52 protein-coding genes (2 of these 52 cut by a window edge) are annotated in these 57671 nt (G+C 34.1%); 24 read left to right on the plus strand and 28 right to left on the minus strand.

The window, feature by feature from the left end:
- From KMW28_RS13970 to KMW28_RS14010, 9 genes are all read left to right on the plus strand, one after another.
- A protein-coding gene (locus tag KMW28_RS13970; protein ID WP_169665097.1) for a phospho-sugar mutase crosses the window boundary here: on the plus strand, nt 1–941 show its 3' portion. Its footprint begins 784 nt before the window's first position; only the last 941 of its 1725 coding nucleotides appear in the window; the start codon falls outside the window, past its left edge; the stop codon is at nt 939–941.
- A gap of 209 nt (nt 942–1150) precedes the next feature.
- On the plus strand, nt 1151–1492 hold the full coding sequence (locus tag KMW28_RS13975) for a hypothetical protein (protein WP_215585748.1): 342 nt from the start codon (nt 1151–1153) through the stop codon (nt 1490–1492).
- 95 nt (nt 1493–1587) lie between these two features.
- Entirely contained in the window at nt 1588–2301 is a 714-nt protein-coding gene (locus KMW28_RS13980) for a hypothetical protein (protein ID WP_169665098.1), read from the plus strand.
- A 90-nt stretch (nt 2302–2391) separates the two neighbouring features.
- Entirely contained in the window at nt 2392–2811 is a 420-nt protein-coding gene (locus tag KMW28_RS13985) for a c-type cytochrome (RefSeq protein ID WP_169665099.1), read from the plus strand.
- Nucleotides 2811–3353: a YceI family protein gene (locus tag KMW28_RS13990; protein ID WP_169665100.1), complete on the plus strand. Its 543-nt coding sequence runs from the start codon at nt 2811–2813 to the stop codon at nt 3351–3353. The genes KMW28_RS13985 and KMW28_RS13990 overlap by 1 nt, the downstream gene beginning before the upstream one ends.
- Nucleotides 3350–4201: a DUF5777 family beta-barrel protein gene (locus KMW28_RS13995; protein WP_169665101.1), complete on the plus strand. Its 852-nt coding sequence runs from the start codon at nt 3350–3352 to the stop codon at nt 4199–4201. Before KMW28_RS13990 ends, KMW28_RS13995 begins: the two co-directional genes overlap by 4 nt.
- Nucleotides 4202–4480: 279 nt before the next feature.
- On the plus strand, nt 4481–7036 hold the full coding sequence (locus KMW28_RS14000) for a family 20 glycosylhydrolase (protein ID WP_169665102.1): 2556 nt from the start codon (nt 4481–4483) through the stop codon (nt 7034–7036).
- Nucleotides 7037–7244: 208 nt separating this feature from the next.
- A complete protein-coding gene (locus KMW28_RS14005; protein ID WP_101958124.1) occupies nt 7245–7643 on the plus strand; it encodes a hypothetical protein in 399 nt (132 codons plus the stop codon).
- 135 nt (nt 7644–7778) lie between these two features.
- Nucleotides 7779–8123 carry an antibiotic biosynthesis monooxygenase family protein gene (locus KMW28_RS14010; protein WP_169665103.1) on the plus strand — a complete coding sequence of 115 codons (345 nt, stop codon included), beginning with the start codon at nt 7779–7781 and terminating at the stop codon, nt 8121–8123.
- Between the two features lie 59 nt (nt 8124–8182).
- Here the strand turns inward: KMW28_RS14010 and rocD are convergent, their stop codons facing one another.
- Nucleotides 8183–9424, minus strand: a complete 1242-nt coding sequence (rocD, locus tag KMW28_RS14015; RefSeq protein ID WP_244994462.1) for an ornithine--oxo-acid transaminase — start codon at nt 9422–9424, stop codon at nt 8183–8185.
- Nucleotides 9425–9721: 297 nt separating this feature from the next.
- On the opposite strand from rocD, the gene KMW28_RS14020 reads away from it, so the two are divergent.
- The 3 genes from KMW28_RS14020 to KMW28_RS14030 are packed head-to-tail and all read left to right on the plus strand — an operon-like array spanning nt 9722 to nt 11362.
- Nucleotides 9722–10369 carry a hypothetical protein gene (locus KMW28_RS14020; RefSeq protein WP_169665105.1) on the plus strand — a complete coding sequence of 216 codons (648 nt, stop codon included), beginning with the start codon at nt 9722–9724 and terminating at the stop codon, nt 10367–10369.
- Complete coding sequence (locus KMW28_RS14025; RefSeq protein ID WP_169665106.1) at nt 10350–10523, plus strand: hypothetical protein; 174 nt, start codon at nt 10350–10352, stop codon at nt 10521–10523. The genes KMW28_RS14020 and KMW28_RS14025 overlap by 20 nt, the downstream gene beginning before the upstream one ends.
- A gap of 59 nt (nt 10524–10582) precedes the next feature.
- On the plus strand, nt 10583–11362 hold the full coding sequence (locus tag KMW28_RS14030; protein WP_169665107.1) for a hypothetical protein: 780 nt from the start codon (nt 10583–10585) through the stop codon (nt 11360–11362).
- Nucleotides 11363–11408: 46 nt separating this feature from the next.
- On the opposite strand, the gene KMW28_RS14035 is transcribed toward KMW28_RS14030, so the two are convergent.
- Entirely contained in the window at nt 11409–13508 is a 2100-nt protein-coding gene (locus KMW28_RS14035) for an OmpA family protein (RefSeq protein ID WP_169665108.1), read from the minus strand.
- Between the two features lie 279 nt (nt 13509–13787).
- On the opposite strand from KMW28_RS14035, the gene lon reads away from it, so the two are divergent.
- The 4 genes from lon to KMW28_RS14055 all read left to right on the plus strand — a co-directional run bounded on the left by lon (nt 13788) and on the right by KMW28_RS14055 (nt 21017).
- Nucleotides 13788–16247 carry an endopeptidase La gene (lon, locus tag KMW28_RS14040; RefSeq protein ID WP_169665109.1) on the plus strand — a complete coding sequence of 820 codons (2460 nt, stop codon included), beginning with the start codon at nt 13788–13790 and terminating at the stop codon, nt 16245–16247.
- A gap of 224 nt (nt 16248–16471) precedes the next feature.
- Entirely contained in the window at nt 16472–17461 is a 990-nt protein-coding gene (locus KMW28_RS14045) for a beta-ketoacyl-ACP synthase III (RefSeq protein ID WP_169665110.1), read from the plus strand.
- Between the two features lie 219 nt (nt 17462–17680).
- The gene (gene gltX / locus KMW28_RS14050) at nt 17681–19225 is read left to right on the plus strand and encodes a glutamate--tRNA ligase (RefSeq protein ID WP_169665111.1); all 1545 of its coding nucleotides are present in this window, start codon (nt 17681–17683) and stop codon (nt 19223–19225) included.
- 82 nt (nt 19226–19307) lie between these two features.
- Nucleotides 19308–21017: a glutamine--tRNA ligase/YqeY domain fusion protein gene (locus KMW28_RS14055; protein ID WP_169665112.1), complete on the plus strand. Its 1710-nt coding sequence runs from the start codon at nt 19308–19310 to the stop codon at nt 21015–21017.
- A 32-nt stretch (nt 21018–21049) separates the two neighbouring features.
- Here KMW28_RS14055 and KMW28_RS14060 read toward each other — a convergent pair whose 3' ends face one another.
- Both KMW28_RS14060 and KMW28_RS14065 read right to left on the minus strand, forming a co-directional pair.
- Entirely contained in the window at nt 21050–22870 is a 1821-nt protein-coding gene (locus KMW28_RS14060) for an ATP-binding protein (protein WP_169665113.1), read from the minus strand.
- A gap of 78 nt (nt 22871–22948) precedes the next feature.
- Nucleotides 22949–24028 (minus strand): lipid A-modifier LpxR family protein, encoded by a 1080-nt coding sequence (locus KMW28_RS14065; RefSeq protein WP_169665114.1) that lies wholly within the window; start codon nt 24026–24028, stop codon nt 22949–22951.
- 139 nt (nt 24029–24167) lie between these two features.
- Here KMW28_RS14065 and KMW28_RS14070 point away from each other — a divergent pair, with 139 nt between their 5' ends.
- The 4 genes from KMW28_RS14070 to KMW28_RS14085 all read left to right on the plus strand — a co-directional run bounded on the left by KMW28_RS14070 (nt 24168) and on the right by KMW28_RS14085 (nt 27218).
- Nucleotides 24168–24347: a hypothetical protein gene (locus KMW28_RS14070; protein WP_066205692.1), complete on the plus strand. Its 180-nt coding sequence runs from the start codon at nt 24168–24170 to the stop codon at nt 24345–24347.
- An 83-nt stretch (nt 24348–24430) separates the two neighbouring features.
- Nucleotides 24431–25543: a DUF819 family protein gene (locus KMW28_RS14075; protein ID WP_215585750.1), complete on the plus strand. Its 1113-nt coding sequence runs from the start codon at nt 24431–24433 to the stop codon at nt 25541–25543.
- Nucleotides 25544–25702: 159 nt separating this feature from the next.
- Complete coding sequence (locus KMW28_RS14080; protein WP_066205685.1) at nt 25703–26332, plus strand: NAD(P)H-dependent oxidoreductase; 630 nt, start codon at nt 25703–25705, stop codon at nt 26330–26332.
- A gap of 187 nt (nt 26333–26519) precedes the next feature.
- A complete protein-coding gene (locus KMW28_RS14085) occupies nt 26520–27218 on the plus strand; it encodes a hypothetical protein (RefSeq protein WP_169665116.1) in 699 nt (232 codons plus the stop codon).
- A 37-nt stretch (nt 27219–27255) separates the two neighbouring features.
- Here the strand turns inward: KMW28_RS14085 and KMW28_RS14090 are convergent, their stop codons facing one another.
- From KMW28_RS14090 to KMW28_RS14120, 7 genes are all read right to left on the minus strand, one after another.
- Complete coding sequence (locus KMW28_RS14090) at nt 27256–28437, minus strand: bifunctional alpha/beta hydrolase/OsmC family protein (RefSeq protein WP_169665117.1); 1182 nt, start codon at nt 28435–28437, stop codon at nt 27256–27258.
- Nucleotides 28438–28516: 79 nt separating this feature from the next.
- Nucleotides 28517–29884: an aldehyde dehydrogenase family protein gene (locus tag KMW28_RS14095; RefSeq protein WP_169665118.1), complete on the minus strand. Its 1368-nt coding sequence runs from the start codon at nt 29882–29884 to the stop codon at nt 28517–28519.
- Between the two features lie 5 nt (nt 29885–29889).
- A complete protein-coding gene (locus tag KMW28_RS14100; protein ID WP_169665119.1) occupies nt 29890–30627 on the minus strand; it encodes a gamma-glutamyl-gamma-aminobutyrate hydrolase family protein in 738 nt (245 codons plus the stop codon).
- Nucleotides 30620–31780, minus strand: a complete 1161-nt coding sequence (locus KMW28_RS14105) for an iron-containing alcohol dehydrogenase (protein WP_169665120.1) — start codon at nt 31778–31780, stop codon at nt 30620–30622. Before KMW28_RS14105 ends, KMW28_RS14100 begins: the two co-directional genes overlap by 8 nt.
- Before the next feature lie 2 nt (nt 31781–31782).
- A complete protein-coding gene (locus tag KMW28_RS14110) occupies nt 31783–33141 on the minus strand; it encodes a glutamine synthetase family protein (protein WP_066205670.1) in 1359 nt (452 codons plus the stop codon).
- A 158-nt stretch (nt 33142–33299) separates the two neighbouring features.
- Nucleotides 33300–33653, minus strand: coding sequence for a carboxymuconolactone decarboxylase family protein (locus tag KMW28_RS14115; protein ID WP_169665121.1), 354 nt, complete (start codon nt 33651–33653; stop codon nt 33300–33302).
- On the minus strand, nt 33653–34252 hold the full coding sequence (locus KMW28_RS14120) for a TetR/AcrR family transcriptional regulator (protein WP_169665122.1): 600 nt from the start codon (nt 34250–34252) through the stop codon (nt 33653–33655). Before KMW28_RS14120 ends, KMW28_RS14115 begins: the two co-directional genes overlap by 1 nt.
- A 609-nt stretch (nt 34253–34861) precedes the next feature.
- On the opposite strand from KMW28_RS14120, the gene KMW28_RS14125 reads away from it, so the two are divergent.
- Nucleotides 34862–35431 carry a YceI family protein gene (locus tag KMW28_RS14125; protein ID WP_066205665.1) on the plus strand — a complete coding sequence of 190 codons (570 nt, stop codon included), beginning with the start codon at nt 34862–34864 and terminating at the stop codon, nt 35429–35431.
- 398 nt (nt 35432–35829) lie between these two features.
- On the opposite strand, the gene KMW28_RS14130 is transcribed toward KMW28_RS14125, so the two are convergent.
- From KMW28_RS14130 to KMW28_RS14180, 11 genes are all read right to left on the minus strand, one after another.
- Entirely contained in the window at nt 35830–37476 is a 1647-nt protein-coding gene (locus KMW28_RS14130; protein WP_169665123.1) for an AMP-binding protein, read from the minus strand.
- Nucleotides 37477–37726: 250 nt separating this feature from the next.
- Nucleotides 37727–38635 carry a homocysteine S-methyltransferase gene (gene mmuM / locus KMW28_RS14135; protein ID WP_169665124.1) on the minus strand — a complete coding sequence of 303 codons (909 nt, stop codon included), beginning with the start codon at nt 38633–38635 and terminating at the stop codon, nt 37727–37729.
- A gap of 57 nt (nt 38636–38692) precedes the next feature.
- Nucleotides 38693–40660 (minus strand): hypothetical protein, encoded by a 1968-nt coding sequence (locus KMW28_RS14140; protein WP_169665125.1) that lies wholly within the window; start codon nt 40658–40660, stop codon nt 38693–38695.
- 5 nt (nt 40661–40665) lie between these two features.
- Complete coding sequence (locus tag KMW28_RS14145; RefSeq protein ID WP_169665126.1) at nt 40666–42525, minus strand: DUF3857 domain-containing protein; 1860 nt, start codon at nt 42523–42525, stop codon at nt 40666–40668.
- A 67-nt stretch (nt 42526–42592) separates the two neighbouring features.
- Nucleotides 42593–43177, minus strand: a complete 585-nt coding sequence (locus KMW28_RS14150) for a hypothetical protein (RefSeq protein WP_066205648.1) — start codon at nt 43175–43177, stop codon at nt 42593–42595.
- 1 nt (nt 43178) lies between these two features.
- The gene (locus tag KMW28_RS14155) at nt 43179–44159 is read right to left on the minus strand and encodes a Smr/MutS family protein (protein ID WP_169665127.1); all 981 of its coding nucleotides are present in this window, start codon (nt 44157–44159) and stop codon (nt 43179–43181) included.
- Nucleotides 44160–44162: 3 nt separating this feature from the next.
- Nucleotides 44163–44879 (minus strand): lipocalin family protein, encoded by a 717-nt coding sequence (locus KMW28_RS14160; protein WP_169665128.1) that lies wholly within the window; start codon nt 44877–44879, stop codon nt 44163–44165.
- Nucleotides 44879–45478, minus strand: a complete 600-nt coding sequence (locus KMW28_RS14165) for a ribonuclease HII (RefSeq protein WP_169665129.1) — start codon at nt 45476–45478, stop codon at nt 44879–44881. The genes KMW28_RS14160 and KMW28_RS14165 overlap by 1 nt, the downstream gene beginning before the upstream one ends.
- 61 nt (nt 45479–45539) lie before the next feature.
- Nucleotides 45540–46760: a peroxiredoxin family protein gene (locus tag KMW28_RS14170; RefSeq protein WP_169665130.1), complete on the minus strand. Its 1221-nt coding sequence runs from the start codon at nt 46758–46760 to the stop codon at nt 45540–45542.
- 26 nt (nt 46761–46786) lie between these two features.
- Nucleotides 46787–47803, minus strand: coding sequence for an ABC transporter ATP-binding protein (locus tag KMW28_RS14175; protein ID WP_169665131.1), 1017 nt, complete (start codon nt 47801–47803; stop codon nt 46787–46789).
- Nucleotides 47804–48018: 215 nt separating this feature from the next.
- Complete coding sequence (locus KMW28_RS14180) at nt 48019–48567, minus strand: hypothetical protein (RefSeq protein WP_169665132.1); 549 nt, start codon at nt 48565–48567, stop codon at nt 48019–48021.
- A 222-nt stretch (nt 48568–48789) separates the two neighbouring features.
- Here KMW28_RS14180 and KMW28_RS14185 point away from each other — a divergent pair, with 222 nt between their 5' ends.
- Nucleotides 48790–49761, plus strand: coding sequence for an AraC family transcriptional regulator (locus KMW28_RS14185; protein WP_169665133.1), 972 nt, complete (start codon nt 48790–48792; stop codon nt 49759–49761).
- Nucleotides 49762–49802: 41 nt separating this feature from the next.
- Here the strand turns inward: KMW28_RS14185 and KMW28_RS14190 are convergent, their stop codons facing one another.
- The 5 genes from KMW28_RS14190 to KMW28_RS14210 all read right to left on the minus strand — a co-directional run bounded on the left by KMW28_RS14190 (nt 49803) and on the right by KMW28_RS14210 (nt 54785).
- On the minus strand, nt 49803–51167 hold the full coding sequence (locus KMW28_RS14190) for a dipeptidase (protein ID WP_169665134.1): 1365 nt from the start codon (nt 51165–51167) through the stop codon (nt 49803–49805).
- Nucleotides 51168–51200: 33 nt separating this feature from the next.
- The gene (locus KMW28_RS14195; RefSeq protein ID WP_169665135.1) at nt 51201–51800 is read right to left on the minus strand and encodes a sterol desaturase family protein; all 600 of its coding nucleotides are present in this window, start codon (nt 51798–51800) and stop codon (nt 51201–51203) included.
- Between the two features lie 126 nt (nt 51801–51926).
- Entirely contained in the window at nt 51927–53489 is a 1563-nt protein-coding gene (gene bshC / locus KMW28_RS14200) for a bacillithiol biosynthesis cysteine-adding enzyme BshC (protein ID WP_169665136.1), read from the minus strand.
- A gap of 89 nt (nt 53490–53578) precedes the next feature.
- A complete protein-coding gene (locus tag KMW28_RS14205; protein ID WP_169665137.1) occupies nt 53579–54166 on the minus strand; it encodes a hypothetical protein in 588 nt (195 codons plus the stop codon).
- Between the two features lie 7 nt (nt 54167–54173).
- Nucleotides 54174–54785, minus strand: coding sequence for a thioredoxin family protein (locus KMW28_RS14210; protein WP_169665138.1), 612 nt, complete (start codon nt 54783–54785; stop codon nt 54174–54176).
- Between the two features lie 158 nt (nt 54786–54943).
- Here KMW28_RS14210 and KMW28_RS14215 point away from each other — a divergent pair, with 158 nt between their 5' ends.
- Nucleotides 54944–56104: an MFS transporter gene (locus KMW28_RS14215; protein WP_169665139.1), complete on the plus strand. Its 1161-nt coding sequence runs from the start codon at nt 54944–54946 to the stop codon at nt 56102–56104.
- 39 nt (nt 56105–56143) lie between these two features.
- On the opposite strand, the gene KMW28_RS14220 is transcribed toward KMW28_RS14215, so the two are convergent.
- Nucleotides 56144–57394 carry a competence/damage-inducible protein A gene (locus KMW28_RS14220; protein ID WP_169665140.1) on the minus strand — a complete coding sequence of 417 codons (1251 nt, stop codon included), beginning with the start codon at nt 57392–57394 and terminating at the stop codon, nt 56144–56146.
- Nucleotides 57395–57439: 45 nt separating this feature from the next.
- On the opposite strand from KMW28_RS14220, the gene KMW28_RS14225 reads away from it, so the two are divergent.
- Nucleotides 57440–57671: the start of an anhydro-N-acetylmuramic acid kinase gene (locus KMW28_RS14225; RefSeq protein WP_169665141.1), read on the plus strand. 956 nt of this gene lie beyond the right edge of the window; only the first 232 of its 1188 coding nucleotides appear in the window; it begins with the start codon at nt 57440–57442; its stop codon lies off the right edge, out of view.

Raw genomic sequence — 57671 nt, forward strand, 5'->3', positions numbered from 1 at the left:
CTGACGGTAACTTCCCAACAGTAGTTTATCCTAACCCAGAAGAAGCAGAAGCATTAAGCATGGCCTTAGCTAAAGCCAAAGAAATTGATGCTGATATATTATTAGGTACTGACCCGGATGCTGACCGTGTAGGTATTGCCATTAAAAACCATAAAGGTGAGTGGACATTATTAAATGGTAATCAAACGGCTGCATTATTGTTTAACTATGTGATCTCTGCACGTAAGAAAGCAGGTTTGGCTAAGAATAACGATTTTGTTTGTAAAACTATTGTTACTACAGACCTTATCGATCGTTTTGCTGCTGCAAACGGAATGCCTTGTTATAACGTTCTTACTGGATTTAAATATATCGCAGAAGTAATCAAAGAGAAGGAAGGTAAAGAAAACTTTATCGTAGGTGGTGAAGAATCTTACGGTTACCTTATCGGTGATGCTGTTAGAGATAAAGATGCAGTTGCTGCCGCTTCTATGATCTGTGAAATGGCTGCTTACTACAAAAACGAAGGTAAGTCGATGTTCGAACAATTAATTGATATTTACCACGAACATGGTTATTTCAAAGAAAAACTAATTTCTATCACTAAGAAGGGAATGAGTGGTGCTGAGGAAATTGCTCAAATGATGAAAGATCTTAGAGCTACACCTCCTGCAACAATCAACGGTTCGAAAGTGTTAGAAATGAGAGATTACCAATCGTCTATCGCAACAGATTTATCTACTAAAGAAGAATCTACAATTGATTTACCTAAGTCAAATGTACTTCAGTTCTTCTTGGAAGACGGTACTAAAATCTCTGCAAGACCTTCTGGTACTGAGCCGAAGATTAAATTCTATTTCAGCGTAAACACTTCTATTAATTCGGTAGAAGAATTTGATGCTGCTGATGCTCAATTAGAAGAAAAAGTTGCTAAGATTATTGAAGATATGAAGTTGAACTAATCGTTTAACATCAAATTATATTTAGGCCATAGCAGTAATGTTATGGCCTTTTTTTGTCATTTTTAGGTTAATAATTTAGAATCTGTCCAAAAACTCAAAAATCAGTCAAATAATCCTAATTCTATTGTTAATATTCCAACCTTTCTAAATACCCAATCGTAAAAAAATATATACCCAGAATTAAAAATTAAACCTAACAACCATATGACATGAAAAATTACACAATATTAAAAAGGGAGCTGAAATATATGTTTTATTCCTTCCTTTTTTTAGGCTTAGCGTTTATACCATTTCACCGAGGATATTTTAAACTTCCACAAAAGAAAATAGTATCCCAAATAGAAAGTGACATACAACAAGATGAAGATGTTATTTTAAATAATGTACACTATTATGATACTTCACATAAGGTTTCCCCTAATAAAAAAGTGGCCAACACTCCAGTTATTCATAGTACATTCTTTTATGTAATTTTTAGTATCTTATTCTTGGTATTTGTATTCCCATTAAGATATTTATTCTATTTAATGAATTACCTCATCAGTTTATAATAATAAATTGATCAAGTACTTTCAAAATATTACTAACTTGTGATGAATAAACTCAGTTAATTTCTCTATTAGGAAGTTGACACTAATAATTCATCATGACTAAACAACGCTACACTTCCATTTTCTTTTACACTCTTGCTGTTCTTTTATGGTTACCCATTCTATTTTTTGATTCAACATTTTTTGCTGAAGAGTATTTTGATGGTAAGCCTGTAACAAGTATTTCCGTTTTTCTGCTTTATATTTTTCTGTTCAAACAATCCTCATTAAAAATCAAATATTTAATGTTGGTGATGGTTCCTCTTTCTTGGTTAGGTGAATTGTTGTGCTGCGTAATTTTAGACATGTATGATTACAGAGGCAATCAAATTCCATTATACGTTCCGATAGGACATGCATGTATATTTTCGCTAGGCTGGCATATCAACCAACTTTTTGATACTAAAACCCAAGAAAAAATAAAGAAGGTCCTCACTCCCTCTTTCCTGATACTCTTTACTTTTATCATCCTTTATTTCCAAGACACTTTAAGTTTTGCATTAGGAATATTGTTTTTCTGGGCATTAAGAAGAAAAAATTATAGTAGTTTTTACCTAATTATGAGTTGTCTTGTTTTATGGATTGAAATCGTTGGAACTGCTTTACACGTATGGAAATGGGACACCTATCAATGGATATTTCAAACAATCAACCCACCTATTGGCGCTATGTTTATTTACATCGGCGGTGATATGATTCTTGGACGCTTATGTAGATTCCTACTAAGGTTAAAAAAAGTGGTGAGAAGAAGGGCTATTCTTAATGCATAATCCGAATTATTAAAATTGGATATTAATCGATGTTTGTTTAAACAAATTTAAACGGAATGAGTTACTCTTCTAAACATCAACTAATATCATATGAAATTCTTATCAATATTTACCTTTTTATTAATCTTTATTTTTGTAGCCTGTTCAGAAGGTGATATTTCTCCGCAGCCAACACAACAAGCACCAACAAACAATACAACAGCAGATCAAAACAATGATCAGGACGATCAACAGGATAATAATGATGATAGTCAAGATGCTAATGTCGTTACATATTCAGGAACAGTTCAAGCTATATTAACTTCTAATTGTACAAGTTGCCATGGTAGTTCGAACCCTAGAGCAGGTTTAAGTTTACACACCTACGCCACAGCCAGAGATGGTGCCGAAAATGGGGCAGTACTTTCTAGAATAAGAAATTCAAACAACCCTATGCCTCAAGGTGGTTTAATGTCGGAAGCAAATATTAAAGCTATAGAAGATTGGGCTGAAGGAGGGTTTGCTGAATAATGAAACGCTACTTTATACTTTATATTATCCTTCTCTTCCCACTAAAAAATTCATACAGTCAGACCAAATACAAAACAGAAGTTGGAGAATGTAATTTCTCTGCTTCTGTTCCTGCGTTTGAGCCTATAGAAGCAAAATCAGATAAACTGATTGGAATACTAGATGAAGGTACTGGAAACATCGCAGCTGTCATTCCCATAAAAAGTTTTGAGTTTCCAATAGCGTTAATGCAAGAGCATTTTAACGAGAATTATCTTGATACCAAAAAATATCCAAAAGCTACTTTTAAGGGGGTCATCAAAGATTTTTTGATCAAACAATCGGGTACTTATCAATATCAAGGTACCTTATCGATACATGGGGAGGAGCAATCTATCTCTGGAGAGCTTCTGATATTGTACGAGAATAATACATACAATGTCTCCTCACAAATGACATTGATGCCAGAAGATTACAAAATCAAAATCCCTAAAATAGTTTATAAAAAAATTGCTGAAACAGTTATTGTTCAGCTCAAGTTAAATTTAGCGCCTACCTCATGAAACTTCTATTCTTCCTATTCTCTTCCATTTTTATATGTTCCTCTGTTTTAGCACAAGATGATCTTCTGAATGAGATTAATACTGATAGTATTGATGAACAATTTGAAATGCCTGCATTTAAGGCGACAAGAATTATCAATGGAGAATCATCTAAACTTGCTGCTAAAAAAGAATTCCATCTGGTTATCTCCCATCGATTTGGTAGTATAAAAGATGGATTTACTACCTTTTTTGGATTAGACAATGCCAATACCTACATCGGGTTATTGTATGGAATTACTGATAAATTAAATGTTTCCTTAGGTAGGGAAACTTATCGAAAAACCATTGTTGGTTCTTTGAAATATAAAATAACTGAGCAAAGCAAAGACTTCCCATTACACCTAGTTGCATTTGCAGGGATTTATGCCAACACACAACTTTCTGATAATGCCTATCCAGAGTTAACCAACACAGATCGGTTAAGCTTTTTATATCAATTACAAGTTGCAAGACGTTTGACAGATCATTTCTCCCTTCAACTGACTCCAAAGTATGTGAGACAAAATTTGAAGTACTCAGATTACGATATCTATAATTATTTTATCCTAGGTGCTGGTGGGCGATATAAAGTCTCGAAAAGAGTCGCTTTAACAGCAGAATATGATTATAATTTTTCTAGACCTGAACAAAACCCATTCAAGAACCCATTGTCTTTAGGTGTTGATCTAGAAACAGGTGGTCACGTATTTCAATTATTATTTTCTAATGCACAAGCCAACCTCCCACCTTCTTATTTAACGTATGCTACAGGCGACTGGAGTGAAGGTGAAATTTATTTTGGATTTAACATTGTTCGCGTTTTTTAACTAATAAATCAAATTTTCATTTTCAAGTATTCACTAATAAACAGCCCTATTTTACACCTCTTTTAAGTTGATTATCATTTAGTTTATTGCAAAAAAAATTAGCGATAACACTGCGTATTTTTGATTTCAACAGTTTACCATGATTTTATTGTCGTTTAGCGGGAAATGTTTACCTCTTATCTAAAAGTTTTCATTATACACTTATTATGAATTAGATTGCTTTAAACTTATTCAGAGGAGTAGTTATTCTGAACAAGAGTAAATTAACATTAAATTTCGATGAAAGTCGATCTAACTTATCAAATGAGAATTTTTATTACGTTTTTAGTCCTTGGGCTATTGGGACTTAATGGATGCGTTGGAACAAAAGATAACGGTAAGCACGATATTCTTATTCACTGGCAACAAGTGGGCAATGATGTGAATGAAAAAGGAGAATCGTTTGCACAATTAACTATTAAAAACATTGGGAAAAATACATTTACCAAAGGTGATTGGGCATTGTATTTTAATAATAAACCTTGTACCAATTTAGATGTAAATGCTATTGGAGACCAAGTAAGCATTAAACGCATCAATGGCGACTTTTTTGAGGTAAAACCCACTGAAAAATTCAAAGCATTAGACAAAGGAGAAAGTTTAGTATTAGACTTATATACCAACAGTGCAGTAATTAAATATACTGATGCTGCCGGTGGTTTCTATTTCTTATTTAAGAATAAAGGAAAAGAAGAATTTTACACTCCAGCTTATGAAGTAGGTAAATTCACCCCTGATATGGCTGTGATGTCGAAAGACGATACTTATGAAGTAGAAAATAAGTTCATCCGATATAAGAACAATGCGAAACTGACCAAAGTTGAATTAACTACAGCACAAAAGATTATACCAACACCTATTCAAGTTATTGAGGGTAAAGGAGGATTTGATATTGCTTTAATAAAAGAGATTGTATCGAATTCAGCAACCAATAAACAAGCAGAGTTACTACAAAAGTATATCAAAGAGTCGACAGATAAGGATATTGCTATTGTAGATAAAGCCACTTCAGATCATTATATTAAGCTAGTCAACAAGAGAGTAAACGCTCCTTCAGAAGAAGCTTATCAATTAGACATTAAAGAGAAAGAAATTACTATTCAAGGTACTGAAAAAGGCCTTGTATATGGCATCCAATCTTTAAGAGCATTATTACCATTAAAAGGGGAAAGTTCAACCATCAAATCGGTAAGCATTAAAGATTACCCTCGATTTGGTTATAGAGGTTTTATGATGGATGTTGCTCGTAACTTCCAAACGAAAGAAACGATCTTGAACCTATTGGATGTGATGGGATTCTACAAAATGAATACCTTACATTTCCACTTAACAGATGATGAAGGTTGGAGAATTGAATTAGAAAAATTCCCTGAATTGATTGAACTAGGTTCGAAAAGAGCTCACCCGACATCTCCTTATTCTACGATTCCATCTTATGGATCTGGAGCAAAAGGTATTGATGGTGTTTCTAATGGCTACTACTCAAAAGAAGATTATATCGAAATATTAAAATATGCTCACGCTAGAAATATTGAAATCATTCCTGAAGTTGATATTCCTGGTCATGCTAGAATTGCCATTAATGCAATGAGCTACAGAGCCGAAAAACTTCTTAAAGAAGGTAAATCTCCTGAAGAAGCGAATAAATATTTATTGAATGATCCTAACGATGCCTCAGAGTATTCTTCAGTACAAGGATTTGATGATAACACAATTTGTCCTTGTCAGGAAACATCTTACAACTTCATTGAAGCGTTGGTAACAGAATTCCAATCGATCTACAACGAAGCAGGTGTTCCTTTAGAAACAATTCACTTTGGTGGTGATGAAGTAGCAAAAGGTGTTTGGGAGAAATCTCCAATTTGTCAGGAATTCATGAAAGAAAATAACCTTAAAGATGTTGAAGCAATCAAAGGATATTATGCTTTAAGAATTGCCAAAATGGCGAAGAAAAACAAAGTGAAGCTTCAGTTATGGGATGATATTTTACACCATGCTAAAGGAATGTCTCCAGAGAATTTAACGCTTAACGCGTGGGACAACTCTTGGGGTGTAGGTACTGAGGATTTTGGTTACAAAAGAGCCAACCAAGGATACGATGTTATTCTAACTTCTGTATCAAGCTTATATTTTGATATGGCATATACTAAAGAAGTTGACGAGCCAGGCTTCTATTGGGGTGATTACAACGATACAAGAGCTGTTTTCAACTACCTTCCTACTCACTTCTTTGATATTGATCATAAGTTAAGATTGGGTGGGGTACTTACAGTGGAAGAGATGAAAGATAAAGAAAGACTAACGAAGAAAGGTCTTTCTCATATTAAAGGTATTCAAGGAGCGATGTGGGCTGAGACTTTAAAATCAAGCGATCGTTTGGAATACATGATTTACCCTAAAATGTTGGCTTTAGCAGAAAGAGGATGGGCAAAATCACTTGTCAATAAAGGAGAGCAAGGTGATGCTATCATCAAAAAGTTAGATAAGCAATGGAATGTTTTTGCTAATGCTTTAGGACAAAGAGAATTTAACCGTTTAGCTACTTGGGGTAGAAATTACAGAATTCCTCCAGTAGGTTTACAAGTGGAAGATAATAAAGTGAGTGCGAATATTGCTTATCCAGGATTAACCGTCAGATATGCCAAAGCAGGTGAAGAGTTGACTAACAAATCTCCTGAGTTTACATCGGCTATCGCTTTAGATGGCAACTACCAATTTGCAGCATTTGATGCATTGGGAAATCATGGTAGAGTAATTAGCGTTTCAGAAAAAGACAACTTGACTTCAATGAAATAAAGTCAGGTCATCAGTACACACACAGTTAACAAATAGACTAAACTACAGACTCACCTTCAGTTAAAGAGCAAAGGTCTTCCGAGAGGAAGGCCTTTTTTTTCATTTTAGTTAACTTTACTTTAAGAGATTTGCATCCATCAATAATACTTTAGAATTTTGTATTTGGAAGTCGGTTCTATTATTTGGCTTCAACACAAAGAATTAGATTATGCAAAACACACCAGAATTAAATAGTCAAGGGAAATATCTTGGTACAATCACTAAAGATTTTATTAAGGTTTACTCTGTATTGAAAGAAGCTTCTTATCAGATTAGAAAAAGAAACTTTTCTAAATACCCTATTTTTCCAGTTTCTAAACAAGATTTGCAAGTAGGACAGCATATTGTTGGGCCTCAGCAAAAAGAGTTTTTGGAGTGGAATTACGGAGCATCTTATGCAGAAGAATTTTTACAAAAAGAATTGATTTTGGTTGATAAATATGAGGAGTTTAAAAAATCGTACAAAGATGCAGATGAGTTCTGTTGCTTGTTTGTGATCGATGATGATTTTGTGAACTTCGTGTATATCCCTTATCCAGTTGATGAAGAGGGTAACGAAGTATTGTAAGACTAAACGACATACATCTGAAAGGGTTTTCTAATTGAATTTAGGAAACCCTTTCTTTTTTATCATAATAATTGAGAAGGAAAAAGTGGTGTTAAAACAATCTTCATAACTTGATATAAACTAAACTAACCAAATATGATCGCAGTACTTTTTGAGGTTTTCCCAAAAGAGGAAAACAAAGAAGAATATTTAAAAATTGCCACCAACCTAAAACCACTATTGGCTGATATTAATGGATTTATTTCTATTGAAAGGTTTGAAAGTCTACAGAATCCTGGGAAACTTTTATCCTTATCTTATTGGGAAAATGAAGAAGCTATTGAGCAATGGAGGAATGTGATGACCCATAGAGAGGGTCAGGCAAAAGGCGCTCAATATATATTTTCTGATTATACCATCCGTGTGGGGCAGATTATAAGAGAATATGGTTTGAATGAGCGAAATGAAGCGCCATCAGATAGTAAAGCCTATCATGATTAAAAATAAAAAGGTCAGCTTCTGTTAGAAGCCGACCTTCAATATTCTTAAAAAACAAGTGCTTATTTTTCAAAGTTCATTACCACTTCAGTAATAATCTCAACACACTCATTTAATTGTTCTTCGTTGATGACCAATGGAGGAGCAAAACGGATGATGTTACCATGTGTAGGTTTTGCAAGAAGTCCTTTATCCATTAATGCGTAACAGATTTTTGTAGCAGTCGATGATTCTTCTGTATCGTTAACAATCAAGGCATTCAATAAACCTTTACCTCTAACATTCACCAAAAGATCTGTTTTACCACAAAGTTCTGTCATTTTCTCTCTGAAGATATTACCCAAATGGAAAGCATTTTCCATTAATTTTTCTTCTTCAAGAACGTTCAATGCTTCTACCATAACTGCACAACCAAGTGGGTTACCACCGTAAGTTGAACCGTGCTCACCTGGCTTGAATACATCCATAACTTCAGATGAAGTCAATACCGCAGATACTGGGTAGAAACCACCTGATATCGCTTTACCAAGAATAACCATATCTGGTTTGAACTCGTCGTAATCAGAGGCTAACAACTTACCTGTTCTACCTACACCCGTTTGTACTTCGTCTACCATGAAAAGTACATTGTGCTTTTTACATAGTTCTTGACAAGCCTTTAAATATCCTTCATCAGGAAGATATACACCTGCTTCGCCTTGAATAGGCTCTAACCATAGACCGGCTACGTTAGGGTTTTGAAGTGCTTCTTCTACTGCTGATAAATCATTGTAAGGAATGATATTAAAACCTGGCATATAAGGGCCAAAGTTTGTTGTGGCAACAGGGTCAGTTGATGCTGAAATAATTGTAGTCGTTCTACCGTGGAAGTTCTTCTCTACACCAACAATGATTGCCTCATTTGCTGGAATACCTTTTTTCTCATAACCCCACTTACGCGCCAATTTGATAGCTGTTTCGTTTCCTTCAGCACCTGTGTTCATCAAGATGGCTCTTTCGAATCCAAAAGTATCGCAAAGTTTCTTTTCTGCAATACCTAATTGATCGCTATAAAATGCTCTTGAAGTAAGCGTTAGCTTGGATGCTTGTTCAATCATCACGTTCAAAATACGAGGATGAACGTGTCCTTGGTTTACTGCGGAGTAAGCCGAAAGAAAATCGTAATACCTTTTTCCTTCTACATCCCATACAAATACGCCTTCACCTTTAGAAAGTACAACAGGAAGGGGAGCATAGTTATTCGCACCATACTTCTTCTCCATCTCCATTGCTTCTTGCGAAGTCATAGCCATTACATTTTCCATAGTAAAAGATTGATATTAAATGTTTATATGTTATATGTGTCCTCAAATATGAGAGTAAAGGACTACTTATCCAACAATATATTGAAGAATAATATTATAATTATTCAATATTATTAGAAAAAAATCCCGATGTAAGGGTTACATCAGGATTTTTATAAATGTGTTTTATGTTACTTAATCTTCCCAATTGATATCGTCGTTATCAATAACTTATTTTAATTAAATGGAATCTTTGGATTCCTTTTTTATTATTCACAGATTTATGTTAGCTAAACTTATAATCGAAATTAAGCTAACATGATATTATTAGAATCTCTCAACATCTTAAATGACTCAACAATTACCGAACAAGTAATCAAAGTAGTTAATGATACTATAGTGTATCACATTCATATGGATAACTTAGTTACTTCTGTAGAACCATCATTCTTAGATAAATTCCTTGAGTTTAAATTTTCGGATGTGATTAGTTTAATAGGCTTAAGTCTTACAATTATTTTTTTCGGATGGAATATTAAAAGAACTAATGCTTTAATTAAAGATCAAAGAGAATATGAAAGTAAAAGGTTATCTAACCAAAGAGAATATGAAAAAGATATGTTTGAGTTGGAACAGAAAAAACAATTAAATAACTGGAAACGAGATAAGTTACTAGAACTTTGGGAAAAGAACGTAGAAAAAGATCTGAATGAATTAAAAGGGATTTGTATTAATCTATTTTTGACAAAAGATGATAGGTTCTATATGAAAGGAATAAGTCCAGATGATTTTGAAGAAGTGATGATGACTTTAGCCTTAGAACATAGTAATCATATACTTGAAATTCAAGCTAGGTTAAGCGTTTTCCTAGCTATATTGAATTCCCAAGAAGGCATTGATAAGTTTTGTAAAAGTATTATCTCGAAATTTGATATACTTATAGAAAATGTGGCAAAAACAAAGTAAAGATCATGAAGAATATAATATCAAACTAAACCAAAGTATAAAAGATATGAATAAAGATATGATGTTAGAATTGTCATATATATTAGGAATAGAAACAAAGTTTTGGGATAAGCTAGATATCAAGTATTTGGAAGATCAGACAACAAAAAAATAAAACCATTCTAATATTTTTTTACAGCTTTATATTGACTAAACATAAAATCAAACAAACTAATGATACTATTAGAAATTCTCACAGTCTTAAACGACTCTATCACACAATCTCAACCAATCATTGATACAGTATTCATAACTCAAACAGATACTATAGTCCAAACACAAATCGATACTGTGTATCAAATTAAAGCCTCTATTGATTCTGTAGTACATCACGTTCGTGTTGATAGTATGCCAAAGGCAAAAGATGATTATTCCGGAATCTATCAAATAATAGGATTATCCTTAACTGTAGGTTTATTTGTGGCAAACATTATTGTCAATAACAGAATATTGAAGAGACAAAAGAAAGAGTCATTAGAGAATTGGAAGAGGGATAAATTACTTTCGATGTGGGAAAATGAGGTCTTTGACAAAATAAATAACATAGGTTTTTTAACTCTTGAGTTCCAAAAAATCCATTTAAAAAACTCTTTGAATATAAGTAGTTTTAGTTTGAATGACTATAAAAGTGAAGCGAATAAATTAGAAGGTCAAATCTACAAAGAATTACGTAGTTTGGATAATTTCTATAGGCTATCAAAAACTTTACCAGCAATGGAAAAAATATATGATAAGGTTAAGGAAATGTATCAATTGTCAATTTATAATTACTATCCATTGAAGACGGAGAATAACATTAAACTTTTGAATGAAACAAAAGAAAAAAACAGCAAAAAACTTGAAACAATACAAACCGATTTAGCAAAAAGTATACATGAGTATAAACTATCTTTTTGGAAAAGTTTAGATATAGATTACAAAGAATATGATAATAGAAAACCTAGTAATAATTAGAGTACAGGTAAAATTATTACATATATGCTTTAAAGTATTCTATAACTTAATCTTCCCAATTGATATCGTCATTATCATCTACCGGAACTGATATTCGATATTCATCCAAGAAAATTTTGAATTCTACTCTACGGTTTAATCGTTTTTCTTCTGGAGTTGTTGGGTTCTTAACAATCGGCTGATAATCACCCTTTCCATCTGCAATTACACGATCATTGGTTAACTCACCATAGTTAATAATAAACTCTTTGATAGATTCCGCTCTTTCCTTTGACAACTTTACGTTCGCATCGTGATTGCCATCAGAGTCGGTATGACCTGTCACTATCAATCTATAATTGGTGTGCTTTACCAAAAAGTCAATCACAAGATGCAGGTTATTTTCCATCTCAGGTTTTAGCTTGGCACTCCCTGGATCAAAATCAATGGAAGCAAAAGAAAGTGAACTGTTTACTGAAACTGCAGGGATTTGAACGTGCTTATCTCCATCAACGAAGAAAATTTCTTCGATTTGGAAAAAGTTATCTCCTTCAATCACTAGTAAGTACTTTTTATCATTGATCAATTCAAAATCGAAAGAGCCATCTTCTCTAATTTTTTTAGGAGCCACTTCTACTCTATCCGATAAATCGATAATTGTTACTACACCTTTAAATACTTCCCCTGTTGTGGGTTCTACCACCCTTCCAGAGAAACGTACAGTGTTATTAGGTTTAGCTTCCATGGGTAATGGAAAGGATTGCATATCTAAATTAGGATTACCTTTCACTTTTGATTTTGCATAATACAACTGTTTTGCCTCTGCATCTATGGCAAAATAGTATTCATCACCTGATCCGTTTACTAGTGGTCCAACATTTTTTGGTTCAGAAAACTCACCATCCACAATGAATGATTTATAAATATCAAAACCACCAAAATTGACAATCCCTACGGATGATGAAAAATATAAGATCGGATATTTCACATGTGGATATGGGCTTAACTCACTTCCTCTAGAATTGATAAAAGGTCCAATATTCTTGGCTTTACCCCATTCACCCTTGCTATCTTTTACACTGAAATAAATATCAGAACTACCAAACCCGCCCTTTCTATCCGATGCAAAATAGAGCGTATCCTCTGTCATCGATAGAGAAGGGTGAGAATCCCAAGCATAGGAATTTATTTTTGATCCTAAATTGACCGCTTCATCCCATGTGCCATCCTCATTTTTCTTACTGTAATAGATATCACAATCTCCATACCCCTCAGGAGTCATACATCTAATAAAATAAAGTGTCTTCCCATCTTTACTTAAGAAAGGAGAGCCTTCATTATAATTAGTATTGATGGTTTCTAGAGGTTCTGCCATTCCCCACATATCGTAATCGGTTTTTGTGGAGATGTAAATATTTTCGTTGTGCTTTTTTGGATTGAATTGTTTGTTGAACTCAGAAGTATCACGCTCAGAACGGTTACTTGTAAATAGCAATTGGGATTGATTTTCTCCTCCTAGTGTCATTCCATAATCAGAGAAATCGGAGTTTACTTCAGGCCCCATTTCGATCAAAACATCCTCTGGAGGAGTTAAAGTATCTATTAATGCTCTTTTTTCGACCAATCGATAATAATCATCGATATTAGCATAAAGGGGTTTATCAAATAGTGTTAGATCTTCGTAATGTGCCAAAGCCTTTTTAATATCACCACGGTTATGTCTTAAAAGTAATCGATAGGTTTCCTTAGCCAAAGCTCTATCACCTAAATACTCTGACACATTGGCCAACCTCCACATGAGGTCCATATCTTCCAATCTTAGAAAGTTATTGATGCCAAAGGAAGTTACATATTTGTATAATAACTCACGGTATTCTTCCCATTGTTTATTACGTTCCAAACGGGCAATTTGGGCTAAAAGTGCATTGTTTTGGTAGAGCGGTATTTTATTGATATTCGGAAATTTCAATCCAGGAAGTTTCACTACATTATTCACTTTTGTAGGTTGAAATTCTTGAATGCTAAGTCCACTCCCTTCGTTTTTCTCAGTTTCTTGAACTTTTTTATTCTTCTTCTTTTTTTTCTTTTGCGCGAAAACAGGCGAGGTAAATAAAATAGTCAAGAGTAATATTAGTAAGATCCCTTCTTTTTTGAAGATGTTTCCCATGGTATATGTTTAGTCCCTAATTATTAGTTAATTAAGGAAACTATATTAATCAGATTATGTTATTGTTAAATACGCTGTACACTTATAACGATCAAAAATCATGATCTTATACATGCACCTATATTTTTAATTGGTTAATATTTCACAAAGATTACACCATAATCATGACAACTTTGTCAGCATATATGAAAATATGTCAGTTTTAGATCTTTGGTTGATATATTGCATAGAAATAAACACTTAATTGTGTTGTTGCAGTCTAAGATCAGACAAACTTATATGAGAACGAAAGACACATTGGCCCAAGGCCTTTTATCAAATATAAATAATGACGCTATCATCTCCGTTATTTCAGACGATGTTGATAGTGATTATAATTTGGACGGTATTGAAGAATTGGAAGTACCTATACTTCCACTTCGCAATATGGTTCTTTTCCCTAATGTACTTATTCCTATTACAATTGGTAGAGAAAAATCTAGCAAATTAGTGAATAATGCTTACGACGAGAAAAAGTTTATTGCATGTATTGCTCAGAAAGACGCTTCTGAAGAAGATCCTTCTGCTGAGGATTTACATCAATATGGTACATTAGTGCAGATCGTAAAAATCTTAAAACTTCCTGATGGTAATTCAACAATTATCGCTCAAAGTAGAAAGAAGATTCAATTGAATGAGGTGACTACTGAAGAGCCTTATTTGAAAGGTCGTGTTTCTGTTTTGGAAGAAGATTTTTCGAAAATATCTAAAAACGAAGAATTGGCATTAGAGTCTTCATTGAAAGATGTCGCTTATCAAATTTTAAGTTTGAATAGAGATATCCCACAAGAGGCTTCACATGCTTTAGAAAATATCCGTGAGTTAGAATTTTTGGCCAACTTCATCGCTACAAACATCAATGCTGATGTTAATGAAAAGATGAAAATCCTAAAGGTATCGAATGGTAAAACTAAAGTAGAAAAACTACTGAAGTTGATGCACAAAGAGGTCAACCTTTTGGAGATCAAAAATGAAATTGCTGGTAAGACCAATGTAGATATCGATCAACAACAGAGAGATTACTACTTACGTCAGCAAATGAAAGTGCTTCAGACGGAATTGGGTGTTGATGGTCCTGACGAAGAAATTGCTGTGATGAAAATCAAAGCAGAGAAAAAGAAATGGCCAGAGACTGTTAAAGAACACTTCAATAAAGAATTAGCAAAGCTTCAGCGTTCTAATCCTGCTGCAGCGGATTTTGCTGTTTCTATGAACTATTGTGAGTTCCTTTTGGACCTTCCTTGGGACGAAGTTACTGATGATAAATTCGATTTAAAGAACGCACAAAAAATCTTGGACAAAGACCACCAAGGTTTAGAAAAAGTGAAAGAACGTATTCTTGAATACTTAGCCGTTCTTAAGCTTAAGAAAGATATTAAAGGACCAATCCTTTGCCTTTATGGCCCTCCAGGTGTGGGTAAAACATCATTGGGTCGTTCAATTGCAAAAGCATTGGGTAGAGAATATAACCGTATTTCTTTAGGTGGTTTACATGATGAAACTGAGATTCGTGGCCACAGAAAGACGTATGTAGGTGCAATGCCGGGTAAAATCATTCAGAGTATCAAAAAATCTGGTGTTTCTAACCCTGTGTTTATCCTTGATGAGATTGATAAGATCGGTAACGACTTCAGGGGAGATCCTTCATCGGCTTTCCTAGAAGTGCTTGATCCTGAACAAAACAGTACTTTCGTAGATAACTACCTTGAAGTAGAATACGATTTATCTAAGGTGTTATTTATCGCGACTGCGAACTCTTTAGACACCATCCAACCTGCCTTGAGAGATCGTATGGAGATCATCGAAATTACAGGTTATACTTTCGAGGAAAAAGAAGAAATTGCTAAAAAGCACTTGATTCCTAAGCAAAGATCTGAGCATGGTTTGAAGGCAAAAGATTTCTCTTTCTCTGCTAAAGGCTTGAAGTTCTTAATCGAAAACTATACTCGTGAGTCTGGTGTTCGTGGTTTAGAAAGAACAGTAGGATCTGTCGTTAGAAAAGTAGCTAAATCAATTGCTTTGGAGGAAGAATACCAAAAATCAATTGGTCCAGATCAAATTATCAAATACTTAGGTGCTCCAATTTTTGAGAGAGAAACATATTCTGATAATGATTATGCTGGTGTAGTAACTGGTTTAGCATGGACTCAGGTGGGTGGAGAGATCCTATTCATCGAAAGTTCATTGGCAAAAGGTAAAGGTAGAATCACTCTTTCTGGTCAGTTAGGTGACGTGATGAAGGAATCGGCAACTACTGCCCTATCTTGGTTGAAAGCCAACGCAGATAAGTACGGAATTGATCATCAGATTTTTGAAAACTATGATCTTCACATTCACGTTCCTGCAGGTGCTGTTCCTAAAGATGGACCTTCGGCCGGTATCACTATGTTGACTTCGATGGTATCTATTTTCACTCAAAGAAAAGTGAAAGCGAAGATTGCCATGACAGGTGAGATTACTCTTAGAGGAAAAGTATTACCTGTAGGTGGTATCAAAGAAAAGCTTCTTGCCGCAAAACGTGCCGGAATTAAAGAGATCATTTTCTCAGAAAGAAATCAGAGAGATGTGAAAGATATTCCTGAAAAATATACAGATGGTTTGACTTTACATTTCGTAAAAGATGCTAAAGAAGTTTTAGAAATTGCCTTACTTAAGAAGAAAGTAGAGGATCCAATTAAATTTGATTTACCAAAGAAATAGCAAATTTAATTTCTTAAAATACAAAACACACTTTCGGTTTCAACTGAAGGTGTGTTTTTTCATAAAAGACAATATCAATTAAAATATTATTCGTTTAGGATTATAGATTTTTGTTAATCGGATAATTTTATTTGTTTTGTATCAATATTTGATATGATTTTCTTTCGAGGCTTTCATATTTATACCAAGTATTTTACACACATCACAAAAGTAACCAAATAGATATGAATCCTAAATATGCTGCTATCACTGCGGTAGCTGGATGGGTTCCTGAACACAAATTGACTAATAAAGACCTCGAAAAGATGGTTGATACTAGCGATGAGTGGATCACTACGCGTACAGGAATCAAAGAAAGACGTATCTTAAAAGACGAAACTAAAGGAACTTCAGTATTAGCAATAAATGCTGTAAAGGCCTTACTAAGCAAAGCTAACATAAACGGTGAAGAAGTAGACCTTATTATTTGTGCTACCTCAACACCTGATATGGGCTTTATCTCAACAGCAAATTTAGTCGGTGAAGCTATCGGTACTAGAGCCATGTCTTTTGACGTTTCTGCTGCCTGCTCCGGTTTTATTTATGCTTTAGAAATGGGATCAAATTTTATCAAGTCTGGCAACTACAAAAAAGTAGTGATTGTTGGAGCTGATAAAATGTCATCAGTGATAGATTATAAAGACAGAAACTCTTGTATCCTTTTTGGTGATGGCGCTGCTGCAGTACTTCTAGAACCGGATGAGGAATATGGCGTTGTCGATTCTTTGATGTACTCCGATGGATCTGGTAAAGAACTTCTTAATGTAAAAAGAGGATCCGCTTTCCCTTATTCAGAAGAGCAAGTTATGGGAGAACACCATTACTTCCATCAAGATGGAAAATCTGTATTTAAACATGCCGTGACGAACATGTCTTCTGCTGCTGCAAAAATTATGGAGCAGAACGATTTAACTGCCGACGATGTCGCTTATTTGGTACCTCACCAAGCCAACCTTAGAATTATTGATGCCACTGCAAAACGCATGGGTGTAGGTAGTGAAAAGGTTTGTATTAACATCGAAAAATATGGTAATACAACAGGAGCAACCATTCCATTATGTTTGTGGGACTTCGAAAAAGATTTCAAAAAAGGTGATAACATCATCTTAGCCGCTTTCGGTGGTGGATTCACGTGGGGATCTGTCTACTTGAAGTGGGCATACGATGCAAAATAATTGAGCATCAAATTTAAAGAAGGCGATTCGAGAGAGTCGCCTTTTTTATTACCCTGAAACAAAAGTATCCCACAATCCGTAATCTATTCAGCTTTAGAATCAATAATGAATTTTAATCCATGAAGTTTTATTTAAACTAAAGCATTAGAAAATAAACTTTTTTCGATGTTTTGATTAGCTTTGCAGATTACTAGAAAAAAATTATATCACATATAAAAAATGGAAAATAAAGTAAGAGTACGTTTTGCACCAAGTCCTACCGGACCACTTCATATTGGTGGAGTGAGAACTGCATTATTTAATTACCTATTTGCCAAACACAACGGTGGCGATTTTCTTGTTCGTATTGAGGACACAGATCAGACTCGTTTTGTTGAAGGCGCTGAGGAATATATTAAGCAGAGTTTGGAATGGGCGGGCATCGTAGCTGATGAGGCTCCTTGGAAACCAGGGGAATGTGGTCCTTACAGACAATCTGAGCGTAAGGAGATTTACAGAGAATATGCCGAAAAATTAGTCCAGAACGACCTTGCTTATTATGCATTTGATACTCCAGAGGAATTAGAGGAAATGCGTGAGCGCTTGAAACAAGCCCGCGTAAACACACCTCAATACAATGCGATGACAAGAATGCAGATGACCAACTCTTTGACGCTTTCTGCTGAGGAAGTGAAACAAAGAATTGATAATGGTGATCCGTATGTTATCCGTTTAAAAGTTCCTAGAAAAGAGGAAATCAGATTAAACGATATGGTTAGAGGATGGGTTATGGTTCATTCTCATACTATTGATGATAAAATTTTGATGAAGTCGGACGGCATGCCAACTTACCACCTTGCTAACGTTGTTGATGACCACTTAATGGGCATTACTCACGTAATTAGAGGTGAAGAGTGGTTACCTTCTGCCCCACTTCACGTACTTTTATATAAATATTTAGGTTGGGAAGAAACAATGCCTCGTTTCGCTCACTTGCCATTATTATTGAAGCCTGACGGTAACGGTAAATTAAGTAAGAGAGATGGAGATAAAATGGGCTTTGCTGTATTCCCACTAGAGTGGAAAGATCCTGCAACAGGCGATATCTCTAGAGGTTTCAAACAAGACGGTTACTTAAATGATGCTTTCATTAACTTCTTGGCTTTCTTAGGTTGGAACCCAGGTGATGAGAGAGAATTCTTCACTATGGAAGAATTGATCGAAGAGTTTACTATGGAAAGGGTCACTAAAGCAGGTACTAAATTCGACATCGATAAGGCTAAATGGTTTAACCAACAATACCTTAAAGAAAAAGCGGATGAAGAATTAGCACAATACTTATTGGAAGACATGAAAGCTGACGGTGTAGAATCTACTCCTGAGAAAGCTGCTCAAGTGGCCAATCAGTTAAAAGAGCGTGTGACTTTCCCTCACGAAATCTGGAGAGATGGTCGTTTCTTCTACGAAGTACCTTCTGAATACGACAAGAAGACGGTAAAGAAAAAATGGAAACCTGAAGGGGTAACTGTTTTAGAAGATTACGCAGCAACCATCGAAGGATTAGACGAGTTTACTGCTGATATTGCTAAAGATACATTCACTGCAGTATTGGAGAAACACGAAATCAATTTAGGTAAAGTGATGCCTGCATTGAGAGTAGCGATCTCTGGTAAAGGTGGTGGTCCTGACTTAATGATTATGCAAGAAGTTCTTGGTGCTAAAGAAGTAGCGAACAGAATTAGAATTGCCATTGAGGAGATCAGCAAATTAAAAGAGAATAATTAAGCATTTACATATTGTGAGTAGTTGCTTTTCAATATCAATGTATTGGGAAGTAACTATTGCAGCCTAAAATTTCATTGGAACAATGGAAGAAAACAAAAGCGAAAAAAGAATGGACTTTATTCGTGAGAAAATCAACGAAGAGTTAAAGTCTGACAAAAACGGAGGCAAACTATTATTCCGCTTCCCTCCTGAGCCAAATGGATATTTGCATATTGGTCATGCAAAGTCAATCTGTTTAAATTTCGGTTTATCACAGGAATTCGAAGGTGCAGGTACTAACCTACGCTTCGATGATACTAACCCTGCCAAAGAAGATCAGGAATATGTAGATGCTATTAAAGAAGATATTCAATGGTTAGGTTTCAACTGGGAAGGTGAACCAAAATTTACTTCTGATTATTTCGATCAATTGTACGCATGGGCAGTTCAACTTATTAAGGAGGGCAAAGCGTATGTGGATGATCAAAAAGCAGATGTTATTGCTTCTCAAAAAGGAACTCCAACTACTCCTGGTACTGATTCTCCATTTAGAAATAGATCGGTGGAAGAAAACTTGGAATTGTTCGAAGGGATGAAGGAAGGAAAATTCGAAGAAGGTTCTCGCGTTTTGAGAGCTAAGATCGATATGGCCAATCCTAACATGCACCTACGTGATCCATTCTTGTACAGAATCATCAAGAAGTCTCACCATAGAACAGGCGACAAATGGTGCATTTACCCAATGTACGACTGGGCTCACGGTCAGTCAGATTACATCGAGGGCATCACTAACTCACTTTGTACCACTGAATTTGAAGTACACAGACCACTTTACAACTGGTTCTTGGATCAATTAACAGAAGAAGGTAAAGTTCGACCAGAACAAACTGAATTCTCTAGATTGAACCTGAATTATACAGTAATGTCTAAGAGAAAACTTCTTCAATTAGTAGAAGAAGGTGTAGTGAACGGATGGGATGATCCACGTATGCCTACAATTTCAGGTTTAAGAAGAAGAGGTTACACTCCTGCTTCTATCAGAAACTTTGCAGAAACAGTAGGTATCACTAAGCGTGATAACGTGATTGATGTATCTCTCCTTGAGTTTGCTGTTCGTGAAGACTTGAACAAAACTGCACCAAGAGTAATGGCTGTTCTTGATCCTATCAAATTAGTAATTGATAACTATGAGGAAGGTAAAACAGAATGGTTAGAAGCGGAAAACAACCCTGAAGACGAGAACTCTGGTTCACGTCAGGTTCCTTTCTCTAAAGAGTTATATATCGAAAGAGAAGACTTTAAAGAGTCAGCCAACCGTAAGTTCTTCCGTTTGACAATTGGTAAAGAAGTTCGCCTTAAGAATGCTTACATCATCAAAGGTGAGAGCTGTGTAAAAGATGCTGAGGGTAATATTACAGAAATTCACTGTACTTACGACCCACTTTCTAAATCAGGTTCTGGAACTGAAGAATCACAACGTAAAGTGAAAGGTACTTTACACTGGGTATCTGCTGAACATGCAGTAGATGCTAAAGTGAACCTTTACGATCGTTTGTTCTCTGATGAAGCTCCTGATGCACGTAAAGATCCGGAAACAAAAGAGCCAATTGATTTCAAGACGTTCTTAAACCCTGAATCATTACAAGTGATCGAAGGATGTAAAGTAGAACCTTCTTTAAAAGAAAATAAAGCAGGTGATAACTTCCAATTCCAAAGATTGGGCTACTTTATTTTAGATCAGGAATCTACTCCAGACAATTTGATCTTTAACAAGACAGTTGGTTTAAGAGATTCTTGGGCAAAGAAAAAATAATAAAAAAATCCCTCTAAGAGGGATTATAAATATTATACAGAAGAGGCACTATTATTAGTGTCTCTTTTTTTCTCTATAAAAAAGTCTTTTGATATAGTAAAAGTAAATTTAGCTCCTCCCATATCGGAATTCGTGGCATAAATATCTCCTTTCAGATATTGAACAATCTTTTTACAATTCGATAAACCCAAACCGCTACCCGCATACACATCTGCATTATGCAATTTCACAAAAGGCTCAAAGATTTTATCAAAGCTTTTTTCGTGAATTCCTATGCCATTGTCCTCACATGTGAATTCCCAAAAATCACCTTTTTCGAAACCGGATATTTTTATTTCTAATGATTTGGTTTTGTCTCTAAACTTAATGGCATTTCCTATTAAGTTTAGAAAAATTCTATAAAGCCCAAAATAATAGGTCATTACTTTAGTAGGCGAGATATTTATTTCAATATTCACTTTTGATTCATCTATCTCTGTCTTTAAATCTTCTTTGACGTTATCAAATACTTTATTGAGATCCACTTCTTCTAGTACACCTAGTTCTTTGGATTTACCATAGTCTAATACATCAATCACTAAATTATTTAATCGCTGAACTGCTTTATTAATCACCTCAATTTCTGGCCCATTTAAATCCCCTTTAGAAATGCTAAAATCAATCAACTGAGCTACATTATTGATAGGTGACTTAATATCATGAGATGCAGAATAAACAAAATCTTCAATTTCTTGATTCTTTTTCTGAAGTTCATTTTTAGTGTTCTGTAATTCAACGATATCAGTAATATCAACAAATGAACCTATTATAGATTCTAGTTCACCTTTATCATCATATTCAAAATTAGAATCACGAGACCTCAGCCATTTATACCCTTCAGATTTTGATTTAAAACGATAATCCACAACGAAAGATTCTTTGGAGGTAGCATCAATTAATTTCTGCCAGTGATTCATCACTTTTTCACGATCGTCCGGATGAATATGATTAATGAACTTCCTACCGGACATATTTTTAAATTCTTCATTTTTGAAACCTAAAATATCTTGACACCTTTCATTGCTGTACAAGTTTTTAGATTTTCTTACATTAAAAATATAGATTCCTGCAAGATTATTCTTGCTAATTTTTTCGACGAATTTACTTTTATGTGCTAAAGCTGCTTTATTATAATAATCATCACTAATATTTCTTGTAATAAGGTTGTAACGAAAGACTTTATTATCTTTTATTACGGGAGTTACAGTTGTATCAAAATACATTTTCCCTAATGGGGAATCAAAATCAACCACATACCTTGTGCCTTCCTTTGTTTTCCTCACTAATTTTAATGCTTCCTTTACAATTTTCATGGATGCTTCGTTGGGAAGATAGTTTAGAATACTTGTTCCAATAACCTCTTCTTTTACAAGACCAGGTGCAACATGATTAATGTATAAAATATCTAAATTCTCGTCTAATTGGAATAAATGATCGATGTTATGCTCAATGAGAGATAAGTACATCTCCATCTTCATCATTTCCTCATTCTTAAAAGGATTTAAATGATTGGTAGGAATAAATGTGTACTTAAAATACTCTTTCTCAAAAATAGATTTGGTAATTAATACCTCCACATTTTTTCCATTACCATTAATAATTGTGATCGTTTGATTATCCTTTATGGTAATTTCTTTTTGATTGTTTTGAGCATCAACTAGAAAATTAGGTATTAGGGTTTTAAGTTCATCCCCTAAAATGCTTGATGAATAATTGAATTCCTGATAAAATGACTGATTACAAAAAGTTATAGCTGATTTTTTATCAGTAAGAAGAGTAGATTCTAAGAAATTGTTTAATATATTGAATTCCACAGTTAATTGTTAAATACATTTGAGTAGTCACAGTAAACTAGTAAAATAATTGTAAAATTCCAATTTTAATTCACTGATCTATAGACCATAAAAGACTGAAATCTCTCCCCAACCAAACAGATTTCTATTTTTAAAACTATCATTCTCCACTACTCTATAGTACCTAAACATGCATCTTTTGATATTGAAATTAAATCCATACACCCAGTTCATTATTAAAGGCTGAATTTCATGACTTTTTAAAACATAAGGACTTGATTCAAATTGTATTAGGGATCCTTGTGCAGTACCATCATAGGCTAGACCTCCAATATGAAATTCTGTAAAGAAATAGATTTGTTTTACCTCATTCAAGCTAGGTAAAAGACGATCAAATGTATTCCCTAACTTTCTTTTGCTAATTAACTTTTTCCTTGCCTTACTCATATTCTCACTAGTTTTTAAATAAGGGGGGGTCTTTTGCCTTACGCCCTCTTTTGAGTAATAGGTGTCGTTAAATTTACCGAATTTAAATTTCACTCCTGTAAGTGCATAGTTATAGATGGTACCAACATGTATTTTTGCAAAAGCACTTGTTTCATATAGATTACCCACAAAAGGAAGCATTTTATGAACTGTCACATCATAATCAAGAATTAAACCATTACCAATTTGGTTATGCCATCCCTCAAAATCCTTATTTTCTAAAAATAAACTATGCATAAAATTTTGAGTTTCCCCTCCAAAAGCAGCAGGTCCTTGAACTCCAAAATATAGATTTGATTCCACTCTTAAAGTTTTCCAATAATTAGAGGTCACCTTTTTATAAGTAGCATATAATAGCCCTGCATAAGGTCGATCTGTAGAGTCTACTTCTGTTTTTGTAGCATCTTCTGGAGTATGCATATCCTGACCAATTCCTAAACTGAATTCTTTCTGTGTTGCATTTTTAAGTCCAACCAAAAGTTTGTCCATCAGTTTATTATTAAAATGATGACTCGACCAAGTTAGATGTATTCCGTTGGTGAAGTTTCTATCGGATTGCATCCAATATTGATAAAAATCGTTTTGGGATGAAATAGAAATAAATTCACTTTGATCTTTATGAAGAGAGTCGACTTGAGCAGATACCTGTTGGTAAAAACAGACGCTCAAGACAAAAACAAAAACTAAACGCATTCTTTTTTGATGATCAATGTCACTTTAATTAATACTTATTAGTTTCTCCTTAACAAGCATTACACATAATTTATTATCAATTTAGCAAATACCTACGTAATTTGTATTATCACTGTTGAATACAAAAACAACTATCATTATGGAAGATAAAGATTCGAGGACGGTGGTTGATTCATTATTATCAAAAATTAATGACAATATTGAATCAAGCAAAGAGTTAGAAAATAGTATCAAAAAGGTGACAAGAAAAAAGGAACTTCTTGAAACTAAGCTTACTGCATTAAGGCTTTTGATACAGAGACACCACGCCCAGAAATAAATTTTAAATAATTCACAAACAAAAATTAAACTATTACATTATTCCCTGAATAAGAACTAAATTAGTTGAAATTTTTTCAGCTTATGATACAAATAATAATTATGTTGTTGGTCCCACTTATGCTAATTCTCGGGACTAAGAAATTTCCACTATTAGAGAAGATTGGTACGGTTATCATTGCTTATGCTATAGGAATCCTTTGGGGAAATAGCGGATTACCACTTCACGAAAACAATTCAAAAACATTAATAGAAGTTGCTGTTCCATTATCTATTGGATTAATCTTAATTTCATCAAATATTTTATTGTGGCTGAAAGAAGCTAGAACTACTATATTATCCTTTATATTTTGTACCCTTGGGATCACCTCGGGAGCAATAATAGCCTTTTTTCTTTTTCAAAATCAGATTGATGACACCCATATTATTTCTGGGATGTCTATTGGTTTATATACCGGAGGTACACCCAATATGTCAGCCATCGGGGTAGCCTTAAAAGCCGATGAAGATAGCTTTATCCTAATGAATACGGCAGACATGCTGCTTGGTGGTATTTGGATGCTTTATCTAATAAGCATTGCTAAAAAAATATTCGGGAAATTTTTACCCTCATTTTCTTCAGATCAGTTAAAAAGTAATCAGATAGCAAATAATGTAGCTTATACTCATCCTAAACTTTTAAGTATTCTAAAAGCATTAGGTGTGGTGGTCTTGAACCTTGGCGTTTGTGTAGGTATTTCCATACTTCTTTTCGATAAAATGGATGAGATCTTCATTATACTTGGGGTAACAACATTATGTCTATTAGCATCAAATATTAGAAGCATAAGAACTATTGAAGGGAGCTATATAGTAGGTGAATATTTTATTTTACTGTTTTGTTTAGGTTTAGGTAGTTTATCTAATTTCAATCAACTTATCGAAAGTGGAGGGAGTTTCTTGGCTTTTACATTTACAGTAATGAGTATTGGTATAACAATACACTTTATTCTCTCTAAACTTTTCAAAATAGATACAGATACCTTTCTAGTAACATCGACTGCTTGCTTGTATGGACCTGCTTTTGTGGGACCAATTGCAAAAGCCTTAAAAAATAAACATGTTGTTGTTTCAGGAATGACAGCGGGCGCTTTAGGGTACGCTATTGCGAACTACTGGGGAATTTTTATTGCAGAGATACTTAAGAACTTATTTTAGCTCTTTAGCTTTACATATTTTATCAAATTAATGATGGCTACAAATTTAGGTTTGTGGCCATTATTATTTTTTCATAGTTATAAAAAAACATTTGCTGATTACATATGTTTGTTACATATTGCAACATAATTTGTTTAAACATCTATTATCAATACAACTATGAGTATTATAGAATCCCTGAACTGGCGCTATGCCACAAAAAAATTCGACCCAACTAAAAAATTAGATGAGGCTACTGTAAACACAATCCTAGAAGCTGGTAATCTTAGTGCTTCTTCTTATGGACTTCAGCCTTGGAAAATTATTGTTGTTAAAAACGAAGAAATCAGACAACAACTAGTAGAACACTCTTGGGGGCAACAACAAGTAGTTGATGCTTCTCACCTTTTGGTTATTGCTCGCCATAGTGCAATTGCTGAAAGCGATGTCCAAGCATTTATCGAAAATATTTCTGAAACAAGAGGAATTCCTCAAGAAGCATTGGCTGAATACAAAGGAATGATGACTAATACAGTCAACAACCTAAGTGATCAGGATAAAGATGTGTGGGTTGGTAAACAAGCTTACATTGTCTTGGGTAATTTACTTGCTGTATGTGCAGAACTTAAAGTGGATAGCACTCCAATGGAAGGTTTTGTTCCAGATAAATATGACGAAATCTTAGGTTTAGATAAGTTAGGTTTAAAATCTACCGTTTTACTTCCAATAGGTTTTAGAGCTGAAGACGATGATTACCAACAACTTAAAAAGGTAAGAAAATCGTTATCAGATAGCGTATTATATATTTAATATAAATATTACCATAACATTGAATCCCAAGGGTAAATCCTTGGGATTTTTTTATTCCATAAATCAATGACTTTCTGATAGATAATAGTTATATTTGTGTTAATAACCCATTGATGTAAAAACATCGAACATAAGATTCTTTTTAACCCAGAAACCTATTTACAATTAGGTTGATATTGCACAAATAATGAAAAAACTATCACTATTTTACCTATTGTTTTGTTTATTACTGTACCCAAAAATATCTAAATCCCAAAGCCTTGATCTCGGTATTGGTGGAAGTGGTTTTATACCAACAGGAACTCTAGCACAAAACATCAGCAGCAATTATAGTTGCGGTCTTGCTTTAGATTTACATTACAGCTTTCCTAAGAGTCCTTTTACAGTAGGAGTAAACTTTGATTATATCCTGACCGATCAAAAAGCTTTATACAACCTACCAAGAGTAAAAGAATATAAATCGGTTTCTAATATTTATAATTTGAATTTTTTATTTAGAGTATCTTCTAAAAAAGGTCTCCTTCGTACATATGCGGATGCACTTTTAGGAATTCGAGGAGCACATACCAAGGGGAATTTCAATTTCGATTCTTTCTTTAACCATAGTGATAAACATGAGAATATTAAGATGAATAATGAAATATTTCTAGGGTATGGAATTGGAGGAGGAATAGGTGTTTATCCCAATCAAAATTTTGGTATTCTTATCGGTTGTAATTACATGGGGTCTTCTGATTTACCTTATATCAATGAAGAAAATATAACGACTAGAAGTAATTCAGGATGGGATAAGTTGTTACAAGAAGGATTTGATAGTTATGCTCAAACTATACAAGCCAGTTATTTTAACCCCTATGTAAAACTAAATTTTACTATTATAAATTAGCTTTAGAGGACGTTCGATTACAACGTCCTCTAAATATTTATTCCTCCAATAATTCTGTGATAATTATTGGATTATTTTCTAATGTTCTATGCACTGGACATTTGTTGGCAATCTCTAAAAGACGTTGTCTTTGTTCTTCCGTTAAATCACCTTTTACCTGAATATGACGGTAGAGTTTATCCAATTTAGCCGTTCTCTTATTGGTTTCATTGGCGTCTTTAAGGTATTCTCTTTCATGATTTAAATGTACATCCACTTCATCAAGAGGCCATTTTTTATGGTTGGCATACATTCTTAGCGTCATTGCTGTGCAGGCTCCTAATCCTGCCAATAAAAACTGATATGGATTAGGACCTAAATCTTTCCCTCCATCTTCAATTGGTTCATCAGCAATTTGATGATGCTTTCCTGCTTTAATTTCTGTAACATATTTCGTCGTTCCAATTCTTACAGCAGTTTGGTATTGAGTTTCCAATGGATTTTCCCTCTGCATTTCAATATATCTTTCTGCCCAACTGCCAATCATTTTACCAACATAATCGGCGTTATCATCATTCGTTAAAAAGTGATTTGCTTTATCTAAAGTGATAAAACTCTTTGGGTGAAAAGACTGCTGATAAATTGTTTCGGCATTATTGATATGAATCAGATCATCAAAAGGTGAGTGGAAAATTAGTATTGGCTTCTTAAGCTGCTTGATATCTTCCTGATATTTATCAGATAATAATTGATCTTGAAGTTGTTTGTCAAGTTTTAATTTATGATCACCCAATTCAAACTTAGAGTAATACTTCAACTTTTTAAATCTCCCCGACAATTGCTCCTTATCCACAATTCCTGAAATAGATACAATCCCCTCTAAATTATGTATTTCTTTTGCTGCAATCAGACAAGCTGATGCCGCTATTGAATGTCCGATCAATAATTTAGGAGCAGCATAATTCTTTATTAGATATTCTGTTGCATCAATAATATCATTAGAAGAAGCTATGTATTTAGCATCCTGTGCAGTTTGACCCGTAAAATCTAAAGCTAAAATGCCAAACCCTTTTTGATTTAGGCCTCTAATTACTGCTTCTGCTGCAAAATTTTGCCCCGAAAGTGCATAGCAGTGTACAAACAATGCAAATGCTAACGGCTTTTCATCTGCAGGTAAAAACAATTGCGCATGAAGAGATCCTTCAGATCTATTTTTAAAATTGATTATTGTGGCTGACATGGATAATAAGTTTATATATGTATTGCAAATATAGACAATAACTTGGCTTATTCTCTACTCCTTTATCAAAGAGGTATAGCTATGGTTTCCTCCAATGATATGATTTAGGTTTTGTAAATACTCGAATTCCTTGAGTTGATAATGTGGCACCTACTCCCGAATTCCCTCTACCTGACCAAGGAACATTAGGACTTACACGGTCACAGCAATTCCAATACACGGTTCCTGTGTTCATTTTATCTAAAATTTGATAAGCTCTCTCTTTATCCGAAGAAAAAACTGCAGCTGTTAATCCATAATTAGTATCTGACATTAAAGAGAAAGCTTCTTCATCGTCCATCACCTTTTGTATGCCTATGATTGGGCCAAAAGACTCTTCCGTCATAATATTCATACTATGGTTGACGTCCTTAAAAACGGTGGGTTCAAAATAAAAACCATCTCCTGTTATTCTATGTCCCCCAATCAATAAAGAAGCACCTTTTTCTAAAGCATCATGCACTTGATCTTTTAAAAAGTACAATTGATTCTTTCTCGTTAAAGGACCAATAAAGGTATCTTTTTCATGTGGGTCTCCAATCTTATAAGAACGCACCTCTTCGACTAAAGCTTTGGTAAATTCTTCATATATTTTTTCGTGAACATAAATCCGTTCTACAGCACAACAACTCTGTCCATTGTTATAAAAAGCACCTTCTGCAGCATTGATTGCAGCTTGCTTTATGTCTTTCACATCCTCCATTACATATAGAGGATCTTTTCCTCCCAACTCCAATTGTATGGGTACTAGTTTCTGAAAAGTTTTATAAGCAACATGCAATCCTACTTTATGTGAACCTGTGAAAAAATATCCATTTAAATCGTTTTGTAATAAAAACTCTCCCACTTGAGGTCCTCCTACCATACAATGAAAAACGTCTTCGGGCAATCCTGCTTCATACAATAGTTCTTGAAATTTCAATCCAGTTAATGTAGCATGTTCAGAAGGTTTATAGGCTACTGAATTTCCTGCAACCAAGGCATATAAAAACACATTATATCCTACATTATAAGGAAAGTTCCATGCGGATATATTGGCAACTACCCCTAAAGGTTCGTACACTATTTTTTCGTAAGTACCTTCTAAATTGGGTACCACTTCTTCTTTTAATGTTGTTAATGCATGGGCTTTAAGGTGTTCTATTCTATTATTTGCACCTCTTATTTCATTATAGGCTTGGGTGATAGGCTTACCTGTCTCATCCGTTAATAAATTAGCAAGTTCATCGATATGTTCCATCACTAACTCACCAAATTTCACAATCACATCCAAACGACTTTCTACGCTTTGTTCCCTCCAACTTTTCTGTCCAATTCTTAAGTGATCTAATTTATCGGATAAAACATTTCGACTATCTTCTTCAAGCGTTGTCAACACCATTCCATTGGAAGGGCTTATTATATCCATTTTACTCATAATGCTTGATGTATAAATAATTGAATTAATGGGTTTGCATTTATAACTAATTGATTCAAAGTTTTCGAAAATTCAGGATGCCATTGCACCCCCATCACTTTAGTACCTTTAAAATTCTTGTGGCCAAATGCTTCGATTAAACCATCTTCAGAAGTGGCCCAAATTTCAAGTTCGTTGGATAAATCTTTAATGGCTTGATGATGTACTGAATTGACAAAAACGTCTTGATCAAAAGGGTAAATTTCATAAAGTGGGGTGGCTTTATGTATGGTTATTTTATGATTAACTTTATCATATAACTCTGCGGAGCGATGATTTAGTGATTGTGGGCGTTGAGTAATGGTGTCTTGGTATAATGTACCGCCATAATACACATTCAATAATTGAAACCCTCTACAAATCCCAAAAACCGGGATATTACGTTTTATGGCTTCCTCAATAATAAATAGCTCATATTCATCTCGATAAGCATCACCTAGCCATTTCCCAATAGGCTTTTCCCCATACATTTCTGGGGCAACATCTACTCCACCTTGTAAAACTACACCTTGTAATTCATCTAATATCCTTTTCAGCTTTTCCTTATTGATATCAGGTAATAAGATAGGTAAAACTCCATTTTGGGACACATACTCCATCATATCATTCTCAACATATGATAAGCTTTTAGGTCCAAATGTAGACCTTGATGTATCCGGATACATAAAACATGAAGAGATCCCTATTTTAATCATAATCCAAGGCTTTTTTATAGATGTCTCTAAAATCTTCTTCACTCACTACTTTGGGATTACATGGAAGACAAAAGTCTTGGACTGCTAATTTTGATAGCATATCAATATGATCTTCTGTTACTCCTTGAGAAGAAAGGTTACTAGGCAGGTTCAATTGTTGATTAAAAACATGCATAGAATCTACCAGGTTTTTACCTTGATTTGGTCCTAGATTCATGGTATAGGCCATAATGTTATACTTTTCTTCAAATCCAGATTGATTGAATTCCAAACCGAAGGGCAAGCAGATTGCATTAGCTAGACCATGATGCATGTCCAATAAACTTGATAAAGGGTGAGCTAAACTGTGCACCATTCCTAATCCTTTTTGAAAAGCAACAGCCCCCATTAAAGAGCCAATCATCATTTTAGATCTAGAGAATAAATCCGGTGCATTCGTGGCGGTGACAATAGAAGTGGCAATTAGTTTCATTCCTTGCAGAGCGATTCCATCACACATAGGATTAAATCCTTTCGATAGATAGGCTTCAATATTATGTGTGAGTGCATCCATTCCAGTAGCTGCAGTGATAAAAGGGGGCAAATCTAGTGTTAAGGATGGGTCTGCAAAAACAATTTTGGCTAATAATTTAGGTGAAAATAAAATCTTCTTTTGTTTGGTTTCATCATCAGATATGATGGCCGACCTCCCCACTTCACTTCCTGTTCCTGATGTCGTGGGGACTGTAACGAATAAGGGTACTTCTTCAGTCACATATTTATCTCCTCCAATCAAATCATCATAATCAAATAAATCTCTATGGTGATTAATGCTTAAAGCGATCGCTCTTGCCACATCCATGGCAACACCTCCACCAATACCAATTATTGCATCGCACCCTTCTTCTTTATACATCTCCTTACCACCCAAAACATCTGATTTCACAGGATTTTTATGCATTTTATCATATACCGTCACCTTTAAATGAGACTGTTCTAATTGCTCGATAATTTTTTTAAAGAAGGGTAATTGATGTACAGTAGCATCTGTAACCAGCATAGGATGTCTGCAATCTTCTTCTTTTAAATAGGGACATAATTCTTGAATGACACCTACTCCAAATCTGATTTTTGTAGGGAAATTATAGGTATATTTTTGATGTATATTAAGCATAATTAAATGATTTCAAAGTAGCGCTTTGTTTCCCAATCGGTCACCTCGTTCATAAAACGTTTCCACTCCCATTCTCTCGATAAACAGAAATGTTCTACAAAGTCAGCTCCAAAGAACGATTGAGCCAATTCGGAATTTTTCATATTTTGAGTCGCTTCCCATAGGTTTGTCGGCAGCGTGCCATTTTCTTTGTTTTTATAACCATTTCCTATTGTCTGAGGGACATCCAATGTTAGATTGTTTTCAATACCATAAAGACCTGCAGCCAAACACGCAGACATTGCTAAATAAGGATTCACATCAGAACCCACTACTCTCGTTTCTAAGCGGGATGATTTTTCGCCATAGGGTAATGCTCTCAATGCAGTGGTTCTATTATCTACCGCCCAAGTTAAGGTGGTGGGTGCCCAAGCCCCTTCTACTAATCTTTTATAACTGTTTATAGTAGGAGCCAACATCGGTAAAATATAGGGTAAACAATGAAGTTGACCAGCAATGTATGATTGCATGGTTTTAGAAATACAATCCGCTTCATTTACATCAAAGAATAAGTTCTTTTCTCCATGTTTATCCCATAAACTTTGATGAATATGGCCACTACAACCTGGTAATTCCATATTCTGCTTTGCCATGAAACTTGCTATAATTCCATGTTTATAACCTATCTCCTTCACGGCTGATTTAAATAAGGTTGCACGATCAGCAGCCAAAACAATATCAGAATATTGTATTGCGGCTTCGAACACTCCTGGCCCCGTTTCAGTGTGTAATCCTTCTAAAGGGATATTAAATTCCTCAAGCAGATCAAAAAGATCATGGAAGAAATCGCTATTCTCTGAAGATCTCAATATCGAATAACCAAACATCCCTTCTGTTAAAGGGGTTATCTTTCTAAAGTCTTTATGATGCAACTCCGAACTCGTTTGCCTATAATTAAACCATTCAAATTCTTGAGAAAATAGTGGTGTAAATCCCATCTCCTCTGCTTTAGACCTTACTCTTTTTAAAAGTGCACGAGGTCCAACAGTGGTATCATCATTATTATCTTTACTAAAATCAGCAATAAAAAAAGGAAGATCATCTTCCCAGGGAATTTGTCTAAATGTGGATGTATCTATCCTAGCAGGCATATCGGGGTACCCTGTGTGCCAACCTGTGACTTTCACATTGTCGTAGGATTCATCCACCATATCCCAACCAAAGATTACATCACAAAACCCGAATCCTTTATCAAGGGAAGAAATAAATTTTTTGATGTGCATGTATTTGCCTCTCAATACTCCATCGATATCGACAATAGCTACCTTAATTTTATTATGCCTGCTGTCCTCTAGCAAGTCAATAATCTCTTGTTTTGTCATTTATGGTTAGTTTTTGGGTGAATTAGCGAAACAAAGATGACCAATAGAAATTAGAACCTCTGATTGTTTATATATATAAATTAAGAAGAAATTACAGAAAAAAAAAGAGGAAGACATATAACAGTTATTGCCTTCCTCTTTCATTCATTGTGAATGATTTAGCTATTTGCTTTTTCTTCAAAAAGAGCCTCTAAATATTCTACTGCTCTTCGTAAGTGTGGAATCACAATCGTACCCCCTACTACATTACCAACAGCCATTCCTTCTACAATCTGTTCTTTGGTGTATCCTAACTCCACACATTTCTCTAGGTGATACTTTACACAATCATCACATCTTAAAACCAACGAAGTGGTTAGACCAATCATTTCTTTTGTTTTCGCATCTAATGCACCATCATTATATGTGATTGTATCTAAGCTGTAAATACGCTTTACAACTTTATCAGCATTATCAATTACTTTTTGATTCTGCACTGATCTTCTATCTCTATATTCCTTTAATAAATCCATTAGTTTAATATTCTTAGGTGAAAATCGATCATCTCTTTTAAAACTTTATCATCTTGATAAATACGGCGACTAATATTTATTCCATTCCAAAAATTGATAAGGTACTTTCCAATATCTTCTGCAGTGCCTAAACCTGAAAAACTTCCATTTTCTTTGGCTTTTTGAATGTAGGTCACAAATAATCTCTCTAGCTGCTTGATATATCTACCAGCAATATCTACAATATCTTTTTGCTGACCTGCAAACTCCATGATGGTATTTCCTAGAATACAACCTTTACAATTTTGTTCGGGAGAAGCATTCAATACACCATAAAATAAAGATTTTATCACCTCTACAGGTGTATCGGATGCAGCTAAATTGCTCTCTAAATTTTGTAATGCTTTTTCTTCTAAATACTTCAACCCTTCTATAAATAACTCTTTCTTTGAGTTAAACTCATTGTATAAGCTGCCTTTATTTAATTGTACCACCTCTAGTAACTCAGCAGTACTTGTATTTTCATATCCTTTCTCCCAAAAAAGAAGAATAGATTTTTCTAAAACCTGTTCGCGGTTAAATAGTTTAGGTCTACCAGCCATAGATTCTTTTTTTTGCAAATAAAAATATTTTTGACTGAACTGTCAAAATTAAACCAAAAAAAAAGACCATATCGGTCTTAAGATTCTTGATGATGATTTACAGTTTGACTGTAGTTATAAATCTTGAAAGGAAGAATAAAACATATTGTGATAAGAATACCTTGCAAGATCAGTATTGATGAATTCTGAAAATGAGCTTGAGGTATGATTGAATAAGACAAGAAAACTAAGCTGCTTAAGCAGATTATAAGTACAATGTAATATAAAGTTATCTTTTTCATTATCTAGTTTTATTAAGTCAAGTATAGCCTCACCGTTTCTATCTAATATACAATATAAATCTATGATAGTCCCTACTTACATAAGAAGTAGGTTGCATTTCAAAATTAAAACAAAACAATTCTCATGTATAATCATTTGATTATTAACTATTAACATCATTATCCTTTACCAATTCTTGTAAATACCTACCTAATGGAACGATTTTACAATGTTAATTTAAGTTAAAATAACACTAATTTAAACGTAATTTGTTTGAACAAATATTATATATACATATGTTTGTAATGTCAACGAAAAACAATGACAAAAACAGAAACAAAAATTAATACTTAAACTTTTTATATTATGAAAAAGCTTACTCTTACACTTGGTGTAATTTTATTTACTTTCGCTTCAACATTTGCTCAAAAACTTAATACTGAGCAGTCTAAAGTAAACTGGACAGGTTATAAAGTTGTTGGTTCGAACCACACAGGAACTGTTGCAGTTAAAGATGGTGAGTTAAAAATCAAAAAAGGTAAAGTTCAAGAAGGTACCATTGTCATCGATCTTTCTTCGCTAACATCTACTGACTTAGAAGGTGAATGGCAACAAAAATTAAATGGTCACTTAAAAAGTGCTGACTTCTTCCATGTTGAAGAACACCCAACAGCTACTTTTACTTTAAAAGAGGTATCTCACGAAGGTGATGTTCACAAGCTAAAAGGTGATTTAACGATTAAAGGAGTAACAAAAGAAATTGCTTTTGATTCTAAATTATCTAAAGAGGGTAAAGTACATGTACTAGAGGGTAAAATCAAGATTGACCGTACTAAATTTGGTCTTAAATATGGATCAGATAGCTTCTTTGACAACTTAGGTGACAAAGCTATTGCAGATGAATTTGATATCGATTTCAAAGTTCAAACTATCTAAGCAAAATTAACCCATTATTCAGACACCTCTCGACTTCGAGGGGTGTTTTTTTATTTATGAAAATTGAAAGTAGTGAGGTTGATTAAGCATTGAGTCTTTTTTCACTTGAAGATCCATGATTTGCTTTTCGATTTTTTTGATCTCTTTTGATTGTTGTGTTTCGAAGCTGATGCAAATAAAATTACATGAGCTTAATAAAACGATAAATATTAGACTGAAGATTTTCATTGTTGAAATTAATTTAAGTGATTTTGTTGGTACTTTGTTATAATGACAACGGATTCTTAGAAAGGTTGCTTTAAGATAAAAAAATGGTTCGAAAGCAAAAAATCTTTCAAACCATTCTTTGTAGTATTCAAAATATAAAGACTTCACCAGTCTTTAAGCACAAGTCTCTGTTACTCAAAGATTACTGTGTCATTCTTTGCAAACCACTCACTATAGAATGGCTGATGAATTTTCTCAAGATTATTTCTCTTCAACTTCAAAGTAGGAGTTAAAAGTCCATTATCTATAGTCCAATCTTCTTTCATTACAATCACTTTAGCTACTTTTTCATAGTTTGGTAAAGTAGCATTTAATGCCTGTAGAGTAGTTGATAAAGAAGAAGACAACTCTTCTTTTGATATAGCTTTACCATCTTCAGAAGGAATCACTAGAGCAATAGGCTGTGGAATTCCTGTTCCCACTACACATACTTGCTCTACATTTGCATTATCAGAAATTGGTAATTCTAAATGGTTTGGAGAAATATACTTTCCTTTATCTGTTTTAAATTGATCTTTTACTCGACCAACAATAGACAGGTATCCATCATGATCATATTCTCCTAAATCGCCCGTTTTAAGGAAACCATCTTCATCAAATAGTTCTTTTGTCTTTTCTGGCTCTTTATAATAACCAAGAGTCAAACAATCACTTTTTAACCTCACCTCTCCTTCTTCAGAAAGTTTGGTTTGAATATGATCGTACTTTAACCCAACAGTTCCGATTCTATTCATACCGGGGAAGTTCATATGCGATACACAAACATCCTCTGACATTCCGTACCCTTGATTGACATCAATGCCTAATTTCTTAAACCATTCTTGTAAATCAGGAGATATAGGTGCTGCACCAGAAATAACAGAAACTGCCTCTTGGAATCCCAAAGCTGTTTTTATCTTTTTTCTAATGACATTATTAATCACAGGAATTTTCAGCAGTAAATCCAATCTACCTTGAGGCATCTTTTTAAGTATACTCTCTTGGAATTTTTGGAAGATTCTAGGCACAGCAAAGAACATATGAGGTTTAGCTTCAGCTAGATTCGCAGGGAAGGATTCTAACGATTCTGGGAAAGCAATCGACCCACCTAAGTATAAACCAATAAATTCATAAGCCGCTCTTTCAGCAATATGTGCCAAAGATAAGAAAGCAAAGAATCTTGGATTTTTAGGCAAACTAAAATGATGCTCGAATTCTTTTACAGCAAATTCAACGCTACTGTATTTATGCATTACTCCTTTAGGATTTCCGGTTGTTCCCGAAGTATAAAGAATTGTCATCAAATCATCTGGTCCTGGTTTGGCAATATCTTGCATTGGAGCATTCTTTTTTACCAATTCATCCCAACCGTACTCCTCTTTCACTCCGTGCATTTCAATTCCAATTCTAGGAATATCTACAGATTTAACACCTTCTTCTTGAGATGAATAATCATCTAACTTTCCAATAAAAACAGCTTTAGAATCCGAATGCTCAAGAATGAGTTTAATTGTATCCTTATCTGTTGTAGGATAAATTGGAATACTTATACAACCTGCCATAAGGATAGCTAAATCGGCCATGATCCAATGTGAACAGTTTTTAGAAAGAAGTGCCACGTGACTCCCTTTTTCTAGGCCCATGTTCATTAATGCTGAAGCCATTCTTCTACATTGTTCTCCAGCTTCTTGATACGTAACCGTTAATTTTTCCCCATGAATGTTTTGATGCAAAAATGGCAGGTTTGGAGCTTCCTTCTCCCATTTTTGAAATGCGTCTAGTGCTGAGATAAAAGTCATAGTCTGTGTGTGTGTATTTAAGAGTGCTTATTTTGTATTGTGCAATTCAATTCTATTTGTAACACGTAAAAGTAAAAAATTGTATAATTCTACTTTTACACTTTAACATCCGAGTCCTCAAAATTGATCCTCAGTTTATAAGATTACCGTTTGAAATTTCATATCATGACATCAATAGTAATATAAATTGCAAACATTATATTATTTAGCCAAATAAATTTATCGTTTTTTTTATATATCTTCTTAAAAATCACGATACTAACCTTTTATGGAGTAAGTGAATGTGCTCTTCGCTAATTTCACAGCATCCACCTATAATATTAGCTCCGGCCTCTTTCCATTGTAAAGCTAAAGTGAGGAAATCTTCTGGAGATGAGGTTCCCAGCCAAGTTTTTGTATAAGGATTATATACCATTCCTGCATTAGGATATATCACTAATTTTTTCTTCCAACCTGCATTTAATATTTCAGAAATAAGACCTAAAATATATTTTGGATGTGTACAATTAATCCCTAAAGCCATTACATTATTATTATGCTTTAACAAAGAAACGATATCGATAATATCAGTACCATCGTTCAATTGTTTTTCGTTCTTACATGAAAAAGAAAACCAAGCTTTATGCTCACATTTCTCTATTAAATCGTTTAGAACTTTAGCTTCTTCAAGTGATGGAATTGTTTCTACTGCAAGAACATCTATATCTGTAGCATCAATAATTTTTAGCCTCTCATTATGAAATGATCTTAATGTATTTTCATCTACCGCTTCATCATACCCTTTGTATTCGCTTCCATCCGCCAAATAGGCTGCATAAGGACCAATACTTCCTGCAATGAAAACCTCCCTTTTTGAAATTGCTCTATATTCTTCTTTTGCTGATTGAGCTATTTCTGTCGTTTTCTTTAAAAGATCTATGGCCACTTCATGAGAAAATCCGTTCTCCATAAATCCTTTGATAGATGCCTGATAGCTGCTACTTATGATGATCTCTGCTCCTGATTTCAAATAATTCAGGTGTGCGTTTTTAATTACTTCTTCTTGATGATGAATTAAATCGGCTGTCCATAACTGATTATTGACATTACCCCCAAGCTTTTTGATAGCATTGGATAATCCACCGTCCAATAAATAAAAATCTTTTTCTAATACTGCCATATAGTAAAAATAAAAGGTTGTTCCACAAAACCATGAAACAACCTTTTATTACGTATTTTACTGCTCTACTTTTTTCTTTAACACCACAGGCGTATCCACTGCTTTCAGATATTTATCATATATTTTCTTAATCATAAAATAATCCTCAGCATCGTAAACTGCTTTTTTAAAGCTTAATTTAAAATCTATTTCAACATTATTTCCATTCACCTTCGTCGATACTTTTAATGACATTGTTGGATCTTTGAAACTATAATTTTGAGGACCTTCTATGAATTCATATCCATTTGGAATAACAATAGTCGATTTTGCTCCTTTAGTAAATGCATTTGTAAAATCGATAGGGTATGTTCGAATGTGTGAGGTAAATGGTTGTTTTTCTTCAAATAACTTTAAGAAAGGCTGTACCACTATATGATCTTGCAATTGTTCTACCTCTGATTTTCCAGCTGCAGCAATCATGTATAGCTTATCGAAGTCTTTATACCCCTTTGTTCTCTGTTGATCAATAGACGTAAATCCATTATCCAATAAATACTTCTTGATTTTTTCCTCTTTATCGTTAAACCTAACCTTATTAATGTAGGCCTCTATACTTGAAGTATTATTTACATAATTTACAGAAGCCGTTTTCTTCTCCACATCAATATCACTAATATTTATGGTAGTTTGATCCAAAGAGGTTAAGTGATTTGCTACTTTAATCCACTTTGATTCCTGACCGTCAATCAATAAACCATCACCATTATTACATCTCGGAGGAAGAATGTAAGTGCCCAACATTGGCGAGGTCACATCATATAAATGTTCTTTCCCTTCTATTTCAATTAGGAATATGGTATAGTTAAATACTTCTTGAAAAGGATATTTTTTATTGATTTTTCCATGTCCCCTACTACTAAGAATTACAGGATACACTTTAATTCCTACCGCTTGTAAAAGCCCCGCAGTAAAGAAATTAAGTTCTGCCACATTTCCTTCTTTTGTATCAAAAATCTTTTTAGGAGTCTCGGTAGCCAAGTTACTGTAGAAATTATTCCAATTATATTCATCTTTTACATATCGGATAATTTTTTCAGCCTTTTCAGCTTCAGTTCCTTTATTTAATTCTGGATGTACCTCAAATACTTTTTTAGCAAAAGAAGTTGACTTTTTTAGGTACTTACCAAAACGATGATCTTTGCTCAACTCATCAATAAATTTAGGATAGGTAGAAAGTACCTCCACTGTACCGCCTTGTAAGTTTTGATATTCAGAAATCTGAAATTTCACCTGCATGAGGTAATCATCTATAGATGATATATATTCTTCATCTTTAAAAGCAGGAGTGTTTTTCATGACAAAATCATAACGAATAATATCGTAATCTTTTCCTTTAAAATTGAATACTCCATTTACCCTTTTATTTGATGTCGAATAGAACTTCTTAATGCTTTGTGTAGTAAATACATAATTATATAATGGAATTATGTTTACTGTAAATTTACTGTAGAGTGTAGGAATTTTTGCTTGGAAATTCCATTTTGGTAGTGTGAAAATAAAAGGAGATTCAACTTTATATTTATATTCAATGATCGATCCTTTCTTTGCTTTAGGGTAGGTAAACTTTTCTCTTTGCCAATATTTATTGACCTCTTCATTAAACAGATCTTTTTTATCAATCTCCTCTCTCTCTATAAGACCAGTAGTTTTATTGAAATTATATGTAGCAGCAGAAAATTGATAAACTTGTTCTCTTCGTTCTTTTGATTTATATAGAAGAATTTCATCATTTGCATAGCTTACACCTCTATCGGTGGCTATCTTAATTCTTCTCGTCCTTTCAAAAATGATATGAAAGCGATCTCTTCCTTCTGTGAACTTGACTTCCCCTTTATCGAAAATAACTACTGCATCATCATTTTCAGGTACTTCTACGTTAAAATCGTTGATTGTTACTTTTCCATAGTTCTTGTCGATTTTCTGAGAAAAACTAAGAGTTGAAAAAATCACCCAAAAGGTGATAAATAAAAAAGAATGTTTCATTTTAGTTAAATAGTTCGTTTAAGTATAACATTAGAGTTTTTCATGATATTCTCTACATTTTTTATAAAATCATGAAATCCAGCATATTCTTTAATTGGATAATGTCCACTTGGTATCAATAAGGTCTGATGCATTTTGACTTTATTCTCTTGTTTTATGTGTTCGTAAGTAATGGCAAAACTACCATATTTTGTGGCTATAATTTTCTCTGGTGAGAATTCTACAAAGTCTTTATCAAAAACACTTAAATCGTAAGTAACAGTAAATTGTTGGTGTATGGGATGATGAACCACCACATCGTGAACTCTATCTTTTATATCTTCTAATTTTGTATTGAAAAAGTTAATTGGTGAAATCACTTTTAAGGTACCGACTTGTCTGATGATTTTTTGAACGGTTCCTTCCAATTTCACTTCCAAGGCATCTGAATCAGGAATTGTATTGATAGACATACTATCTACTTCAATATCATAAACTAAGGCTAAGTTTTTAAAATACTCTTTTTGTTCATTTTCATTAAAGGTGTTTTTCACTTCCAATAGAGTAGCAAAATGAGTCCCTCTTACTGTCCAATCCACTGATAAATCTGCTGTTAAGTTGTCCTTCAACTTAAAGTTTAGATCAACTTCTTCTTTGGCATTATCTGTTGTATAACTTGGTAAAGTGATTAAACGACTGTTCCCTTTTTCTACCCATAGTGCTTGTCTGCCATAAGTGAAGTCACTTAAATAATTAAAGGGCAGATATTTTGAGGTATTTTCTAAATACACCGTATCCTTTTCAAATGGAACTCCAAGGATCACGTGATTAAACTGTTGACTTGGGAAATCGGATATTATTTTTTTTACTTCTGATCCAGCATTTACATCAATTGCGTAGGATGGAATGTCTACTTCCTTCAAAAGTGCTTTCATGTAGTTGGTTAAAGCTTTACAGTCGCCATATTTATTTTCACAAACATAGTCTGCTGGATAAGGTTTTAAGCCTCCAATATCAATCGTTACATTAATGTATCTTGTATTTTCTTGCATGTAACGATACAGTACTTTTGCTTTTTCTCTTTTGTTAGGTATATGATCTGTTAAAGCATGTACTCTTCTCTTCTCTAGAGGAGTTAATTCATCTAATCCATCGGACAAACTGTAGACCCAATCGCCATAAGATTTCCATGTTGACATATCGCCTTCCCCTCCAAAATCAACATTTTTAGGGGTGATGATCACTAATGGTAACTTATCAAATAGGTGAGGTGAAAAACGTTCTGATTTGATAACTAAATCCTGAGACAAGTCAAACTCCCAAGACATTGTTTTTTTTCCTTCCTTGTTGTTTTCAGATTTAATGTAATTCCCTTTTTCATATACTTTATATTGGTAATGCAAGGGTAATTCAACTTCTAAAGAAGCACTTTGAATATCTATGTTACTAAAGTAGGCAGGACTCCACGTGGCTAAGTTTACATAATTGTCTTCCGATACAGTGTAAGAATAATAAATAGTATAAGGAAAATTACTCCACTTTAAATTAAAGTACTTTACATGGGCATCGCTGTAAAAAGTGCTATTATCAGTTAGACTTTTTGTACCAATATCCTTTCCTTTTAATTTTTTTACCTGTACACCATTTTTATCTAAAATATAAGCACGGTTAACACGCATGGAAGAATTATAAGGGATTTCAACTTCTCCAAAGTACACCGCGTCCTTGTCATTTATTTGGATAGATACATCAACAGTTTTTTTTAATTTCCCATTTTCAATAGCAATATGTGTATCATAACTTACGACTTGTGCATTTTGAGCAAAGACCACAGCATGAGACAATAGAAATAGAGTAATTAGAATTTGTTTGAAATAATAAAGCATAGAAGTTCAGTTCGCTTGAATACATAAAGATCAAAAAAAAAGTCACTTTTAAAAAGCGACTTCTCATTTATTTTCTGACGAATCCCCATATTAAAAGAGGAAAACCTATTAATGCGATAATACCACAAACAATATTCAATATCTTTTGACCTTCTTCTAAAAGGTTTAGATAATCAGAAAGATCACCTGCATAAGCGTATTGAACATTTAGTTTATCATGTTCAGGTTGCCCCACAGCAATAATCCTTGCCCCTTGTCTTAATCCTAACCACTGAATAGGTGCGTTCGAACTTGTTTTCTCATCTAAAAGAATATGAGCAACATCTTCACCTCTCCAAGGTACTTTATCAAACACCAAAATCTCTTTTCCTTTGGGTGTTTTTACAGTGATATCTTGAAGTTTTTTCTCTACTGATTTAAAACCATTGTGTTTTCCTGCTCCTGTGAATTCTTCTTTTGAAGCAATCACCAAAAAGTTTTCAACCAGAAAATTTGATGAATCGACTATTCCTTCAACTATCTTTAAATTATCTTGGTTTAGTATTGCTTTTTCCAAGGCATCAGCTTCTTTGTTTACTTTTGGAGCACTCACTCCGTAAATAAGAATTGCAACACCTACTAAAACTAAACCAACAGCTATTCTAACGTTCATCTTATTTTAGTTTCGCATAGGTGGCACCATAACCAAACTTCTCTTTTCTAGCATCTTCATAATACTCCACATCTGGATGTTTAGATAAACGCTTCTGAATTTCAGTTTTCAGTTTTCCGCTACCAATTCCGTGAATAAAAGTAATATGATCCATACCAGTCACAATTGCGGCATCTAATTCCTTCTCAAAATGAAGAATTTGCATACTTAAAGTAGAGTTGCCCATATTTGGATCTAACCCAAGTGCTTCAGCATGTAAGTCTACTTCAGAGGCAGGCTTCTGAACAACCTTCTCAACTTTTTCTGAAGGTGTTCTTTTCTCTAAAATACCATCTTTAATTTTGTCGGCGTCTACTGCTTCCAATGCTTTTACGTCTAATTGGAAAACATATCCATCAGCACTCATACCTGGAACTTCTTTTTTATTATTAAAGAAAGTAGATGCTTTAAATCTTAGTTTTTTAATTAAAGGCTCGTGGTTAACACTTGGACCAGCATAAAAGAATAAAGATTGGAATACATAAGCAGGCCATTCTTCAAAATTTTGAAGGGTTACCTGATCTACCTTTAGTTGTGTTCTCGGATGAAGAACAGCGGTATGTACTCCTTTATAATCCCCTTTTCTCTCCGTCCCTAATACAAAAGGAATGGTTAAATCTGAGTTGTTACAAATATAAACGTCAAGAATTTGATCGTTCTGATGTACAAAAGCAATAAATAATCCCCTTTCGGAAATCATAGGTAAAGCTGCTTTTGGTCGGTTTTGTTGTTTCTTTTTTAACGAAGGAGTTACGACTCTTTCCTCTTCTTCAACACTCCCGAACTCATCAGATTCTACTTGAGATACAATGGCTAAATCACCTTCGACAAAATCCATTCGAAAGCCATCCACTTCAACCTCAATAATATTATTTTTCTTAAAGCCGACTACGATACCATCCATGTTATCGTGTAAACTTCTTACTTTATCTCCAATATTCATTTTCTATTGCTTTAGTTGATAATAAATTAGGTGAGGACCATACTGAGCTAACATTTGATTCGCAGTAACGGAGATTATGTATAAACCATACCTCACTTTTTGATCCTGATCCTGAATCAATATATATGATCCATTACCTACCGGTGCAAATGTACCTTCAAAACTATCATCATCAGTTTCGGCACAATTTGCACTCAAATCATTGTATTTAAAAGTACCATTTCTGTAAAATACCCACTCATCGTCCTTAGAACAATCGGGTATTTCTACGTCTTCCCCTGTGGCATTATCTATCATTCTCGAAATGACCCATTTTTTTCCTGTAGGAGAAGTTAAATGAGTAATAAAGGAATCCCAGATAATTACCGTAATTGAATTTCTATAGCCAATTTCTGTAGAAACAACTTTTACTTCAGTATTCACTAGGAAGTTGTTCTTTTCTATTCCATTGGCTGTATCTATTAAGGATGCAGAAACATAATAAGAACCACTATCCAGTTTTAGAAAAAAGGCTAACCCATTAACATCTGTAGTTTGTTCCTGTGCTACAGCATTTTTTTGATCCACAAAATCTTCATGTGAAGCATATAGGTTCACTTTTCCATTGACTACCTCCTTACCCTGCTCGTCTCTTACCTGAACATATAAGTCTCCATATGGCTTAGGATTCTCACAGGCCCAAAGAAGTAATATGAATACTATGTAAAGGTACTTTTTCATTAAAACTCTATTGTTTTTTGCTCGGGTAAAAGTTTGAAAGAATTTCTGTGCCAAGGGGTAGTTCCATGGGCTGCAATAGCTGCCCTATGTTGTTTTGTAGGATACCCAGCATTTTTCTCCCAACCATAGTGAGGAAATTCTTCTGACAATTTTGTCATTAAAAGATCTCTATGCGTTTTTGCTAAAATAGACGCTGCAGCAATACTTAAATATTTACCGTCTCCCTTTACTATACATTCGTGTTCTATCCCTTTATATGGTCTAAAACGATTTCCATCGATTAGTAAAAGTTCTGGTTTTTCTGTTAAACCATCTACACAGCGATGCATTGCCGTAAATGAGGCTTGTAAAATATTAATTTTATCAATTTCTTCAGCCTGTACTTCAATTACTTTATAATCTATGGCTTCTTTAATGATTACCTCTCTTAACGCCATTCTTTTTTTATGGGTTAACTTTTTGGAATCATTTAAATCAGGGTGAGAGAAATTCTTAGGTAAAATTACAGCAGCAGCGACTACAGGTCCTGCCAAACAACCTCTTCCCGCTTCATCTAAACCTGCTTCTACTTTATCTTTTGTAAAACTTGATGCTAACATAACTGCAATTTATCTAACAATATCACCTAGTCAAAACCATGATGATACTTATTCGAATATATTATTTTTGTGAAGGTTCTTCAGCCAATAGTGTTTGGATTAACTGAGTGAATTCAGCCACATATTTCTCGTAATACTCTCCAGTTCCCGGACCAGTAAAACCTGTATGTATTTCTCTTACTTTTCGGTTTTTATCAATTACTATTGATGTTGGAAAAGACATTACTTTATTTAGCATTGGTAATGCTTCGGAAGTCATTTGAGGGGTACCGGCATAAAGAATTTCATAATCTAAATTAAGTTTCTTCTTCATTCTCGATATTCTTTTAAATGCTTTTTCTGCTTCTTCAGAACGTTCAAATGACAAACCGATAATCTCTAATCCTTTCTCATTATATTTCTTGTAAAGTGGACCAAAAAACTTGCTCTCATCCAAACAATTTGGACACCAAGAACCCATAATTTGTAAGATCACTACTTTATCATCGTACCTTTCATCTCCTAATGAAATCACTTTACCCTCAGAATTTTCAAAGGCAAAAGAAATATGGCTATATCCTTCTTTAAGGTAAGTCAATGTTTTTGGATCTGGAAGCTTAGCACGGTCATCTTTAATCCCCTGCCATGTTTTAAATGCTTCTTTTCCTGACCACATTTTACCATTCACAAGTTTATTCTCTTCCTTTTCAACTTCGAATCTTAAAATATGAACACCATCAAAAGAAGAAAGTTTCATTTTATTGCCTTCAACAACTCCTTCCAAATAGCGGTAGTCTCCGGTAGCAGTCATGAATGTACCTGTAACATACATTCCATTTTGTCTGAACAACCCTATAGATTCGGTCTTACCTAATTTTACCGCATATTTTCCAGTAAAGTCCACATCAGGACTTTCCGAAACAGAGAAACGATTAGCTTTTCCTTTTTCGGCAATAAATGGAAGAGAGTAAGCACCTTTTCTTAAAAAACGACCATTCAATGAATCTTCACTTTCTTTTACAATGATCTCTGCTTCGTAAATCAATAATGGAACATGAAGAGAATCTCCTTCATAGAAAACCTCATCTAGTTTCATTCTTTCATCACCATTAATAACCGTCCATACTTGTTGATCTCCCTCTCCCTCTACTTGTAGATAAAATGGAATATCTTTTTGATGATTGTTCGTTATAACTGCCCTCCACTTAGAAAGAGTAGTGTTCTTCCCTTCCTCTTTTTGAGCGGATGAACAGCCCATGAAAAGTGCAAGTAGTAAGATGGATATTGTTTTTAAGAAGTTCATTGTTAATCGAAATAATATAGTCACTGTTAATCTTGTAATTTCCACCAATCCACATGATTCAACATCTGGATATTACGTTTTTCTCCAATTTTGATAGTAAAAAAGCTATCATGATGGATCCAAATACTAAATCCCTGCTCAAACTCCCACTCTCCATAACTCGCATTACCAAAATAATCGATATGCTTTAGTGTAGCTGTATGTTCAGAATTATCTGCCTCTACTACATCTAACCATTCTGGTCTAGCCATGTATTCTCCTTTTTCTTTTTGAATACCAATTGAAGCCAATTGATCAGAAGTTAAGACATTACAATGAGGGAAGAAGTGTGCAGCATAACCATTTAATGGTTGCTTATAAATTTCTTCAGGAGAAGCGATTTGTAATATTTTTCCATGAGACATTACACCGATTCTATCCGACATAGATAATGCATCGTGTGTATCATGTGTTACGAATACTACAGAAATATTTGCTTCAATAGCAATATTTTTCACCATTCTTCTTAAATCTGAACGCATTGCCATATCAAGGTGTGAGAATGGTTCATCCAATAAAAGTACTGGTGGTTCATCTGCTATTGCTCTAGCGATGGCTACTCTTTGTTTTTGTCCACCAGATAATTCTTTTGGACGAGTATCTCTATAATCCTCTAACTCACAGATTCTTAAAAGTTCTTTTAGACGGTACTCCTGATATTTTTTACTCGACCTTCTAATAGGGTATTTAATATTATCTGCTACAGTTTGATGATTAAATAAGTTATAGTCTTGCTCTACAAGTGCAATTTTATCATGTCCCGCCAATAGACGTTCGTGTGGACCTAATATTCTTTCGCCATAAATGTATGCACTCCCATCGTCGGGACGCATTTGTCCAGATAAAAGTTTTAAGGATGTTGTTTTACCGCAGCCACTTTTTCCAATCAATGCAAAGACTTCTCCTTCTTTAACATCAAATGATAAATGATCTACTGCTAATTTTCCTTCTTCGTATGATTTTACAAAGTTTTCAACCCTTAAAATCGTTTTCCTTTTTGACATATATAATTTTTCGTTTTTCTGATGGCAAAAATAAACGATTTATCTTATTCTACTGAGGATAAACTCATTTTTTTATTTCGTTAAGGTTACTTTCTGATAGAAATAAAAGAAAAGGGCAACAAGAAATTCCTGTTACCCTTATTACACCCATTATTGTTGTTGTTTGTAGTACATTTAACTTTCAAACTCTATTATTTATTAGGTACTGTTAATGGTTAATAGATTAGTTTGTTGGATAAGTCTTCGGTAAAATCACCGGCTTTAGAAACAAAAGTTTCTATCTTTTCGCCGGTTTCTTTTACATTTTTTTTCGAAGACAAATTCATTTCATTCCATTTTTGTTTATTATCTCGAATCAGAATCTCCAAACTTGCTTGTAAATTTTCTAAATCACGAACTGCTCTTTCGGTAATGGGGATTTTATTCTCATCCTTTATCAAATTGCTATCATTAATTTTCTGTACAGCACTATCTTTCAGAGAAGCAATAATCACATTATTGGCATCCTCCGTAAAGTCCAGAATATTTTTATTTAAGTTTGTTAGTTTATCAATAAACTCATTTGAACCTTTTTCTAATTGATTCAATTCTTCCAAAGCATTGATCTCACTTTGAAGGATTTGATCATTAATTTTCAAGGAAAGCTCCGATTGAACTTCTCCCTTAATTTCATCTGCCTTCTCTTTTATCTTATCATATTGTTGTTGATAAATAAGAAGGTCTGTTTGTACTTTTTTTGTTAAGTCTATGAGGTTATTAAGCATCGTATCTATCGTTTTGTTGATGATACAAATATCAGGCACCTCCAAGAATATTATTATTTGATTATGACTTTATCTTCTCTCATTCTGACATTTTAATACTAAATGCTGTTAAAGTGATGCAGGTTATTATTTGTGATATGTTGAAGTATTAACTTTGAATCAACAAAATCATCGCTATCTATCTAATTTCTTTCATCAACTTCTTTAAATGAAAATGACAAAATGAGAGAAATCATTATCAATAAGAGTTCTTATATTAATTTCTTCAATGAATTATCTTCACAATTTGATTGCACGAACTATGGCAATGAGTTAAAAGTGACGATTAATGAAGAAAGTTCGTTGACCATTAGAGGTTATTCCATTAATGACGGATTGGAAATTTCGGAAATTGAAGGTTACATCAATGAGCCTATTAAATTGGTGAGAACGAAAAATGATGACCCCGCTTTTGTTATTGCCTATTTCCTCACTCCTTTTCGATTTACCAACGAATACGATTTTTCAGATTTTCAGATTCAGAGAAAAAAATACTGGTCGAACATCAAAGAAGATGAAGTGTTCTACTTCCCTGCCCATCAAAAAGTCTCCATCTTATCTATTAAGCATTCCTATGCAATGATGGAGAAATATAATCAAACAGGTGTCCCACTAATTAATAATTTATTGAACACGAAATCTCCTTTTATCATTTATGAGAGTATCTCCAAGACCTCTCAACAGATTATTAAAGATGTAAAAGGATGTAATTTTAATAATGACATTGAAAAGCTAAAGCTTGATTACCTCACTTATCAGCTGCTTTATAACTTTGCGAACAAAGTAGAAAATCGTTTTGGCAAAGGTGTGCTCCCTAAACGCTATCCAGAAACTGATGTTGAAAAGGTATTTAGAGTAAAGAATTATATCGAAGAAAACTACACAGAAGTAATCAAAGCTGAAAATTTGGCTGAGGTTGCTCAGTTTAGTTATAGTAAGCTGAGAAAGCTATTTAAAGAGATCGTCGGGATTTCCATATTACAATACGCGAATCATTATAAAATTACCATGGCACATCAGTGGCTGATGGATAGCACTCATAATGTTTCTGATTGTACGTATCATTTAGGGTTTAGTAGTATGACACATTTTGGGAAATTATTTAAAGACAAATATGGGTGCACGCCAAGTGAGTTTATAAAAAAAGCCAAGTAATTATTTGAATCACTTGGCTAATATATTTTCTATATATCAAATTACTTTTTCACAGCAGCGTAATGCTTGTAGAATAATTCGATAGTTTCAATTCCTTTTAAGAAATTATCTACACCAAACTTTTCGTTAGGTGAGTGGATAGCATCAGAGTCTAAACCGAAGCCCATCATGATAGAATCCAAGCCTAATTCTTCTTTGAATAAAGCTACAATTGGAATGGAACCACCACTTCTTACTGGAATAGGTTCTTTACCATCGAATGCCTCAGCATAAGCATTTGATGCTGCTTTAAATTCAATAGAATTCGTAGGAATAACTACTGGAGTACCTCCATGGTGAGCAGTTACTTTTACTTTAATACCATCTGGTACTAAAGATTCTACGTGTTTAGTGAATAACTCAGAAATTTCTTCCCATGATTGGTGAGGTACTAAACGCATAGAGATTTTAGCATAAGCTTTTGATGCAATTACTGTTTTTGCACCTTCGCCTGTATAGCCACCCCACATACCGTTTACGTCAAGAGTTGGACGAATAGATGTTCTTTCATTTGTGGAATATCCTTTTTCACCAAATTCTTTTTCGATATCTAAAGCTTGCTTATACGCTTCTAAGTTAAATGGAGCTTTAGCCATTTTTGCTCTATCCTCATCTGAAATGATTTCTACTTTATCGTAGAATCCAGGAATAGTAATATGACCATCTTTATCTTTCAAAGCAGCGACTACTTCAGCCAATGCATTCAATGGGTTTTGAACTGCACCACCGTACATTCCTGAGTGAAGATCTCTGTTTGGACCTGTTAATTCCAGTTCCATATAGCTTAAACCTCTCAAACCAACCGTAATTGATGGTGTGTCCATGCTAATCATTCCTGTATCAGAAATTAGAATAACATCTGCAGAAAGGCTTTCTTTTCTTTCATTGATAAACTGACCTAGGTTTACTGAACCAATTTCTTCTTCACCTTCGATCATAAATTTGACGTTACACGCCAAAGTGTTGTTTTTCATCATCGATTCAAAGGCTTTCACGTGCATATACATTTGGCCCTTATCGTCTGATGCTCCTCTTGCGTAGATTTTATTATCTTTTAAAGTAGGCTCAAAAGGAGGTGTATCCCATAGATCGATAGGATCTGCAGGTTGAACGTCGTAGTGACCGTACACCAACACTGTTGGTAATTTTGGATCAACGATTTTCTCACCGTAGACTACAGGGTTTCCTGCAGTTTCGCAAATTTCTACTTTATCTGCTCCAGCCTCATTTAATTGATGTGCAATAAAAGCTGCTGCTTTCTTAATATCCGGCTGGTAAGTAGCATCTGTACTTACTGATGGAATTCTAAGTAGATCAAAAAGTTCTGCTAAGAATCTGTCTTTGTTGTCTTTTATATATGGAGTCATATGTCAATTAATTTCTATATTCTAACTGCAAATTTAAGGCATTGTTCTGAAAATTACATCCCATAATGGAGAAGAAACTCCAAATGCCTTATCATCAGACTTATAATGATGAATCCCATGATGAATCCATAAGATTTTAAAGAAATTTTTGGGAGGTCTGTAAGCGTGTATTATGTAATGAATACCTAAATAAGCACTATAACCAACCAAAAAGCCCCCACCAAATCCAAAAGCATAATTACTCATTATCAAATAAAAGAAGCCAAAAAAAGCAGATGATAAAACAATGCTTATAATTGGAGGCATTGCTAACCTAGACTTATCTTTTGGTTGATCGTGGTGAACACCGTGAAATTTATAAGTGATATCTTTCTTTAATTGGGTATTAGGCAACATGTGAAAAACGAAACGATGCATCAAGTATTCTACTAAGGTGAAGAATAATAAACCTAACAAAAACAATCCTACTGTCGGGCCAATTGATAACAGATTGTTCCACCAACCATAAATTGAGAGACCTAACCCAATAATTAAATACATGCTGATGGGAACGAATGCATGTGTATGGGTAAGTTTTTCTAGAAGAGGGTGTTCAAATAGGGCTTTACTTTTTTTATTTTGAGCTATAGACATATTGGGGTAGTTAATTTGGGTTGGGTTATTATTTACCCTATAAAAATACAAACGGACAGGAATTTTTAAAATATTCCTGTCCGTTTTTTATTTAATTATTACAGATTTCTTTATCTAATTTCAAAATTAGCATTCATCGCATAACACATTGAGGTTAAACGACAAAGGATTTAGGCATTTCACTGAATCTCCAATGACCTCTTGATGAATACTCCAAAATTCCATAATGTTTTTCACCCTTTCTTGAGGTGCATTATTGGGAAGAATAAAAGATCTCACTTTCAAAATACGATCGCTTTCGTCTTTTAATTTTCTTCTACCTTCTTTTTTCAGTTTATCTTGAGTGTGCTGTACTCTTTTTAAAACTCTTTTTTGTTCAGCAATAATATGCTTTTCTAGATTAGGGGTAATCTCTACTCCCTTCTTTAGAATATCATTATATAAACTGTTTATTTGCGCCAACTGATCTGAAATATCAGTATCTACCTCTTGATGTTCTTCCAGAATTTTATCTTCAATGGCTCTTTCATTTTTAAGCACATCTTCTAAAGACCAACCTGTCTTTTGCCATTTAACGGTGCAACAATCGTCCATTACTAGGCAAAAACCTCTAGGAAGTACCATAGGAAAATCCACATTGTAAGTATCAAAGGCACCTTTAAGCTGTAACCAATAAATCACCTCTGCAGGTCCTCCAAGGTAGGCAAGGTTAGGTAACAATACTTCTTGTAAAACAGGTCTTAAAACAACATTTGGACTAAACTTCTCCGGTGATGCATCAATGAGTTGTTGCATTTCTGAAGCCGACCATTTGTAATCTGCATCCACTGTTCTGAACTCATCGCCTACTTTTTCTAAGCGAAGACGTTCCGTATCTTCCATATAAAATAGATTGATATCCCTAGCATGTATTTGAGGCTTATAACCATTATCAATAATCAATTGATTGGCTTTTTCAACTTCAACTACTGCTTTCTGATCAAAGATTTCTTGCTGGATGATCTCTTTGAATTCCGTTTTTAAACGTACATCGTCTGCATCGATACTGATCAAACCGTATTCTTTAAAAAGGGAATTCACATAATAACGTGTAGCGTCTGCTAGGTTACCAAAATTAGTATAAGCCTCTTTAAAGACTTCTGGCATATCTTTAATACGATCAATAATCTGATCCATTCCTTCTAAAGATAAACGACCCACTGGACCTCCTATTTGAGGATGTTCCCAAGTGTACTTTTTATCTCCAAGGTTAAATGAGGCAATTTCTTCAAAGTCATGATCTTCTGTAGCCATCCAATATACGGGGACAAAATGAAGATCAGGATACTTTTGGGCCAGTTGTCTACATAAGTTTACTGTAGCAGCAATCTTATATATAAAGAAAAGTGGTCCAGTGAATATGTTTAATTGATGACCTGTGACAATAGTATAGGTGTTTTTATCTCCTAACTTTAAAATTTGAGCTGCAGGTGCATCTTCAATATTTCTATATTGATCGCTAAGCACATCTACCAATAAATCCCTTTTATATTGGGGGAAGGATTGTCGACTTTCAATTATTTGATCGAATGCGTCTATAGATGGAGTATGTTTGTATAGTGTCTTCAGTTGGTCTTTACCCGATAAATAGTCCAAAAACATTTTACCGTATAGACCCGCTTTTTCAAATGGGATAGTATATTGATTCATACTTGTTAATCGTACTTTAGAATCACGAAGTTAATCAATGAATTGAAAAATAAAAGGAGAAATTGCAATATTTGTTTAAACAATAGAAATCAATTCCACTTCTCAAAAATATAATAAGGTGGATTTGCTTCTAATTGAATCATGCCGTCTTCTAAAACGACCAATTCGCCCTCTTGCTCTGATGTATTTTGAAGTGAAATGGCAGAGGTTTTAAGATGTTGATCTTTCCTCATCCACTTCTCAAAGGTATTCTTTTTGGAAATCAGACCTTTAAAATCTTTATCAAATAGCACAATGGTTTCTAAGTCTGTTTGATGAAGAATAAGGTCTAAGGTGTGATCATCAAATTGATGTCCAATAATATTTACCGCATTATGCCCTTTTTCAATCAGCCAATCTAATGCTTCTTTAATATCGTCGTTACTTTGTTTTATTTTTAGCTGATAAGGATGTTGATAAAGCATCAAATCTTCAATTTCTTCTTGCTGATTTTCATTTATCAACACCCAATCGACTTTAATATCTAAAGTAATTAATTGTTCTGCTGTTTGATAATTGGCAATAACAATTGGACTCCACCCCAGTAAGGAATGGATAATAGAATGATTGTTCTGATCGAGATGTAAAATTAGCAATGCTGGCTCTTGATCGTCGCGAACAATATGATGTGATGACAAGTTTTTATTATTTTATATTTTCGATAATTCCTTGAAGGTCTTTCATGACCGCCTTGCCTTTATTCTTATTGTACCATTGTTGTACTTTGATACTGAATTGTTGCTTATTATCGTTTACTTCCTTTTTAATTTCTGGAATTAAATCCGTCAATTCTTTAGGTCTTGGTCCCCAAACACCTAAAACTTCGTAGGTTTTCTGACAAACCACAACCAATTTTGGGATTGATCTAGAGCCGTTGGTTAAGAATTGCTCCATCAGATCTACATTATTGTCTCTAAGCACAAATCGTAAATCAATTTTTTCGGAAACCTGTGCAGTTTCTGCAATGATTGGAATACTCTGAGCAGCATCACCACACCAACCTTCTGTGATAACTAACCAATAAACACTTCGGTTTAATCCTCTAGCCGCCTCTCTAAGATCATCTCTCAGTCGATTGGTTTTATCAATTCGTTGCATACGAGATACATTTAATCTCGTGTAATCTACTAACTGAGAATCATCATAGTTAATAATGGTAGGATCGGCAGCTAATAAAGCATCAAGTGCTTCTCTGTAAGCTTCATAGGTGAAAGCATGTTCAATATACTCTTTTGCTACAGTTTGGATTTCAGACATAAATATTGAATTAATAATTAAGGAAAGTGTTGTATTTAATATTCATTTCAAATAATGGATGTAACAATCTACTAAATTGATAAAGTGTTTACAACTGTAAGTTAGAAAAATTTTATCCTCTTTTTTTCTTTTCTTTGCAGTTCATCTAATTTGAAACAATGGACAAACAAGCAATCAAAGCACTTCGACAAAACCCTATGTATGTTTTCCTACTTGTACTCTCTATAGCTACTGCTTTAGGTTTTCAAGGTTGGAGAACACTTTTTAATAATTTTGCAGTTGATCAAATTGGTCTAAACGGCTTTGACATCGGAGCAATTCAATCTTTTAGAGAAGTCCCTGGCTTTTTGGTTGTTACTGCCCTCTTCTTCTTAATGTTTATTCGAGAAGATAAGTTCGCTTCTATATCAATTATTGTGATGGGTATTGGAATTGGCATTACAGGTTTATTCCCTTCATTTTGGGGATTAATGTACACCACACTCATCATGTCAATCGGTTTTCATTACTTCGAAACTTCAAATCAATCACTTACTTTACAAAGCTTTAGCAAACTAGAAAGTCCACATGTAATGGCTCGATTACGATCGATTATGGCTTTCACAAATATCGCTATTGGTGGTGCTATTTATGGACTTACTTTTATTACAGACTTTAAAAATATCTACTTACTTATAGGTATCGTTGTTGTTATTGGTGGAGGATGGGCGCTTTTCCAAAACCCAATCCATAAAGACGCGGTACCTCAACATAAGAAAATGATATTTAAAACCAAGTACTGGCTTTTCTATGTACTTAACCTTTTGAGTGGTGCAAGAAGACAAGTATTTGTGGTATTTGCTGTGCTTCTATTGGTAGAAAAATATGATTTCACAATTCAAGAAATCACTATCTTATTTGTCTTGAATAATATTGTTTCCATGTACTTCAACCCTATTATTGCTAGGTTGTTAAACAAATATGGGGAGAGAAAGATGTTAAGCTTCGAGTATATCAGTCTTATATTGGTCTTTTTATGTTATGCTACCGTGGAGAACCGTTGGGTGGTTGCTGGTTTGTATGTCATCGATCATATTTTCTTTAGCTTCTCTATTGGTATTAAAACGTATTTCCAAAAAACAGCGGATCCAAAAGATATTGCTCCTTCAATGGCGGTTGGGTTTACAATTAATCATGTTGTTGCCGTTTTTCTACCTCTTCTTGGAGGATGGATATGGTTACAAGATTGGACATTGCCTTTTTACGGTGGTGCCTTCCTTTGTGTTTTATCTCTAGCATTTACACAGTTTATGAAAGTGAAGCCTGCAACATCAGCATAAAAAAATGCCCAATGTTACTCCTAACATTGGGCATTTTTGTTATTGATTTATTTCATCGTACAACCACTGCAAGATATTGTTTGATGTGGCCGTTATATTCACTTCTCTTTGTTTGGTTAACTGAAGCAACTTTGCTTTCGTCTCTGTAGGAGTGGAAATACCAATCCATACTGTCCCAACAGGTTTATCAGGTGTTCCTCCACCTGGACCTGCAATACCTGTAGTAGAAATACCAAAGTCAGCACCATACTTAGCTTTTACATTTTGCGCCATCTCAATAGCTGTTTGCTCAGAAACCGCTCCGTGATTACTTAACGTTTCTTCATTTACACCTAATTGGGACATTTTTATTTCGTTGCTGTAGGATACTATCCCTCCATTATAAAATGTCGAACAGCCGGCCATTTTTGTAATTCTGTGTGCCACAAAACCACCTGTACACGATTCGGCTGTTGCTAAACTGAGACCTTTCTCAATCATTTTCTCCATGATCATGTATTCAATTTCAACATCCTCTTCTGCATATAGTTTTTCACCCAATAATGGCTTTAACTTTTCTACTTCTTCAGCTATGGCCGAGTGTAACAAAGCCTTATCATCACCTATAGCTGTTAAACGCAACCTTACCTGACCAAATCTTGGTAAATAAGCGAGTTTAATGAATTCAGGCAAGTTATTTTCCCATTCCTCTATAGTTTGTGCTAAAAAGGATTCTGGAATACCCATTGTTCTTAGCATTTTATGTACAATATGTGGAGTATCAAATTTCTTTTGCAATTGAGGCAACACATGAGTACTCATCAAAAACTTCATTTCTCTCGGAACGCCAGGCATAGATACAAAAACAGTATCATCTTCTTCAAACCACATTCCAGGAGCAGTACCTACGTCATTCATCAAGACTTTACCATTTGCTGGCACTTCTGCTTGCAACCTGTTCAAGTCTGTCATTTTTCGGTTTCTGTTTTTGAAAAGCTCTTCCAAATTAGCCAAGACTTCATCTCTGAAAGTCATCCCTACTCCAAAATATTCAGCTATTGTCTTTTTAGTAATATCATCTTTTGTAGGACCTAATCCACCAGTGATCAAAACCACATCTGCTCTATCACTTGCTTCTTTTAGAATACCTAAAATTTCTTCTTTTGTATCACCTATTGAGGTTTTACGAATCACCTTTAACCCTATCTTATTAAGCTCTGTTCCCATCCATTGGGAATTGGTGTCTGTTATCTGACCATAAAGAATTTCGTCGCCAATTGTAACTATTTCGACTGATGTAGGTTTATTCATTGATATTTTTTTTCAAATTAAATTTAGAGTTACGAAATTAACAGCATGAGCAAAAAGAATAAATTCCGTTTAATTGGCATAATGTCTGGAACTAGCCTTGATGGCGTGGATCTTTGCTATGCCGAATTTTGGAAAGATAGTAAAAGACAATGGCAATATTATATGCCATATGTGGAAAGCTATCCCTATTCTGAAGATTGGAGAATACGACTCAATACAGCAGAACACCTTTCTGCTTTTGAATATATAAAATTAGATCGTGAACTTGGTAAGAAAC

It is taken from the genome of Flammeovirga yaeyamensis (genome assembly GCF_018736045.1).
GTDB classification, from domain to species: Bacteria; Bacteroidota; Bacteroidia; order Cytophagales; family Flammeovirgaceae; genus Flammeovirga; species Flammeovirga yaeyamensis.

Coding starts and splice junctions, on each gene's coding strand:
- KMW28_RS14220 (WP_169665140.1), bottom strand. CDS start 57,394: ATGAATAAACCTACATCAGTCGAAATAGTTACAATTGGCGACGAAATT.
- KMW28_RS14210 (WP_169665138.1), bottom strand. CDS start 54,785: ATGTCTGAAATCCAAACTGTAGCAAAAGAGTATATTGAACATGCTTTC.
- KMW28_RS14100 (WP_169665119.1), bottom strand. CDS start 30,627: ATGATTAAAATAGGGATCTCTTCATGTTTTATGTATCCGGATACATCA.
- KMW28_RS14095 (WP_169665118.1), bottom strand. CDS start 29,884: ATGGATATAATAAGCCCTTCCAATGGAATGGTGTTGACAACGCTTGAA.
- KMW28_RS14165 (WP_169665129.1), bottom strand. CDS start 45,478: ATGTTAGCATCAAGTTTTACAAAAGATAAAGTAGAAGCAGGTTTAGAT.
- KMW28_RS14075 (WP_215585750.1), top strand. CDS start 24,431: ATGATACAAATAATAATTATGTTGTTGGTCCCACTTATGCTAATTCTC.
- KMW28_RS13975 (WP_215585748.1), top strand. CDS start 1,151: ATGAAAAATTACACAATATTAAAAAGGGAGCTGAAATATATGTTTTAT.
- KMW28_RS14215 (WP_169665139.1), top strand. CDS start 54,944: ATGGACAAACAAGCAATCAAAGCACTTCGACAAAACCCTATGTATGTT.
- KMW28_RS14140 (WP_169665125.1), bottom strand. CDS start 40,660: ATGAAACATTCTTTTTTATTTATCACCTTTTGGGTGATTTTTTCAACT.
- KMW28_RS14130 (WP_169665123.1), bottom strand. CDS start 37,476: ATGACTTTTATCTCAGCACTAGACGCATTTCAAAAATGGGAGAAGGAA.
- KMW28_RS13985 (WP_169665099.1), top strand. CDS start 2,392: ATGAAATTCTTATCAATATTTACCTTTTTATTAATCTTTATTTTTGTA.
- KMW28_RS14115 (WP_169665121.1), bottom strand. CDS start 33,653: ATGGATTTATTAAAGGAATATAGAGATAGAAGATCAGTGCAGAATCAA.
- KMW28_RS14105 (WP_169665120.1), bottom strand. CDS start 31,780: ATGCTTAATATACATCAAAAATATACCTATAATTTCCCTACAAAAATC.
- KMW28_RS14025 (WP_169665106.1), top strand. CDS start 10,350: ATGTGGCAAAAACAAAGTAAAGATCATGAAGAATATAATATCAAACTA.
- KMW28_RS14055 (WP_169665112.1), top strand. CDS start 19,308: ATGGAAGAAAACAAAAGCGAAAAAAGAATGGACTTTATTCGTGAGAAA.
- KMW28_RS14145 (WP_169665126.1), bottom strand. CDS start 42,525: ATGCTTTATTATTTCAAACAAATTCTAATTACTCTATTTCTATTGTCT.
- KMW28_RS14090 (WP_169665117.1), bottom strand. CDS start 28,437: ATGTCAGCCACAATAATCAATTTTAAAAATAGATCTGAAGGATCTCTT.
- KMW28_RS14150 (WP_066205648.1), bottom strand. CDS start 43,177: ATGAACGTTAGAATAGCTGTTGGTTTAGTTTTAGTAGGTGTTGCAATT.
- KMW28_RS14035 (WP_169665108.1), bottom strand. CDS start 13,508: ATGGGAAACATCTTCAAAAAAGAAGGGATCTTACTAATATTACTCTTG.
- KMW28_RS14110 (WP_066205670.1), bottom strand. CDS start 33,141: ATGACAAAACAAGAGATTATTGACTTGCTAGAGGACAGCAGGCATAAT.
- KMW28_RS14175 (WP_169665131.1), bottom strand. CDS start 47,803: ATGTCAAAAAGGAAAACGATTTTAAGGGTTGAAAACTTTGTAAAATCA.
- KMW28_RS13990 (WP_169665100.1), top strand. CDS start 2,811: ATGAAACGCTACTTTATACTTTATATTATCCTTCTCTTCCCACTAAAA.
- KMW28_RS14020 (WP_169665105.1), top strand. CDS start 9,722: ATGATATTATTAGAATCTCTCAACATCTTAAATGACTCAACAATTACC.
- gltX (WP_169665111.1), top strand. CDS start 17,681: ATGGAAAATAAAGTAAGAGTACGTTTTGCACCAAGTCCTACCGGACCA.
- KMW28_RS14005 (WP_101958124.1), top strand. CDS start 7,245: ATGCAAAACACACCAGAATTAAATAGTCAAGGGAAATATCTTGGTACA.
- KMW28_RS14185 (WP_169665133.1), top strand. CDS start 48,790: ATGAGAGAAATCATTATCAATAAGAGTTCTTATATTAATTTCTTCAAT.
- rocD (WP_244994462.1), bottom strand. CDS start 9,424: ATGGAAAATGTAATGGCTATGACTTCGCAAGAAGCAATGGAGATGGAG.
- KMW28_RS14085 (WP_169665116.1), top strand. CDS start 26,520: ATGAAAAAACTATCACTATTTTACCTATTGTTTTGTTTATTACTGTAC.
- KMW28_RS14045 (WP_169665110.1), top strand. CDS start 16,472: ATGAATCCTAAATATGCTGCTATCACTGCGGTAGCTGGATGGGTTCCT.
- KMW28_RS14065 (WP_169665114.1), bottom strand. CDS start 24,028: ATGCGTTTAGTTTTTGTTTTTGTCTTGAGCGTCTGTTTTTACCAACAG.
- KMW28_RS14080 (WP_066205685.1), top strand. CDS start 25,703: ATGAGTATTATAGAATCCCTGAACTGGCGCTATGCCACAAAAAAATTC.
- KMW28_RS13980 (WP_169665098.1), top strand. CDS start 1,588: ATGACTAAACAACGCTACACTTCCATTTTCTTTTACACTCTTGCTGTT.
- lon (WP_169665109.1), top strand. CDS start 13,788: ATGAGAACGAAAGACACATTGGCCCAAGGCCTTTTATCAAATATAAAT.
- mmuM (WP_169665124.1), bottom strand. CDS start 38,635: ATGGCAGTATTAGAAAAAGATTTTTATTTATTGGACGGTGGATTATCC.
- KMW28_RS14195 (WP_169665135.1), bottom strand. CDS start 51,800: ATGTCTATAGCTCAAAATAAAAAAAGTAAAGCCCTATTTGAACACCCT.
- KMW28_RS14000 (WP_169665102.1), top strand. CDS start 4,481: ATGAAAGTCGATCTAACTTATCAAATGAGAATTTTTATTACGTTTTTA.
- KMW28_RS14190 (WP_169665134.1), bottom strand. CDS start 51,167: ATGACTCCATATATAAAAGACAACAAAGACAGATTCTTAGCAGAACTT.
- KMW28_RS14155 (WP_169665127.1), bottom strand. CDS start 44,159: ATGAATATTGGAGATAAAGTAAGAAGTTTACACGATAACATGGATGGT.
- KMW28_RS14160 (WP_169665128.1), bottom strand. CDS start 44,879: ATGAAAAAGTACCTTTACATAGTATTCATATTACTTCTTTGGGCCTGT.
- KMW28_RS14125 (WP_066205665.1), top strand. CDS start 34,862: ATGAAAAAGCTTACTCTTACACTTGGTGTAATTTTATTTACTTTCGCT.
- KMW28_RS14170 (WP_169665130.1), bottom strand. CDS start 46,760: ATGAACTTCTTAAAAACAATATCCATCTTACTACTTGCACTTTTCATG.
- KMW28_RS14010 (WP_169665103.1), top strand. CDS start 7,779: ATGATCGCAGTACTTTTTGAGGTTTTCCCAAAAGAGGAAAACAAAGAA.
- KMW28_RS13995 (WP_169665101.1), top strand. CDS start 3,350: ATGAAACTTCTATTCTTCCTATTCTCTTCCATTTTTATATGTTCCTCT.
- KMW28_RS14180 (WP_169665132.1), bottom strand. CDS start 48,567: ATGCTTAATAACCTCATAGACTTAACAAAAAAAGTACAAACAGACCTT.
- KMW28_RS14070 (WP_066205692.1), top strand. CDS start 24,168: ATGGAAGATAAAGATTCGAGGACGGTGGTTGATTCATTATTATCAAAA.
- KMW28_RS14030 (WP_169665107.1), top strand. CDS start 10,583: ATGATACTATTAGAAATTCTCACAGTCTTAAACGACTCTATCACACAA.
- bshC (WP_169665136.1), bottom strand. CDS start 53,489: ATGAATCAATATACTATCCCATTTGAAAAAGCGGGTCTATACGGTAAA.